The following is a 57,671-nucleotide window of genomic DNA, read 5'->3' on the forward strand; positions in this document are numbered from 1 at the left end:
TGGATTCATCTTTAAAGCAACTCTACCACTAAGGAGAATAAAGGTGCTATATGAAACTGCAGATAACAACCCGAATAAAACACCCATCCAACTCATCGAACCAATTCCACCGGTTAAAACATTAGTAGCAAAAAGTGTCCCAATTACAAGAGGAACTAATGAGAGTAACTTACTTTTTTCAGGAAGTCTACGATTGAATACTGATTCTAATAACACACCGATCCAGGTAAACTGGAACATCAAGACAATAGCTAATGATGCAGTGATATATTGTAAAGCCAAGTAGTAAAACATACCCGTTAAGCCTGTAGTAGACCCTAATACAATCAGTGATAATACATTCTTCTTTGTAGGTTTTATATACTGCGATGTTTTTAACTTTGATGACTTAGTTTTATTAAATATGACAACAGACCATAGGAATATTGCACCTACAAACATTTGTATGCCGACTACATCATTTACAATAAAACCATCTCCATAAGCCAGTTTTACAAAGGTAGACAAGACGCCATAACTGACAGAACCTATAATGATATAAAGCATGCCCTTCAAAAAAACACCCCACTTATCTAAATAAAAAGAAGTAAAGAGGATAAACCTCTTTACTTGCGAATATTTCATATTTTCCGGACTAGCTAAGCTAGATATTTCTCCGGTAATATTACATTTCTTCTAAAATGCCCTTAACCAAATTAACAAATTTCGATCTAACCATGCTTGCCACTTCGATTACTTCCTCATGGTTTAATGGTTGATCTAGAATTCCACATGCCATGTTTGTTAGGCAAGAAATCCCTAATACCTTCATACTTCCGTGAACAGCAACGATTGCTTCAGGTACTGTTGACATTCCTACAGAATCTGCACCAAGTGTACGGATCATGCGGATTTCAGCAGGTGTTTCGTATGATGGACCACTCCACCAAGCATATACACCTTGTTGTAATTTAATCTCTTGTTTTGCGGCAACATTTAGAGCAAGGCTGCGTAATTCTTTATTATATACTTCAGAAACATCAGGGAAACGAGTTCCTAATTCTGGGTTATTTGGACCAATTAAAGGATTTGTTCCTACTAAGTTAATATGATCAGTAATCAGCATTAAATCGCCTGGGTTAAAGCTTGTATTAACAGCACCACATGCATTTGTTACGATTAACTTTTCTACACCAAGTGCTTTCATTACTCGAACAGGGAAAGTTACTTCATCTAAAGTAAAACCTTCATAATAATGGAAGCGACCTTTCATTGCTACTACAGGTTGTCCTTTTAATTCACCGATTACTAATTCATTTGCATGTCCTACTGCTTCGGATTTTGCAAAATGAGGAATTTCACTGTAAGGGATTACAACAGAGTTTTCGATTTCATCTGCAAGAGTACCTAAACCAGAACCTAAAATTAGTCCAACTGTTGGACGGTAGCTTGTTTTATTTAATATAAAATCTCTTGTTTCTAAAATATGTTCAGTTTTATGCATTTATTTTTTCCTCCTAAATGAGCAATAAGTTCGTAATAAGAAATCTAGTAAAATAATCATGCGTTCAACTTAAGTCTAATGGAAAATTACCTACTTGTAAATAGACTTAAAATCATTTCGGTAAAAAGTTCAAGTGGTTTTATGAAAAAGACTGTAAAATTAGCGTATAAAAAGCTATACTTAATTCATAAAATATAAAAAGGTTAGGAAATACGTTGAAATTAGATTTGAATATTGGAGGAACTAATGATCAGGCAATTTATAAGCTATCAGTCGCCTAAAATAAAAAGTTTAAAGCTTTTATATAGCTTAATACGGAAATTAGGACCAATAAAAGTAAGTTCACTAACTGAAACTACAGGGTATAAGCACACTACTTGTGTTCGGTTATTAGACGAATTAGTACAAGAGGGACTTATTTACGATACCGGTTTAGGGGTTTCAAGTGGAGGGAGAAGACCAGCCATGTATGAGATTAATCCAACTGCCTACTACCTAGTTGGTGTCGAAATTACGAATTTATTTACGACGGTATTACTGCTTGACTTAAACTTAACAATTATAAAATCAAAAAAATTAAAAATGAGCAGTGAAAGTACTGGAGAATATACACTAAATTTTGTGACGAAAAGTGTAGCTGAACTATTAGAGCACAATAGTATTGATAGGGAAAAGTTACTAGGAATTGGCGTTGGAGTCTTGGACCCAATCGAACAAGAAAATGTAATTAATACAGAGTCATTTTTAGCTGATGGATGGGAAAACTTAAATATTGTTAATTATTTAGAAGAAGCTAATAATTGCCCGGTACTATTAAATAATGGTACTAACTTAGCTGCTTTAGCAGAGTACCGACTAAACTATCGTAAAGAAAATGAGAATATCGTATTTGTCTCGAGTGATATGGGAATACGATGTGGAATCATTCAGCAAGGCAAATTAATAAATAATAAGAATGAAATGGATGACGCTTTTGGTCATATGATCATCGATATTCATGGAAAACGCTGTTCATGTGGCTCATATGGTTGTCTCCAAGCGTACAGTAGTTTGCCAGCAATTCGGGAAGAGGTTATTAAACGGATGAAGCGAGGAGAGGCTACTTCTTTAAAGGAATCAATAAAGGATGTAGAAAAAATAAGCTATCATCAAATTCTTGAAGCACTAGAAAGCGAGGATCCTCTTTGTTTAGAAGTAATCAAAGAGGCTGCTAATTATTTTGGGATTGGACTAACCAATCTAATTTATCTATTGCGTCCCGACGTTGTCATATGTGGAGGCACATTAGTACCAAAACCATTATTCTTTGAATTAGCTTCCGATGTAGCACAAAAAAGAATGGAAAAATACCCTAATAGTCCTGTTAACATTATTAAATCAACAACGCCTTATAATATTGTTGCTCAAGGTGCAGGTTGTATCGTATTTGATTACTTTACCGAGGAAATGATGTAATAGTAGAAAAAACCGTTAATACTCTATTGAGAACAAATAGAGGTTAACGGTTCTTTTTAATGTATGAATGCTAATTTTTCTTAGTTTCAAATAAATGAAACTTAACTCCATATGGATCAGAAATCATAACGCTTTTATCGTGATAAACTTTTGTTATATGACAACCAGCATCTATTAATTTGCCAATTATATTATCGAAATGATCTACCGCAAACTCAAAATAAACATTTTTATCCGGATTATTTGCAATAAAAAAATAAGTGCCATTTAATGAGAATTTAGTTTCATTCTCGTATTTCTTTTCAAGCTTCATACCGATTGTGTTTTCATAAAATTTAATTGCATTTTCATAATGATCTACTTCAAAAGCAATATAGTTAGTAAGCTGATAGGGTGTTTGGTCATTAAGTTTTTTTGCCGGTTGAAAATTCCCCGATCCGGTAGGTAGCAAATCCAGTAGATGCCATACGGAACAATAATCGTCTCCAGGACCAAAGCGGGCTTTTGCAACTTGATAAATCGAACCGTCTAAGTCTTTCCGAAATGTTGTAACACCTGGTTGACTATGACCATCTACCTCGAAGCCCATATCTATTTTAAAAGTAGTATCCTTCGTCGAAACAATCGGAAAAACCCAACCTCGTTCTGCTGCAAGATCCTCTTGAACACCCGGTGCATCTGGTGTCGAAAGGACAAAAGCAGCTTTATTACGAATATGGTGATAAACTCCGTTAAACTCGTCGGCCCACATTGTGCAATAAGAACAACCTCTACCCATGTTATGGATCACGATTAGTTCATCTTTTTCCTCAAAAAGTTTTTGTAAACTTGTTGGCTCTCCATTTGAAGTAACGAACGGATAATTTTCAACCTTCTGCTCCGGTATGGCTTTTCGTAAAGCGGTTAGCTGTCTCTTTTTTTCTAAAATCTCATTTTCTAGCAAATCGATTTCAACTTGCAAATCTTGAATTTTCACTTTGTGCACCTCCAAAAGATATATATATATAGTTCAATAATAAGCAGCGATATCCTCTCGGTTAAGCAACTACTTACTAACAAAATATAAAAAAAGGACTTTCCGTAAAGTTAGAGTAGTAGACACAGAATAGTTGAAGAAGGATTGGTTATTAAATGAAAACTAGCCGCTGGGAAATGTTGTAATTAGTCGGTTTTTTTATTAGGTAGATGACAAGATTACTGAACAAGAATTAAAAAGAGGTGCCCCGTTATACTACTGGGGCACCTTTATTGGTTTGAAAACAATGGGGAAATTTTATACTTTCCGTCTATTATTGTAACTTTCCAGTACTTCTTAAATCCTCAAATAAACTATAGTCAGCTAAAACTTGATTGTAGTAGTTTTCACTTAATTGGAGGACGGTTGTTTTAAATTGTGGCCAAGCATTAATTGCATCTATTACTCCTTGCTCAAAATTATAGTTTACATATGTTGTGTTATAGTCTTTATCAGCTCTTGCATGAGCGTATGCTAAAGCTTTTGCAGAGTACTTTAAAAAGTCTTGGACATCTGATTTACTTTTAAAGTCAGCTGCATCAAATGTTTCATCCCAAGGTGAAATTCGTTGAACTCGATAAGACTTATTATTAAAACTCATTTCTCCTAAATGATTATCCACTTTAATTCCATCTGCTAATTCTCCTGTTTTTGATCGGTTAGCATGAGTTGGGAACCATGAATTGTACTGAGTTTGCGACAAGCTGCCTTCTAAAAACATAGATGGGTTCCGTTGCTCTTTTACTTCCAAGATCACATCATCACTTTGTGAGGTCGTATCACCTTCAATTAATACATAAAACTTGTCTACGCCTAAGCTTCCAAGTCCTGAGTGTAAACGTCGAGCTATATCTTTGATCGTAAAGTATGTACTTGGCTTTGAAGAAACAAAACTAGAAATACTAGCTTTATAATTTGTCCAATTGTTAACAATGTTTGATCGTTCCGTAGATGTTACAGTCTTTAAATTACTATTTGAAAAATTAAATAGTCTCGTTCCAGATGTGGTTGTTGTCCATTTATTTAATAGCTTAGCTACACTATCAGAGCTTTTTATATCTCGCATTTCATCTTGGACGAATCCACCTGTTAATGTTCCTTCATCCAGTTGCGTTGTAGTTTCACCGCTATTTCCATTTACTGCTGTTAAGGTATCTTGATATGTAGTTAAAAAGCTTGTTACTAAATCACGTCTATCTTGCATTGATAAAGATACATTTGGGGCTTCATTTGCCATAAGGAAAACGCTAGTAGAAAAGCGAATTAGATCCCAATAAAATGGTGCAACATACGATTCATCTGAATCATTTAAATCAAAAACGACCTCGCCCTTACTATTATCAAAATAACCAATATTTTGTGTATGTGCATCTCCTTGAATCCACGTTTTAATATTTGCAGTCGTTTTCCAAGTGCTAGGAATAGGAATGACACCAGTTCCTAGGTCTGCATAGAAAAGTGGGTTAGTCGCACGGTAAAAAGCAAAGGGAGACTCCTCCATGCTAGTATATTTTTCTTGTCGAACAGTTGAATCGGTAATAAATGAATTTGCATTTGCTAGTTGTGTTTGGATGTATGATTCTCTCGATGATGATTGATCTGCAGCATAAGAAGTTGAAACAGGTAGGATTGATAAACAAGCAGTTAATGTCAAAATAGTTCGCTTCATAATATTCCTCCAAATTAAAATGGCTTACTTTTTTGATTTTAGATTGTGATTATATTGTCAGTGATAATACCGTGTAAATTTTTAGTTAATTTAATTGAGCAGATTAAAGCCTATCGTTACATGCACTATTAAGCAGGTAAGTACTAGGATTTCCGCGGAAATTAAGAGGGGTGAGAACGGTTCCAAAAAAACGCTTGCAATCCTGTACGTACAAGAATATACTAATCTTGTACGTACAGGATGAAGTTGAATTAATTAAAATACATAATAGATTGGTAGAGGAGGGTTATCATGAGCCGATTTAGTTATGAAGCAAAGCAACTACTGCAACATATTGGTGGTAAAGAAAATATAGCGACAGTAACACACTGCGCGACACGCATGCGCTTTGTATTAAAGGATGTTAAAAAAGCTGATGAAAAAAAGATTCAAGAGATCAAAATTGTGAAAGGTACTTTTACTCAGGCTGGACAATTTCAAGTCATCATCGGAAATGAGGTATCTACATTTTATAATGAGTTCGTCAAACTAGCTGGAGTGGACGAAACGTCAAAAGATGCAGCTAAAATAGCTGCAAGGCAAAATATGACATGGCTTCAAAGACTGCTTGCTCACTTAGCAGAAATTTTTTCTCCATTAATTCCGGCGATTGTTGTAGGTGGTCTTATTTTAGGTTTCCGTAACATTATAGGGGATATTAAATTATTGGATGATGGTACGAAAACACTTGTCCAAACCTCTCAATTTTGGGCGGGAACACATTCGTTTTTATGGTTAATTGGTGAGGCGATTTTTAATTTCTTACCAGTTGGTATTACGTGGTCTATTACGAAGAAGATGGGGACAACCCAAATTCTAGGGATTGTTTTAGGGATTACACTTGTTTCGCCTCAGCTGCTTAATGCATACTCAGTAGCTAGCGGAGCAGTGCCTCCAGTTTGGGATTTCGGTTTTGCTAAAATTGATATGATCGGTTATCAAGCGCAAGTAATTCCAGCTATTTTAGCAGGTTTCACTTTATCTATTTTAGAAATAAATATTCGAAAAATCGTTCCAAGTGCAATTTCAATGATTGTTGTGCCGTTCTTTGCGCTAGTTCCAACGGTGTTAATCGCACATGTAGTGCTAGGTCCAATTGGTTGGAAAATTGGCTCAGTTATCTCACATTTAGTTTACTCAGGATTAACATCTTCATTTGGATGGCTGTTTGCATTAGTATTTGGATTCTTCTATGCCCCATTAGTTATAACTGGATTGCATCATATGACGAACGCGATTGATCTTCAATTAATGAGTCAACTCCACGGTACAAATCTGTGGCCAATGATTGCGTTATCGAATATAGCTCAAGGCTCAGCGGTTTTAGCTATTATTTACTTAAATAGAAAGAATGAAGAAGAAAAGCAAATTTCAATTCCAGCTGCTATCTCTTGTTTCTTAGGCGTAACGGAACCGGCAATGTTTGGGATTAATCTAAAGTATGCTTATCCTTTCTTGGCTGCTATGATTGGGTCCGGGATTGCCGCTATTGTTTCGGTTGGTTCCGGCGTAATGGCAAACTCGATCGGGGTAGGAGGTCTTCCTGCAATCTTATCTATTCAGCCAAAGTACTTCGGAATGTTTTCAATTGCTATGCTAGTTGCAATCATTATTCCGTTCATTTTAACGATTATTTTTAACAAGAAAAAACTGCTAGTGAAAAACTCATAGTTATTTAAGAGGAAGGAAATTTCATTTTTCCTTCCTTCATTTTTTAAATCAAGGAGATTATCAAAATGAAGGATTTTAAGAATAGCGTCGTATACCAAATTTATCCCAAGTCTTTTTATGACTCGAATGGTGATGGCATTGGAGACTTAAAAGGAGTTACCAAAAAGCTTGATTATCTAAATGAATTAGGTGTTGACTACATTTGGCTAACCCCGTTTTATGTATCTCCTCAAAACGATAATGGTTATGATGTAGCAGATTATCGAAATATAGATCCTACATATGGAACGATGGAAGATTTTGAAGAATTAGTAAGTGCTGCAAAAAGTCATGATATTGAAATCATGTTAGATATGGTTTTTAATCATACATCATCAGAGCATGAATGGTTTAGGAAAGCACTTAGTGGAGATGAAACATACAAAAATTATTATCTATTTAAGGAAGATAAGAATGGAAAGGAACCGACAAATTGGATTTCAAAATTTGGTGGTTCAACTTGGGAAAAGGTAGAGAACTCTAATGAATACTATCTTCATTTGTTCGATAAGTCGCAACCGGATTTGAACTGGGAGAATGCTGAAGTACAAAATGAACTATTCGATATCGTAAATTTCTGGGTTGATAAAGGCGTGAAAGGATTTCGTTTAGATGTTATTAATCTTATTTCTAAGCCGGACGTTTATATTGATGATGAGACGGGCGATGGTAGAAAGTTCTATACAGATGGACCTAGAATCCACGAATACTTAAAAAAACTCAATATGGAGACGTTTGGTAAGCGAGAGGATATTATTACTGTTGGTGAAATGTCTTCAACTTCAATTGATCATTGTATTCAGTACTCGAATCCATCCGAGAAAGAGTTATCAATGGTGTTTAGTTTCCATCATTTAAAGATTGACTATAAGGATGGACAAAAATGGTCTTTAATGGATTTTGATTTTATAGCACTTAAATCAATTTTGGATCAATGGCAAAAAGGGATGCAATCAGGAAATGGCTGGAATGCATTATTTTGGTGTAATCATGACCAACCTCGTATTGTTTCTCGAATTGGAAATGACGGGAAGTATCATAAGGAATCAGCGAAAATGCTAGCTACTTCTATGCATTTATTAAGAGGGACTCCATATATTTACCAGGGTGAAGAAATAGGAATGCCTAACCCTAGTTTCGATCAGATTGATGACTATCGTGATGTTGAAAGCTTGAACTATTATAAAATATTAAAAGAATCTGGTGTACCTGAAAACGAAATACTAGCTATTTTAAAAAGTAAATCAAGAGACAATTCTCGTACTCCAATGCAATGGAATAACTCAGAGCATGCCGGTTTCACAATGGGAACACCTTGGATTTCGACAGGGACGAGTTACGGACAAATAAATGTAGAAAAAGCTCTCAGAGACGAAGAATCGGTATTTCATCACTATAAAAAACTAATCAGTTTAAGAAAAGAACTCGAAATTATTTCGTCTGGAACTTATGATGCAATACTAATTGATCATGAACAAATCTTTGCATACACTCGTAAACTTAATAATCAAATGCTATTAGTAGTAAATAATTTTTATGGCGAGGATACGGTGTTTAAGTTGCCTGAAAATCTGGATATTAAGGGATATGACAGAAGAATATTAATTTCCAATTATAGTGACTCCAGTCAAAACATTGAAGAATTTACTTTGCGACCTTATGAGTCTGTTTGTTATCATCTTGAGAAAAATGTTGGAATATAATAAAATTTTTCTAGGTGATGAAAATGAACGCAAAGTATATTTCGATCTACCATAAGTTAGTTGAGCAGATCGAAAAAGGTGTTTTTTCTGTTGGGAGTAAAATACCTTCAGAAAAGTCTTTAATGGAGCAATTCGACGTTTCTAGAGATACAATTAGAAAATCATTACAAATGCTCGAGCAAAATGGATATATAAATAAAGTCAAAGGTAAAGGTTCGTTTATTTTAGACACTACAAAACTAAATTTTCCGGTATCCGGTTTAATTAGCTTTAAAGAGTTGTCAAATCAAATTGGCAGAGAAGCAGAAACAATTGTCGAAATCCTCGAAAAGAAAAAACCTAGTAAATTTATAAGAGAACAACTAGAAATCGATGAAAAAACAGCGATTTGGAAAGTAGTTAGAGCTAGAAAAATCGATGGAAAGAAAATTATTTTAGACAAAGAATATTATAATAGTAAATATGTCGAAAAACTTTCAAAGTCAATCTGCGAAGGATCAATTTTTGATTATATAGAAAACACATTACAGCTAAATATTGGTTTTGCAAAAAAAGAAATTGTGGTACAGGCTTGTACTGAAGACGATCAAAAATATTTAGACTTAGATGGCTACGACATGGTGGCAGTAGTAAATACTTTTGTATATTTAGACGATGGTTCACTATTACAATACGGTCAATCTAGACATCGACCTGATAAATTCAAATTTGTCGATTTTGCAAGAAGAATTCAGCAAGTTAATGAATGATTATAAGACCTTATTCAATTGAATAAGGTTTTTTGTATTACACACTAACAAAGTATTTATTCTCAAATATGAAGATGATTCCAATTTTAAGTACATGTGTGTCTTCCACAATCGGCGATTTAGGTTATAAATTGCTATTAGTTTAAGTGTATACTATGCTTAATCAAGCTAATATAGGAAAAAACAGAAGACTCATTATTAAAATAAGATGGCGAGTGAAAAGCCTAAAAGAAAAGGATTAATTTTACTCAAAACCGGCAATTTTTTCGGTCAGGTCACACTATAATAATTCTTTATGGAAATAATGAGTAAAAAACAAAATGAATGGATGGACTTATGGATAGAGAAATGATTATAAAAATTAAACAAAAATTTGTAAAAGACTATAAAGCTGGGTATCCATTAATTTCAAAAGAATCGATAGTGAATAATAAAGACTTAATAAATGAAGGAACACTTATTAAACTAGTGGATGAACGGAATGGCTTTATTGGAAAGGGCTATTACGGAAAGCAAAATAAGGGGATCGGTTGGGTTCTTAGCCTGAACGAACATGAAAAGATCAGTCCGAAGTTCTTTGAAGATAAAATTAAACAAGCAATTAATGGACGCCAACAATATTATAACAGCTCTGATACTACAGCCTTTAGGGTATTTAACGGAGAAGGTGATGGAATTGGTGGCTTCACAATTGATTTTTTTGACGGATATTATTTAATTAGTTGGTATAGCGAAGGAATCTTTCAGTTCAAAGATTGGGTTATACAAGCAATACAAAATACTGTCGAATTTAAAGGCATCTATCAGAAAAAGCGTTTCGACACAAAAGGTCAGTACATTGAAGAAGATGACTTTGTGATGGGTGAAAGAGGTCAATTTCCTATTTTAGTAAAGGAAAATGGAGTTAATTTTGCAATTTATTTAAATGACGGAGCGATGGTAGGTGTATTTTTAGATCAACGAGAAGTTAGAAAACTAATTCGCGATAAATATGCTTACGAGAAAACAGTTTTAAATACTTTTTCTTATACAGGCGCATTCTCTGTCTTTGCAGCAGCTGGCGGGGCAAGTAAAACAACTAGCGTTGACTTAGCAAATCGAAGCTTAGAAAAAACAAAAGAACAATTTCAAATTAATAAAATTGATCCTGCTACCCAAAGCATAATCGTTGAGGATGTTTTTCATTACTTTAAATACGCAGTTAAAAAGAATCTTTTATTCGACATGGTTATACTAGACCCACCAAGCTTTGCAAGATCTAAAAAACACACATTTAGTGCCGAAAAAGACTATAAGAATCTGTTGAAAGAAGCAATTGCAATTACCGAAATGGACGGCGTAATTGTTGCATCGACAAATTGTAGCACTTTTGGAATGAAAAAATTTAAAGGATTTATTGACACAGCGTTTAAAGAAATGGACGGACAATATAAATTAATGGAAGAATTCAGTCTTCCAGCTGATTTCCAAATAAATAAGCAGTTTAAAGAAGGTAACTATTTAAAGGTTGTATTTATTCGTAAAATTAAGTGATCGAAAAGAGGATGTCCCAATTTAAGGGGCATCCTCATTTATATATATAGGAAATATTTAAAAGAAGAGTAGGTGAAAAAATGGTCGAAGTGCAAATAAGAGTGTTGAAGGTGCTAATAAAACTGTGAGATATGCAAATAAGAAGCCGGAAACTGCAAATAAAGTATGAAGTGCAAATAAAAATAGAGAAACTGCAAATAAAATTAGTGAAAGTGCAAATAAGATTACCAAAACTGCAACTAATATTGGTGAAACTGCAATTAAATTTGCTAGAATATCATATTTGATAAGATAATACCTATACCGGTTGGGGTATCATAGCTCCACAATTAGTCAAAAGTAGATGAACAGTTAGGCAATAACAATAAAATTACGCTAATTCTTTCTAAATCGACTAAAAAAGTAAAGAATACCACTAAAAATCTACAAATAATGATCATTAAACTAACTCTAATAGAAAACCACACTTAGATACCCCCATAAATAAACAATCAAAAGGGACCGCCCATGTTCAGCAACGCTGACACTTAGGACGGCCCCTCAAATTGCCTGGAAAATACGTGCAATCAGTCTAAAAATTAATTGTTTGCCTTTTGCTCATATAATTTGATCACTTCGATCATTACATTTGTTGCTTTAACCATATTGTCGATTGAGATGTATTCAAACTTACCGTGGTAGTTTTCTCCACCTGTGAAAATATTCGGAGTAGGTAAGCCCATATATGAAAGCTGTGATCCATCTGTACCACCGCGAATAGGTTCTACGATTGGTTTGATTTCTAGGTTCGTCATCGCCTCATATGCGATATCAACTACCTCTTTAACAGGTAAGATTTTCTCTCCCATGTTATAATACTGGTCTTTTAATTCTAAAGTAATACTATTTTCACCATGCGTTTCCTTTAATTGACTTACAATATTCGTTAATGTCTCTTTTCGGTTAGCAAATTTTTCTTTGTCATGGTCTCTTATAATGTAATGCATTTTTGTTAATTCTACATCACCTTCAATTGATACTAGATGATAAAATCCTTCGTATCCTTCAGTTGATTCTGGCGCTTCTTCAACAGGTAATAAATTATTTATTTCCATGGCAATTTTCATAGAATTGATCATTTTATTTTTAGCAGTACCTGGGTGTACATTTTTACCTTTAACTGTAATCATTGCACCCGCTGCATTAAAGCTCTCATATTGAAGTTCGCCAAGTGGACCACCGTCCATAGTATAAGCGTATTTAGCATCAAACGCTTTTACATCAAATTTATGTGGGCCTCTGCCAATCTCTTCATCTGGCGTAAAAGCTACTCTAATCTTACCGTGCTTGATTTCTGGGTTTTGAACTAAGTATTCCATTGCAGTCATAATTTCAGCAATACCAGCCTTATTATCTGCACCTAGTAACGTCGTTCCATCAGTTGTCATTAATGTATGACCGATATATTTACTTAACTCTGGTGAATGACTTGGAGATAATACAACATTTAAACTTTCATTTAAAACAATATCTTTTCCGTCATAATTTTCAACTAGCTGAGGATTTACATTTTTTCCTGTAAAATCTGTCGCTGTGTCTAAATGTGCTAAAAATCCAATTGTAGGAATTTCTTTGTCGGAATTTGCCGGAAGTGTAGCCATTACATATCCGTTGTCATCCATCGTTACGTCAACTAATCCAACTTTGTTTAATTCTTCAACTAGCATACGACCTAATGTAAGTTGACCCGGTGTAGAAGGGCATGTTTCACTACTAGCGTTCGATTGTGTATCAATTTTTGCATAACTAGTTAAGCGGTTAATTAACTCATTTTTCATGTGAAAAACTCCTTTTTACATTTCATAATTTGTAGATAATGCGCTTTCATTTGTAAATTCTAGTGAAAAGAGGCCACAATTATATTTTAGTTCGTTTATTATTTGAATGTAAAATATTACGCAGTTCTCTTCCTATTTAAAATGCTTTTAGCAATTAAAAACTGTGCAGCGTAATAGGTAATCATAATTAACTCATGGCCATACTTAACGCTTTCTACAAATAAGTCCCACGATAAAATAGAATCGGAAATGATGAATAATAAGCTTCCAAAAATAGCCCATTTATTACCAGTCATTATGGCTGTAAATACCATTATTGAAATTGCTACTGAATAGGCAATAACAGGAATAACTAACGTATCTTGTCCGCTGTCATTTAATGAATTTACTAAATTTGAACATAGAATAAACGCATAAATTGCAATCGGAATGATTGATAGCATACGGTAAATTGAAAATTTCCATCCTGAAATAAAGCCAGCTGCATAAAACAAATGTCCAATTAGGAAAGCACTTAAGCCAATAACAAACCATATTAGCGTTCCATCACCAATCATACAAAAAATAAGCCCTAAAAGTATGAGGGTACGATATTTAGTCGATTGATGAGGGTTTTGTGATAAAGCATAGAAAATAATTAATACCATTGGAATTAATTTAAATAAGATTTTTATGCTTACAGGCTCTGAAGGAATAAAAAAGATATAAAGAATACCGAATAGCAAAGTCAGTATAGGAAAATACTTCTTCAAAATAAAATTACCCCTTTCTAACTATTTCCTTTTTACTAAATATTATCAGTGAAAAATGAAAAGAATGCTATTAGAATATGAAAGGTTAATCTATTAAACTATAAAAAAAAGCAAACCAGAATTGGTTTGCTTTTAGAAGATGGCCATACCATATGAGTGAGCTATTTGCCCATTTGAACTCGAGGTATTTGCAATAATAACAGTAGTTCCAACGCTTAGTTGATCGAATAACCATTCAACTTCACTATTGTGCATTCGGATACAACCGTGACTAACTGATTTTCCAATTGAACTCTCGTTAGCATTTCCGTGAATCCCGTAAGAGTTCCCAGGGGAGCTTCCCATACTTAATCCCATCCATCTTTTACCTAGCGGATTATTTGGAGCTCCTCCAGGGATATTTTCCTTATACCAAGGTCTATTTTTAATTTTATTTAAGATTTTAAACTTTCCAGTAGGTGTAGGGGAGGATGCTTTTCCCGTTGCTACACTAAATGTTTTTACTAGTTTTCCTTTATTGTAATAAGATAGTTTATTTGTCTTTGTATTAACAATAACTAGTTGCCCACTTGAAAGTGGTTTAGAGCTTTTAGCTTCGGTATACGAAGTTCTACTTTGGTTTCCAGCTGCATCGACAGCTTGTACTTTAATAGGAGTAAAGGCTTTTAATTTACTAACTTTAAATGTATAACTACCGGACTTAGATGCGTTTGTTTTAGCTACGTATTTATTATTTAAATACAATTTAACGGAAGCAATTGCTTCTGTTTTTCCACTGATTACAGTAGCGTTTTCTTTTACCGTTTGAATGGTAGGAGCAGAAGGTGCAGTCCGATCTAACACGCGAATTGAAACAGGTTTACTTTGATTTTTACTCTTATCAATCGCAACCACTTGAAGGACCGAATTCGCTTTTTGCTTAGCCATTTTTATATTGAACTTTCCTGCAGTATTAACTTTACCTTTTACTAGTACTTTCTTATTCAAATAAATGATGATATCAGCATTCGGCTCTGACTTGCCTGATATATATTGAGAATGATCTGAGATTGAAGGGATTGATGTGACTGAAGGTGCGATTACGTCGGCAACGGTTGATGTAGCAGCTTTACTTTTCAATCCAATTGAAACACCAACTACATTTATTTTAGTAAATTCTTTTAGAGGTTTTGTTTTGAGTTGATAGTTTCCGTTTGTGTCAGTTTGAACAGTACTTACTTGTTTATTATTGACATAAATTTGGACGCTACTTTTACTTAAAAACGTTCCTGAAATAGCAGTAGATTTATTTGTAATTGAGTTAATTTTTGGGGTTGGTAAATCTTTAATTAAAAATTTAACCTTCTGGTCAGATACAGACAATGTTTGACCATCTAGCGTAAGTGAACTTAATGAGTAAGTTCCTTTAGTAAATGAGCTAGTAATACCTATTTTTCCAGAATAATAAAGATCTGATGAAGATAGGTTTTTTAGTAATACTTCTGTCAAGTTAGAGCCATTTTTAAAAGTCAAAGCGACATTGTCGAAATGTTTTTTAGTCGTTAATCCAATTTCAATTGATTGTCCAAAAGTGGCTTCAGTAGTATTTAAATTTAGATTATCTATATAATTCGATAACTCATCATCACTAAAACCTTGAGAAAAAGAAGTCGCGTTAGCAGTGGGTAAAAAGAATAAAGATACCCCTAAAATAACAGATATTATTTTATTAATCATTGTATCTCTCCTTATATATGGAATTAATTAGTTAAATTTGCCATATAAGGGATGGAATCCTTTGTTTTTTTAGTAAAATAAAACGTCATTTTTCTGCAAAAAAGCAAACTAAGTCGAATGATCAATTATTGTGATTCCATGTGAAAGTTATGAGCGTAATTGCCATGAAGACTATTGGAGAGGCTAAAAAGAGAGAAAATCCAAATGCACTTAATCCCATCCCATTCCAACCACCAATTACAATGCCAAGAAAGATTATAACCACACCAATAATTGAAATTACCAATGGAACAATAAATCGAAAGTGTAGCCTTTTTCTAAATAGAAAAGTAGAAACAAAAATAAGAATACAACTTAAAATAAGTGTAAGCAGTAAATAGGAAGTCATATTAATACATGTTCTTTTCTCATTAAATAAATAGAATTTTTTGTAAAACTTTTCATTATTTTGTCTTGTTATATATGCTAGAAGCATGTAGTTTCGTTTCCAAATGTGGACAATTTTCGAAAGATAATATGATGATGAATAGAGTCATTAAATCAAAGTTAGTTAGATTTTGTTTAAATAATTAGAAGTGTTAAAGTTAGATATAAGGAAATTGTAAAAATATTAAGGAGTATGATATGAGTAAAATTGTAGTATTAGCAGAAAAACCTTCAGTTGCTAGAGATATAGCGAAAGTGCTGGGGTGCAATCAAAAAGGTAACGGATTTTTAGAAGGAAAAAAATATATTGTAACCTGGGCATTAGGGCATCTTGTAACTTTAGCTGATCCAGAAGGTTATGATAATAAGTATAAATCATGGAATTTAGAAGATTTGCCGATGATTCCAGATAAATTAAAGCTAGTTGTTATTAAAAAGACTGGCAAGCAATTCCAAGCTGTTAAAACACAGTTATTAAGAAAAGATGTTTCGGAAATTATTATTGCAACGGATGCAGGTAGAGAAGGTGAGCTTGTTGCTAGATGGATCCTTCAAATGGCGAAGGTGAACAAACCTATTAAAAGGCTGTGGATTTCCTCTGCAACAGATAAGGCTGTAAAAAAAGGCTTTGAAAACTTGCGTAGTGGTAAGGAATATGAAAATTTATATCTTTCTGCTGTGGCTAGAGCCGAGGCAGACTGGATTGTGGGAATAAATGCAACAAGAGCACTAACTTGTAGGCATAATGCGCAACTTTCGTGTGGTAGGGTTCAAACTCCTACATTGTCGATGATTTTAGAGCGTGAAAAAGAAATAAGAGAGTTTAAACAACAAACTTATTATGGGCTTCAAGTAGTAGCAAATAATGTAGTTTTCACGTGGCAGGATCGTAAATCGAATCTTTCAAGAATTAATACATCTGAAGAATTACAAAAAATTGTTGGAGCTATAAAAGGAAAGCAATTGAAGATTAGAGAAGTTTCAACAGCTGAAAAGAAATCATTTGCGCCGCAGCTTTATGATTTAACAGAGCTTCAAAGAGAGGCTAATAAAAGATTCAATTTTTCTCCTAAAGAAACTTTATCGATTATGCAAAAGCTTTATGAGCAGCATAAAATTGTTACGTATCCACGAACTGACTCAAGATACTTATCATCGGACTTAGTTGATACATTAAAGGAACGCTTATTAGCATGTAACATAAAGCCTTATGGCAAAATCATTATGAAGCTAACAAATCAACCGATTAAAGCTAATAAATCATTTGTTGATGATAATAAGGTAACTGATCACCATGCGATTATACCGACAGAGCAGGCACCGATCATTAGTGAACTTTCTTCAAAAGAAATTAAAATATATGAACTAATCGTTAGAAGATTTTTAGCAGTGCTACTACCTCCTTATGTATATGAACAAGAAAAAGTTGTCGCAGAAGTTGATAATGAGGTATTTGTTGCTAAAGGAAAAAGGGTTATCTCTTTAGGGTGGAAAGAAGTCTTTAAGGACGAAGAAGAAAATGATAATACGGAAGACCAAAGGCTGCCGATCATTAATGAAAAGGAAAATTTCCAGATTACAAAAGTAACTGAGACAAAAGGATTTACGAAGCCACCGGCGTATTTTAATGAAGCCACGCTTTTAAGTGCGATGGAAAACCCAGTACAGTTTATGTCTGGAAATAGTAATGATTTGAAGAAAACGATTGGCGAGACGGGCGGTTTAGGAACTGTTGCGACAAGAGCAGATATCATTGAAAAACTTTTCAGTAGCTTTTTAATTGAAAAAAAGGGAAAAGATATTTTCATAACAAATAAAGGGAAACAATTATTAAACCTTGTGCCGGAAGCTTTGAAATCACCTGCATTAACGGCTAATTGGGAGCAAAAACTTCAAGCTATTTCTAAAGGGAATTTAGCTAAGTCTACATTTATGAATGAAATGATTAAATTTTCTTCAGATGCTGTTCGAGAAATAAAACAAACTGAACAAAAATTTAAGCATGATAATATGACGAGTACTAAATGTCCTGAATGTGGAAAACTGATGCTTGAGGTAAATGGTAAACGAGGAAAAATGTTAGTTTGTCAGGACAGAGAATGTGGTCATCGTAAAACAATCTCACAGTCTACAAACGCTAGATGCCCTAAATGCTTCAAGCGCTTAGAACTTAGAGGTGAGGGAGAAGGTCAAATTTTTGCATGTTCATGTGGGCATAGAGAAAAGCTTACTAATTTTAAAGAGAGACGCTCAAAAGAAAAAAATAGTAAAGTTTCTAAACGTGACGTTCAAAAATATTTAAACAAACAAAACAAGCAAGAAGATGAGCCATTTAATAATCCATTTGCAGAAGCATTAGCAAAGCTTAAAAAACAGTAATAATATGTAAGGCCGGCCAGCCATTGGAGATTACTCAATGGCTGGTTTTTTTCGTTCGATCGCATATTCGTTTACAATTTCGCTATAATGATCCTCAAAATAATTTTCTAGCTCCTTTTTTATCTTTTTGGAAAGAACTGGACTTTTACCTGATGTTGAGACTGAAACGACGAGGTCACCTCTACGCACCACGGCAGGAGTATGAAAATCACTATTACTTTGATCACTAACATCATTAAACCATTGGAAGTCTGTCATACAATCTTTAATAAATTTATTTGTATTTTTATCATTTGTCGCTGCAATAACAATATGAGCGTCCTTTATGTCATCTTTTTCAAAATACTTATTCATTAGCTTAATAGTAGGTAAATTTCTTAATTCCTCGCATATTTGAGGACTAATAATGGTAATAGTTGCGCCACTTTTCAAAAATGCTTTTGCCTTTCGAAAAGCAATTTGCCCTCCACCGATGATCGTTACCCTTTTATTTTCTAAAGTGAATAATAGTGGAACCATTTCTGTCATATAATCGCTCCTAAATAGTAATTGTACATTGTCATTTTATCAAATATTGTTATTTTGTAGAAACTAGCTGGAAAGTGAGAAAATGAAGGAATTTCATGTCTTTTATTGAAGACAAAATACAATTTGATTAATATTTCAATAAAAGTTCACTTTTTATTAGGCAAAAAAGTGTTTTTTCTGTTAGGATAATTAGTATTATTTTCTATGAAAAGATAATGATAAGATTGGAATCTATTTTAAAGAAAAGGTGAGTTTTATGTTTAACAAACTAAAGAAAATGTTCGGTTTAGAGGAAGAACAGCAAGACGGTACTACTCAAGCATCTGCTCCTGCAGCTAAACAAGTTGCAATTAAGGCACCATTAACTGGAGAAGTACACCCACTATCAGATGTACCAGATCCGGTATTTGCTGAAAAAATGATGGGTGATGGGTTCGCTATTACACCTTCAGAAGGTGTTGTTGTTGCTCCTTTTGACGGAGAAATTGTACAAGTATTCCATACAAAACATGCGATTGGAATTCGTTCAAAAGATGGCGTAGAGATTTTAATTCATGTTGGATTAGAGACAGTTAAACTTAACGGTGAAGGCTTCGACGCACATGTAACTGAAGGACAAAATGTTAATGCAGGAGATCACCTATTAACATTCAACATAGATTACATAAAAGAAAATGCAAAGAGTACAATTACTCCAGTGATCTTTACAAATGGAGATGTACTAGAAAATATTAATATTACAGCTACTGGCTCAGTCCAAAAAGGTACTGATGCAGCTGTTGTTACTTTAAAATAAAAAAAATAGCCCTCGGGCTATTTTTTTTATGCTGTTCTTACTTTTAAATTTTGCTTACGCTTTACATTTAAACCAATAAAGAACGGCTTTATCGTAGGCTGAGATTCAATAATAAATTTCTTAGTCAACATAGGAACGGCTAAGCCAATGACTGTGTACAATAACGGACCATAATCGAAAAACTGCGAAATAACAGCATTCGCAAAAATATGGATATACATAATTGTTAGTGATTCTTTACCAAAGATTGTGCATGGTTGTACGAATTGTAGCTTCGCGAGCTTTTGGCATAAAAATAACACTGCAATGGTCATCGTAATTGGAATTAATGCATCTAAAAATAAATGATCATATCTTAAATATTTAAGACTTAAATGATAATCTAATTTATTCATTTTATATAATGTCATATAAAAAATACTTAACGAGATACATGAAATACCAATAAAGTTAGAAATAGATGCAATAAATTTTTTTGCAAAGAAACCTAGTCCTAAAAAGAATATCGCTAGTAAAGCGACATCCATATTCCATGGAATCGAAATTTGATTAAAGGTGTTTTTACCGATATGTGGAATTAATTTAATTGTTTCAAAATGCGCAATTAAATAGCAAGCGATCACAATGGAAAGGCGAACAATATTCTTTTTAAAATATAAACAGATTACTGCAAAAAGTATTTGTGTAATAAATAAACATGTTACATACCAGAATACGCCATGCACTCCTGTAATAAATCTACCACCGATTATTAATGAAATTACTTCATTTAATAAGTTTGAAGTACTAATCGTACCTCTAAGTACCTCTGTTGTAATGTCATATAAACTAAATAGTACTAAATACGTACAATAAGGTACTAGCAATCTACATGTTAGTTTTTTAATAAAAAATTTCAGTTCACTGACAGAATTAACTGGTTTAAATAAATAGCCACTAATAATAAAAAATAGGGGCATATGGAACCAGTAAATAAAAGTAATAGAATTCGGACCTTCTGTAGAATGACCATAAACAACCAAAAAGATACCGATCATTTTGGCAACATCCAACCATTTTTCTCGTTCTATTCTCATTTTTATCACCTTGTTTTTATGGCCGTGTAAAAGATACCAACAAAAAAAACATAGCCATTTTATTTGTTTTATGTCCAACATATTGTAAACGATGAGTATTACAGAGTGACAACATGGACGTTACAATAAAGTTATAAAATGTAAATGATTATTACATAAATGGTACTAATTGTTTTAGAAGTCTTGTATAGTATGGAATAAGAACAGATGGAAAAAAATGTAATTTTTTCATTAAAAATTATTAATGTTTATCTTTTTCGACAAATAAATTAATTTTTGCATTATATACTTAGCAAGCTGATTAAAAAAAGAGAGAGTATTCCTTTTAAATAGTTAATTAGACGAGGTGAAGATAAAACAATGAGTTCAATTATTGAAGTTGAAAACCTTAAAAAGCGTTATGGAAATTTCTATGCAGTAGATGGAATTAGTTTTGAAGTTGAAAAAGGTGAAGTTTTTGGATTGCTTGGCCCAAATGGAGCTGGCAAATCTACAACAATGGAAATGCTTGTGGGCTTAAGAAAGCCAGATGAAGGAGTTGCTACGATTGCAGGGCATAAGATTGGGAAGGACTCAAATAAAATAAAACAAGAGATTGGTATACAGCTTCAGTCGACATCTTTATTCGATTTGTTAAAAGTAAAAGAAATCATTGAGATGTACGCTAGCTTCTATCCAAGTCATATCCCAATTCAACCATTGATTGATGAAATGCTATTAACCGAAAAGCAAAATAGTCTAGTAAAGGGACTATCTGGAGGACAAAAGCAGAGATTAGCGATCGCGTTAGCGTTGATTCATGACCCTCAAATTATATTCTTAGATGAGCCAACTACGGGACTTGACCCTCAAGCTCGCAGAACATTATGGGACATCATTTTAAAGCTAAAAGAACGCGGTAAAACAGTTGTATTATCAACTCACTACATGGATGAGGCTCATGTATTAGCTGATCGAATCGGCATTATGGATAAAGGAAAATTAATTGCTCTTGATACACCAAACAATTTAGTTAGTTCAATCTCCGCTGAAAGTGCGATTGAATTTAAAACTAAATCGCCAGAGCAAGAAGATAAGTTTACACATTTAGATAGTGTAATGAATGTTGTCATAAATCATGATTTCGTTACATTGTATACGCGTAATCTTCAAGCTACTTTAATGGCTTTATTAGAGCAAACAAAACAAGAAGATATGACGATTTCTGATTTATCAACAAGAACCGCTACTCTTGAGGATGTATTCCTACACATGACTGGAAGGGGGTTACGTGAAGAATGAAGGCTTATTATCAATTGACTTTAGCACAACTTCGAATTTATGTGCGTAATCGTCAAGCCCTAGTTTGGACACTACTGTTTCCATTTTTCTTTATGATTATTTTCGGACTAATATTTAACGATGGGAATACAACTAGCTATTCGGTAAATTTAATTGACTATGACAAATCTCAAGCAAGTAAACAGATTACTTCAGTTTTGGATAGCCAGAAATCGCTAAAAATTCATAAAAAAACGAATGAATTAAAATCAAAAAAATTATTATCTGATGGAAAAACTGATTTTGTCATCGTCATTAACAAAGGCTTTCAAGATCAGGTGAAATCTAAACAACAAACTGCACCTGCTCAATTAAAAGTACTTTATAACGAAAGTAATTCGGCCCAGCTCCAAGGGGGAATTGCTACAATTACAGCAAATGTGGATGCCGCAAGTAAACAAATGGCAGGATACACGCCAAAAATTGTTACAAACTTTAAAGGTGTAGCCGGGATTACACTTTCCTACTTAGATTTTCTAGTACCTGGAATTATTGCAATGCAAATCATGAATAACAATATGAATGGTGTCGCAGGCCAAATTGCATCGTGGAGAGAGCGAGGCGTTTTAAGAAGGATGCAAGGCACTACATTAAGGGCCTCTACATTTATTGCAGCACAAATAACAGCTAGACTAATATTAAATAGCTTACAAGCAATTTTAACGCTTTTAATTGGCTATTTTGGATTCGATGTCAGTATTCGAGGGTCATTTTTATTAGTTGTATTGTTTGTAATATTAGGCACATTAACGTTTATGAGTATTGGTTTTATTATTGCAAGTCTAGCAAAAAGTCCAGAGAGTGCTGGACCAATTGCAGGTTTCTTATCGTTCCCGCTTATGTTTTTAGGTGGAGTATTTTTCCCAATCAATAATATGCCCGAATATTTACAGCCAATTATAAAAACAATTCCGATTACGCATTTATCAACAGCGATGCGAGATATTATGAATGTCGGAGCAACCTTTGGAGATCTACTCCCTGACTTCGGTTGGTTGTGCGTCTGGATGGTTGTGAGCTTCTTAATCGCTGCTCGTACGTTTAGATGGGAGTAAACTTAAAATAAGGATTTATTAGAAGACTTTCGCTAATTTAAAGCGAAGGTCTTTTTTTATTAAGCTATTTTTGATTTCTCCTATCCTTGCTTTCTAGAATAGTTATGAATTTTTTATTGCATACTATATGAAATTAATTTCTTTTCTAAATCAAGGCATGAAGAAAAGAAGAACAATAAGGAAAGAATGTGGAGATTGCTTCAGTCTCTTTTCCTAGCCAAACTCCTTCATTCTAAGTACTTTCAACTTTATTTAAGATTAGGTGAGTTATAGATGAATTCAATTTTTGAGATTTATTTTCGCGATGTGAAACGAATTGTAACTAATTGGGCAGCTTTAATGATTATCGCTGGCTTAATTATCATGCCTTCAATGTATGCATGGTTTAATATTAAGTCTTCGTGGAATCCGTATGGAAACACGAAGGGCTTAAAGATTGCAGTCGTAAATGAGGACAGAGGTGCAACTGTTTTAAATAATAGGATAAATATCGGAAATGAAGTAATCAATTCATTAAAAGAAAGTCCTACACTAGGCTGGCGATTTACAAGTAGGGATAAGGCAAATGAAGGGGTCAAGCAAGGGAAATATTATGCTAGCATTATGATTCCGAAAGATTTTTCCGAGAAAATTAGTACGGTATTAACAGACAATCCAAAAAAACCTGAACTCGTTTATCAAGTAAATGAAAAGCTTAATATTATTGCTCCGAAATATACGGAAAAAGGTGCAACAGGTATTGCGAGCGAGATTACAAAGAAATTTGAAAAGACCGTCAGCAAAGAAGTACTACAGGAATTTAATAAAATAGGAATTGATTTGCAAACGAACTTACCTGAAATAAAACAATTTGAGCGAATGATTTTTAAGCTAGAAAAAGACTTGCCTGAAATAAAATCTGAAGTAAATAAAGCATTAAATGATTACAGTAAAGTACAAGGAGTCATTCAAACAGCTAATAAAGATATTGAACTGATCAATCAGATCGTTTCAAATGGTGAGAAGCTTACGGGTAGTTTAAATGGATTTTTTAATCAAGTTAATCAATCGATACATAATGCAATTCCATTTATTAAACAGACCCTTAATCTACTCCAAAGCCAATCAGCCGTCATTCAAAGCACTATATCACAAATGCAGAATCAAGGTATTAATCCTGATGAGTCAACTAGGCTATCAGATGAAATGGGACAAATTTTACCAAATTCAAGAAATATCATTCCCTCTTTAATTCAAGTGCTTCAATCGTTTAATAGTCTAAATACTACAGTAAATTTCAATAAAGATATTAACGCACTAAAACAATTAGATGCAGACCTAGCGACAATTCAAAGTGAAAATGATCAAATAAAAAGGGAAATTCAAAACGGTGGCAATGTGCCTACGGATTTGCTTCAGAAAATGAACGATCGAGCAACTAATATAAATAACACGTTAGCGAGTTTAAATTCAAATTTTGACCAAGATTTTGTGCCAAAGCTAAATGAGGCATCGAGATTAGTGAATGAATCCATTAAAAATAGCCAGACGATATTGACTGATGCTAAAAATAATATACCGATCATTAAAGGGGTACTTGCTGGTACATCCCATTTATTAGAGACAAAAAAGGGTGATATACAACAATTAATTAATGAATTCCCGGTCATTGAAACAAAAATTAAAAAATTAGCTAATGAGATTAGAAAAGCCGAAGAAAAAGGTAGTATCGAGGATTTAATAAATTTTCTTCGGACAGATATCGAAAAAGTAAGTGACTTTTATTCAAGTCCAATTGAAATAAAGAAAGAGCGGATTTTCCCAATACCGAATTATGGGACAGGAATGACACCCTTTTATACGACTTTGTCATTATGGGTAGGCGCATTATTAATGGTTTCTTTATTAACCACAGAAGTTCATGAAGAGAAATCTTATAAAAGTAGGGAAATTTACTTTGGGAGATTATTAACTTTCATTTCGATTGGTATATTTCAAACACTAGTCGTAACTACTGGCAATTTCCTAATTTTAGGAACATATGCAGCAAGTAAAGGTTATTTTATTTTCTTCGGACTATTGATTAGCATCGTATTTACATTGATTGTTTATACGCTTGTTTCGGTCTTTGGCAATGTCGGGAAAGGCATCGGTATAATCTTCCTAGTTCTTCAAATATCTGGTGCTGGGGGAGTCTACCCAATTCAAGTAACTCCGCCATTTTTCCAAACAATCAACCCATTTCTACCGTTTACTTATGCACTAAGTTTGTTAAGAGAGGCTACCGGTGGAATCATTTGGAATACCGTTCAAAGGGATCTTCTGACACTAGCCCTATTTGTCATTATTGCAATTATAATAGGTGTAGTTTTTAAAGCGCCAATTAATAAAAGAGCTAGTAAAATAGTGGATCTTTCTAAAAAAAGTAAACTCATTCATTAGTTGCCAAAAAATACAAATTCAAATTAAAATGATTGAACTGTTTCACCAAGTGCTATAACATAGATAAAAGTTATCATTTCATAGCTTTTAGGAGAAGTAGGTGTTTAGTTTGAAAATTTCAGTTGTAGTTTATTGTTATAACAGTGGAGAAAATTTAGAAAGATTTCACGTTAACTTATCAAATACATTAAAATTACTTAAAGACGATTATGAAATTATATATATAAACGATGGAAGTGAAGATGATACATTATTAGCACTTCAAGTTGTTGCAAACCATAGCAATCATTTGAAATATATCTCGTTTACTCGTCACTTTGGAAGAGAAGGTGCACTGTGCGCTGGTCTTGAACACTCAAAAGGTGAGGTAGTCGTGTTAATGGATGGAAGCTTTATACATCCACCAAACGTTATTCTTGAGATGATGGATGAATACAAAAAGGGTAATAACCATGTACTTGCCTCAAAAAAATTAGAGAATTCAGTTCTAAAAAAAGCGAAAAAAGGCATTGTTGAGAAATTCATTAGAAAATTTGTTGATCCTGACATTTTGCAAAATGAATCTGACTTTCGTTTGTTAAGCAGAAAGGTAGTTAATGCAATTTTAAGTATGCCTGAATCAAATCGTTATTCAAAAGGTATGTTTAATTGGATTGGATTTAAAATAAAAGAAATCGAATATGAAATCACGTCAAGAATAATTAATAAAGAGTCAGAAGTAAAGAAGCTTGATTCTATGAAAAGGTCGATTGAGTATATTCTTTGTTTTAATACGAGGCCATTGAGATTGTTAACTAAAATTGGTTTACTATTAATTGGCATTAGTCTTTTAATCTTTATTATGATGAGTTTTAAAGTACTTTTGGTAGGGATCAGAATACCTGGCTTATATACAATTTCCAATTTCATTATGTTATTTGGAGGAGTCCAACTATTAATGATTGGTGTATTAGGTGAATATTTAGGAAAGACATATTATGAAGCAAAGAGAAGACCTCAGTACATTGTAGAAGCTTCAAGCTACGATAAAGAGTAAATTTTTTATATGGTAAATTTGGAAATTCGACAAGAATATTGTCGAATTTCTTTTTTCGTTACATAATAATGAAGGATAGAATTAAATATTATAGTGAAAACTTGGAGATTATTATGGGGAATGTTTTGAAGATTATTCCAGGGTTAGTTATTTGTCTTATTATCGCGCTTGTTAGTCAATCACTTTCTTATATATTGCCAATAGGAGCGGCTACATTTTCAATTCTAATAGGGCTTTTAATCGGTAATACTGTTCACTTAAAGTCTTATTTTGAAGGCGGTAGAAAGTTTGCAGAAAGTAAATTATTGGAGATTTCAATTTTTTTATTAGGAGCAACTATAAGTGTTCAAATGATAAGCTTACTGGGTTTAAAAGGCATTATTTTAATCGTAACTCAAATGTGTTTTGTGATCATTTTTACGATTTGGGTCGGCGAAAAATTAGGTTTTGGATTGAACTTTAGTTATTTAATGGCAAGTGGAAATGCAGTATGTGGCTCATCAGCAATTGGTGCCACAGCTCCTGCTATTCACGCTACTCAAGAAGAAAAAGGCTTGGCAGTGACACTTGTAAATATGATGGGAACAGTCTTAATGTTTATCCTGCCTGTTATCGCTTCTGTTTTATATCACTCGCAAACATTACCGACTTCTGCGTTAATCGGGAGCACCTTACAATCAGTTGGTCAAGTTGTTGCCAGCGGTAGTTTGGTGAACGATGAGGTAAAAAATTATGCGACTTTATTTAAATTAATTCGAGTAGTTTTTCTTGTTTTTGTAGTGTTCAGTTTATCGAATATAAAGAGAAGAAATTTACCTACTGAGGACTCAGTTGAAAAAGTAAGAATCCAATTTCCTTGGTATGTAATTGGTTTTGTGATTATGTGTGTTTTATATAGTTTAGGAGTGCTACCAAGTTGGGCTGCAACTATTTCTAATAATACAAGTCACTTGCTTGAAATTACTGCACTGGCTGCTATAGGATTGAACGTAAATCTAAAACGAATTATTAAACAAGGGAAATTACTATCGCTATACGCACTGAGTATTGTAGGCTTTCAAATACTATTAGCAATTTTATTAATTCAACTATTCTATTGAGTTGGGGACAACGACAATAAACAACAAATAAAGACTATTTCTCGGGAAATTTCGTCAGGAAAGGTGGTATTTCATTGCTTCAACTATCGTCACAGTGGAGAGAAAAATTAAAATCAGAATTTGACAAACCATATTTTAAAGATTTAATGCGTTTTCTAGAAGAAGAATATAAAAATCAAACCATTTATCCTGAGAAAGATCATTTATTTCAAGCGTTAAATGAATGTTCATATGAAGATTGTAAAGTGGTCATCTTAGGACAAGATCCGTACCATCAACCAGGTCAAGCGCATGGATTAAGCTTTTCTGTATTACCAGGAGTAAAAATACCACCTTCTTTAAGAAATATCTATAAAGAACTAAACAGTGATTTAGGCATAGAGATCCCAACAAGCGGCTATTTAAATAATTGGGCAAATCAAGGCATCTTGTTATTGAATACGGTTCTAACAGTTCGCGAAGGAGAGCCCAACTCGCACAAAAATAAAGGGTGGGAAGTATTTACAAATACAATCTTATCTGAATTAAATAAACACGAACGTCCGATTATTTTCGTTTTATGGGGAAAACACGCCCAAGCAAAAGAAGAATTAATTACAAGTAGCCATCATGTAATATTAAAAGCCCACCATCCGAGCCCATTATCTGCTAGTAGAGGATTCTTTGGAAGTAAACCATTTTCACAAATTAATCAAAAATTAGAAGAGTTTCAAATGGAAGCAATTGATTGGGCAGTAAGGTAGTTATATCAATATCAAAAAAGAAGCTGTCTTATGAGGCAGCTTCTTTTGATTCCGTAGGGAAAACGCGAACACCTTGTGTATTTTGTTGATAAAGCTGTGAACTTTATTGATAAAGTAGTTGTTTTTGTTGATAAAATAGAAAGTTTTATTGATAAAACCGGAATATTTGTTGATAAGACGCTTGTATCTGTTAAAGAGGGGGATGTTCACTCTAATAATCAAGTGGGTTTTTCATGAGTATACCGAAATATCAACGAGATTTGATCATATATCAACGGAATTAAACACTATATCAACGAGATCTAGCCATATATCAACGAGGTTCACAACTTTATCAATATTGTTCACCTAGTGTTCGCCTAAACAACATGAAAAACACACAAAATTTCAATACATAAAAAAAGATAACCCATCATTCTTGCGGGTTATCATACGTTTACTATGATCACATCATTATTGATTATTCAGTATAAACTTCTCAACAACTTGTGCCACACCATCTTCATTATTAGTGGCAGTTACATAGTCTGCTTGTTGCTTAATTTCTTCTGGAGCATTCCCCATTGCTACACCTAGTCCTGCGAATTTAATCATCGGAAGGTCATTATATCCGTCACCTACAGCGATGACTTCATCTTGGCGAATTCCTAGAATTTGAATTAAATGATTAAGGCTTTTTCCTTTATCTACTTCAATATTCGTTAGTTCTAAGAAGAATGGTTTCGAGCGCATGACGCTAATTTTACCTTCGAGCTCTTTTTGGAGAATTTTTTCAACTTGAGCTAGTTTTTCTGGATCTTCTAACATTAATAATTTTACTACGTCATTTTGTACATGACCGGTGAAACTACTTACTTCTTTTATAGGCATACCTGTAAGCTCGCCTTCAATATCAGTGTATTGATTGCCTTGTTCAGTAATAATATCATTTTCAATATATGTATGAACGAACACATTATGTTTTTTACTAATTTCGTAAAGTTCATGGGCTTGGTCTTTTGTTAATGCGCATTCATAAACATTATTTTTAGTTCGATAGTCAGTAATAATTCCACCATTAAATGATAGAACATAACTACCATAATCATGAAGTAATAGTTCTTCTGCCAGCTTATGCATTGCAAAGGTTGGTCTACCAGATGCTAATACTACTTTAACACCTATATCTTGTGCTTTTAGTAAAGCTTCTTTAGTTCGTGGAGAAATCACATGATGATCTGTCAAAAGTGTGTCATCGATGTCTAATACAATCATTTTATAGTCCAAAAAAATTACCTCCTAAAATTAACCTTTTTAGTATACCACCGTTCGACTAAAATAGTGCTTAATTTGGTTGTTATTCGCTTTCATAAAAAAGCCATAGTATAATAAAGTTTATTGGATTGTGTTAAAAAAGTTTGGTGGTGATTTATCTGAATATCAGTGTAGAAAAAGTAATCCAGCAAATTGAAAATGAGTTACAAAAGGCGAAAGTAAATACACAAAAGCCAGGTCAATTTCGAGAAAGAATAGCGAGTATTCGTTCTTTATGCGAGCTACTTCTTGAAGATGAGAGTAGTGTAGAGGTTATCAAAAGTGTAATAACTAGTAATTTTATTCAATCAATACCAAGTCAGCCTATTATGTCTCAGCCGTCTGTTATGCCTAAAATAGATGATTCGGAACAAGGCGGATCATTATTAGATTTTTAAGATATAGGGGGAGAAGAAGTGAAGTTATTTTTCTTGTTTGGTAGTATTTTTGCATTTTTATCTATCGCATTAGGTGCATTTGGAGCACATGGACTTGAGGGGAAAATTTCAGCGAAATCACTAGAAGTTTGGCATAAAGCTGTTCAATATCAAATGTTCCAAACAGGTGGATTATTTATTATCGCATTTTTAATTGATAAATATGGATCATCAACTCAATTAATGTGGGCTGGATGGTTATCGGTAATAGGAATAATCTTATTCTCAGGAAGCTTGTACATATTAAGTGTATCTGGCATTAAAATACTAGGTGCAATCACTCCATTAGGAGGATTAGCATTTTTGGTTGCTTGGATCTTAGTAGGTATTTCAGTTATGAAATAAAAAAAGTGTTCAATAGTAGTGCGATTTTGCACTGTATTGAACACTTTTTTTCTAAAGTTGATAAGGGAGAGCTATTTCTTCGTCAAATGTGACGTAGTCTAAGTAAATTGTCAGTAATACGAAAGTTTTTGTTGAATTTACATCTCTGAGTACAATATGATCACGTCCTGCCCCCATAATATACCCGACGAATACTTGTTGTTGGTGTCCAGTGAATGTCATATAAACCGTAGCAACTTTCCCACGATTAGCTCTAAGAATATTTTCGACATATGATTGTTCAAAGAGACCAGGTGTAGCTGACACTTGACCCTGCTGAGTGATCATGCCACCTGATGGAGCTGCAAACCCTTGCCCTTGCCCTTGCCCAGTTTGTTGCCCTTGTCCCTGGGTAGGTTGGGCCGCACGATAAATATTTTGATAATATTCGAAAGGATTACTCAAAGAAAAAACCTCCCTTAGTTAAATCGTTTTAAACACTGTAAACTTTAGGACAATCTTGAGAAGTTGGTTGGTAAAAGCAATGTGACTTATATCTTCCTGCTAGTTTTTGGTTAAACCAAGTTCCTGGGCATGAGCCTGCTGGGCGGAAGAACCATAGGCCATAAGTTGCAGGCCAAAAACGTTGTCCTGCTATTACTTTTCTAGAAAGTTCAATATCTTGATCGCGTGCACGTTGATAAAAGTATGATTTTTGCACGGCTTCAAAACCACCAGGATTCTGATAAACCATATCTGTTAGACTCCGAATATCTCTAAAATCTAAGCAGTCACATAATACCCTGTTAACACAGACATTTCCAACCATTAACATACCTTCTTTACCTTCGCCTTCAGCTTCAGCACGCATTAATCTTGCAAGCAATGAAACTTCAGCTTCGGTATAACGAATTACAGCCATAAAAAAGCCTCCTCATCCGAGTTAAATACTCTGCACGAATCCCAAAAGGTGATCGGAAAGCGAGGACTAATTAGTTCGTTCACTACTGTAACTATATTAAAATTGAAAGAAACATATGACACCTTTTCCAAAAGGGAAATAAAAAAACTTCTCAAAAAGAGAAGTCTTTTAATTTATATACTATGACTGATCGTATATAGAGGATACCCTAAGTATTCAATTATACGTAAAGATATTTTGAGAATGCGTCTTCTTTTAAGATCGTTCCAACAAAGAATGAACCAAATACACCATAACGTGCACTTACTTCATCAAAGCGCATTTCATAAATTAATTTTTTGAACTGAAGTACATCTTCAGCAAATAGTGTAACGCCCCACTCGTAATCATCAAAACCAACTGAACCAGTAATGATTTGTTTAACTTTTCCAGCGTAACCACGTCCAATTTTTCCGTGGCTGTACATCATTTCTTTACGAGCTCCTGAAGGAAGCATGTACCAGTTATCTTCACCTTCACGCTTTTTATCCATTGGATAGAAGCATACGTATTGAGATTTTGGTAATGCAGGGTAAAGTCTAGAACGAACATGAGGATTTTGATATGGATCGCCATCTTCTTCGCTTAAGTAATTACTTAATTCAACTACAGAAACGTATGAATAAGTAGGAATCATAAATTGAGACAGTGTAGTTTTGTTTATTTCTGTTTCAATATGTAGTAATTCATCCATAGTAGGTCGTAAAACCATAAACATCATATCTGCCTTTTGACCTAAAATATTGTAAATAGCATGGCTACCTTCACCAGCATCGGCAACTTGATTCCATTTTGAGAATACTTGTTGGAATTCTGTGATAGCTAATTGACGCTCATCACTGCTTAATTGTTTAAAAGCATGCCAATCCATACTTCTAAAGTCATGTAAACAATACCAACCATCTAAAGTTTTTGCAGCTTCACTCATTTTAAATCCCCCAAACGTTATCGTATTGATTTTCATTTATATAGCATACTACAATTAAAAGTATTTTGTAAAAACATACAAAATTATACAGTAACCTAATTTATTTAGAAAATTAGGAATTAATTTACTTTAAATGATAGCGCTTTATTAAATATATTATATTTTTCATTACTCTAAAAAGGTTTTATTCTAATTATAGACAAATAAAATAATTTTAAATATGTTGGAGGCTATTATGAGTAATCTATTTGAAAGTATTAAGCAAAAAGTATCAGGTAAAGGTATTTCAATCGTTTTACCAGAAGGTTTAGATGAGAGAATCTTAACAGCAGCTGATAGACTAGCAAAAGAAGAAGTATTAAAACCGATATTAATAGGTAATGTAGAAAGCGTTAAAGAAAAAGCAAGTAGTTTAGGTTTAGAGCTTCAAGGAGTAGAAATTTTAGACCCATCAACTTATGAAAAAATGGAAGAACTAGTTGCTTCTTTTGTTGAGCGTCGTAAAGGAAAAGCAACAGAAGAACAAGCACGTAAAGCATTATTAGATCCAAACTATTTTGGAACAATGCTAGTTTATGCAAATATAGCGAATGGACTAGTTAGTGGTGCAACACATTCAACTGCGGACACAGTACGTCCGGCACTTCAAATTATTAAAACTAAACCAGGCGTTACAAAAACATCAGGTGTATTTATCATGGTTCGTGAAGATGAAAAATACGTATTTGCAGACTGTGCGATTAACATTGCACCAAATAGCCAAGACTTAGCTGAAATTGCTATTGAAAGTGCAAAAACAGCAAAATTATTTGATATTGAACCAAAAATTGCAATGTTAAGCTTTTCAACAAAAGGATCAGCAAAATCACCTGAAACTGAAAAAGTTGCTGAAGCGGTTAAAATTGCAAAAGAACTTGCGCCAGAATTAACTTTAGATGGCGAGTTCCAGTTTGATGCTGCGTTTGTACCATCTGTAGCAAAAAGTAAAGCACCAGATTCAGTTATTAAAGGTGATGCTAATACATTCGTATTCCCAAGCTTAGAAGCAGGAAACATTGGTTATAAAATTGCTCAACGTTTAGGTAATTTCGAAGCAATCGGACCAATCTTACAAGGATTAAATATGCCTGTTAATGACCTATCTCGTGGTTGTAACAGTGAAGATGTTTATAAATTATCAATCATTACAGCTGCTCAGTCACTGTAAGGGTAGACCGAATTTTTCTTCTTTGATATATAGAAAGAGTGATCGAGAGTCTTTGGACTTTTGAGCACTCTTTTTTAGTTTGATGGCATGGAGATATAAACCAAATTTGAAAATACAAAAAACCACAAGAAAAAGTAATCTTGTGGTTCTTCTACATCCTTATCCTTCTCTTAACATTCTTGCATCGAACTTATTTCCGAGTTACGGTCAATCATTCGTTGCAAATGGTAATTATATAAATCTATTTCATCACCAAATAAAGAGCTAGGAGTTAGTTTAGGGGTCAATTTAATTAGAGATTGTAACAGTCTCTTCATTGTATCTGTAACGGTAATTTCAGCTAATAATAGCTCGCTAAGTGATGCCATTGTATTTGGCATAATGGTAGGGTAGTTAAATGATGTTTCTTGGTTATTGATCGCTATCTCATAAAAGTCTTTGACAATGGAAGCACGTTTCGAACCACTCTCGTTAATACATAAATATATTTGGACGGCAACGCCTTTACGTATACGGCGTTGAGAAATCCCTGCGAATTTCTTTCCATCGATGCTTAAATCAAAATCTCCAGGACAATAGGATCCAACGATTTCTTTTGCGACTATTTTATCAGTTAAGTCTTTAAACATATCTTGAATTAATGCATACATCATTTCATAACCATCATTAATTTGAAGCTTATGTTCAGCCTCCGGAAAAATTAGTGAAATATTTAAAACACCTTCGTCTAATACAACTGCAAGCCCACCTGAATTTCGTACAATTGCTTTATAACCTTGGCTATTAAGATAATTAACACCATTCACTAAATTCGGTAATCTAGTATCTTGTATACCTAGAACAATAGTATTGTGGTGCACCCATGTTCTGATTGTTGGAGGAGACTCCAGTCTTCCGATTTTTGTACATAATGTGTCATCTAATGCAAAAGATTGTTTTGCTTCAAAGGAAGGTCCTAAAGTTGAGCCGTCTATAAAGCGTATTTCATCATTTTGTAATCGATTTAAATATTGATTCATTAAATAAAGCCCCTTGCGTTTATGCGTTTATTTCCTTATTTTAGCACGATTTTTAACTAAGTAAAAAAACTTCATATTCTAAATATTAACTATTGATTGACAATACATTAAATCCTAATTATAGTAAATTAAGTAATGAAAATGATAATCGTTATCAATTAATTCGGAGTTGTATAATCGTAAAAAGGAGAAACAAATGAAAAAATTATTATTACCGTTTATTTTAGTTTTTGTTTTAATCATAAGTGCATGTAGCAATAATTCTTCAGATCAGAAGGCTAGTACGACAAGTAAAAACGATCACGCAAAAACATTTACATACCAATCTGAAACAGGACCAGTTCAAGTACCTACACATCCAAAACGCGTGATTCTACTATCAGGTTTTACTGGTAATGTTATTTCCCTAGGAGTTAATGTCGTTGGGGTAGATGTTTGGTCAAAGAATAATCCAACTTTTAAGAAAGAATTAAAAGACGTAGCGGAAGTATCTGATGATAATCTAGAAAAAATTATTGAATTAAAGCCAGACTTAATTATTGGATTATCAAATATTAAAAATATTGATAAATTGAAAGAGATTGCTCCAACAGTGACTTACACATGGGGTAAATTAGACTATTTATCACAGCATGTAGAAATTGGTAAGCTTTTAAACAAAGAGAAAGAAGCAAAAACATGGGTTGATGACTTCAAGCAACGCGCTGAAAAAACTGGAGATGAAATTCGCGCTAAAATTGGTCAAGATGCTACAGTATCGGTATTCGAATCATATGATAAGCAGCTTTACGTATTCGGCAATAACTGGGCTCGTGGAACTGAAATACTTTATCAAGCTATGAAATTAAAAATGCCTGAAAAAGTAAAAGAAGTAGCATTAAAGGACGGATATTACACACTCTCTACAGAGGTGCTACCGCAATATGCAGGGGATTATATCATTATAAGTCAGTATGCAAATGCAGATATTTCCTTCAAAAAGACAGATACATATAAATCGATTCCTGCGGTAAAAAATAATCACGTATATGAAATGACTGGGAACGGCGCATCATTTAGTGACCCTGTAACGCTGGACAAACAGCTAGCATTCTTTAAAAAGTCATTTTTAGGAAATTAATAGATTATAGGGACTACCCGTAAATACATTTTATAACTAAAAATAGAGAAACGAGTTCTAATTTAAGAACTCGTTTCTTTATTCTTCTACAGATTATGTTATTCTGCAATTTTTTCTAAATTTCCGTTCTTATCCATTCTAAAGGATGTTGCTGCTGGTTTCTCTTCCTCTTCAAACAATACTAATTTTCTAGCGCGATTCATTATTTTCATCATTGTTTCATAGTCTTCTTGAACAGTAGTAGCGTCTTTTTCAAGCTTTTCTACTTGTCTCTGTAACTGTGAATTTCGTTCCTGTAATTGCATAAGCTCTCTTTTTAACTGATCATTCTCACGGACTAAGCGATCACTACCAATTTGATTACTAGAAAGGCCTTGTAAAAATTGAATCACGTCAAACATTGTAATTGAACTTTTTCTTGTATTACTTGGTGAAAGTGGTGAAGCCTGTGCTTGGTATTGACTTTGTACTAAAGGAATATTTGAAAAAATTTCAGTTTTTGGTTCTTCATCATGTAATACCTCATCGTCTGCGTCTGTTTCAAATTGATCATTAGTTTCCACAAAAGATTCAAATTCTTGACCAAGTTCAACACCATATTCTAAATCTTGCTCATCATTTAAATAACGATCAAAATTACTAGATACATCTGTTTGTATATAACTAGATTCAGAAGGTGTATATAATAATTTTTTCTTAGCATCCTCGCCTTTAGCGTGTCGAAGCTTTTCTTTACGGAATTTTTTTGCCAATTGAAGTGCTTTTTCATAATTATAACGAACTACAGCATTCCAACGAAAACCGCATGCGGCAGAAGTACGTTCTAATACATCACCAACTTCTTCAAAGGCATTCAACTGGGTGCTTCCTTCGCGCACGTGGCGTAAAACAGTTTCCGCTAAAAGTAAATCATTCTCTTCAGTCCAGGCATCTTGTCTTAATTTCATCATAGAAATTTCCCCTCAACTTTCTTTTATTCAATTATTAATTCACTTAATTTCTAGCTGATTAATAGAAGTTTGGACAAAAAAATAGAAAACTATACAAAAAATAGTAGAATACTATTTGAGTGTGATTTATTAGGAAAACTTGCATGTCTTTTTGGGAACGAGTAAAATTACTGCTAAGTATGTTCAATAAAGAACAGAAAGGATTGTTTAAAAAAAATGTCAAACGAATTTAGAATATGTGATGATTGCCAGGCGACGAATATTAAGACTTTAGTCCCTCGCTTAAAACGAATAGATGAAGACGCAGAGGTTAAAATCGGATGCCAATCTTATTGTGGACCAGGACGAAAAAAATCGTTTTGCTTTGTCAATAACCGTCCATTATCTGCTCCAAACGAAGATGATCTACTTGTTAAGATAAAGTCAAAACTAGGTAAGAATTAAACGTTCCTTCATCTTTAGGAGCGTTTTTTTGATATAATAGTAAAGAAATACGAAAGGCGTTTGCTCAGCCCCGAAAAGCATAAGACGAATTCCAAAGCAGGTTGATTTTTACCTGAATTGGAATTCGGCTTATGACCTCAAGGGGCTAACGCCTGTAGCTAGACAATACGAAATGTGGAGAAAGCTTTCGCAACGATTAGAACAATAAAAAGTGTCGCTTACTATAGATCATAGAAATAAAAGAGACATGTTCAGATAACAAGTAATTTAGCATATAAAGAAATAGTGTACATATTGAAAGGGGGCCAACATATGACATATCGTTTCCAAAAGCTATATGAGGAAAAAGTATTTAAAGATCCAGTACATCGTTATATACACGTAAGAGATCAAGTTATCTGGGATTTAATTGGAACTAAGGAATTTCAGAGACTAAGAAGAATTAAGCAGCTCGGTACTACATATCTTACGTTTCATGGAGCTGAGCATAGTCGATTTACTCATTCGCTTGGCGTTTATGAAATTATAAGGCGAATGGTAGATGATGTATTTTCAGGCCGTCCTGAATGGAATGAGGATGATCGTTTATTAGCTCTTTGTGCTGGGTTGTTGCATGATGTTGGTCACGGGCCTTTTTCACATACGTTTGAGAAGATATTTAATTTAGACCATGAAGAGTTAACTAGAGAAATTATAGAGGGTACAACGGAAATTAATAAAATTTTAAAAAAGGTTGGAGATGACTTTCCTAAGCAGGTTTCGGAAATCATTGAGAAAACTTCGAAAAATAAGCTCGTTACAAGTATGATTTCAAGTCAGATTGACGCTGATCGTATGGACTATCTTCTTAGAGATGCATATTACACTGGAGTGAGCTATGGTAATTTCGATATGGAACGTATATTGAGAATTATGCGTCCTCGTCCTGATGGCGTCGTTATTAAACAATCAGGTATGCATGCCGTTGAGCATTATTTAATTAGTCGATACCAAATGTATTGGCAGGTTTATTTTCATCCAGTGTCTAGAAGTGCTGAAGCAGTTTTACTAAAAATATTACAAAGAGCTAAATATTTACATGAGTCAGGTTATCATTTTAATTATGTACCAGTTCATTTCGATCATCTTTTTGAAGGGAAGATTGATTTAGACGAATATATTAAATTAGACGAATCTGTACTTCTGTATTATTTTCAAGTGTGGCAAGAAGAGTCCGACGAAATCTTGAGCGATCTATGTCAACGTTTCTTGAATCGGAATTTATTTAAATATGTCGATTTTGACACACAAACTCATACTGAAAAATTTGCTGAACTAAAGAAGCTATTTTTAGAAATAGATATTGATTCAGAATACTATTTAGTCATTGATACGATCTCAGATGAGGCTTATGATTATTTTAGATATGGTGAAGAAGACGGTAAGAAGCCAATATTATTGTTGCAAACGAACGGTGATTTAAAAGAAATCTCCCGTAAATCAGAGCTAGTCGATGGAATAACAGGGAAAGAATTATTCGATTCTAAGTTATTTTTCCCTTATGATTTAATCTATACAAACCCTGATGAGAAGAAAAAGAAAGTAATTGAAATGATTGAAGAAATAGCAGGAGCTAAAAGAAGATAAGCTTATTCGATTGAAGATACTCAAATTGCTTGGTAGTGTGAGAAACAATAATAAAAACAGTAAACGGATTTTAGTTCCGTTTACTGTTAATGTATGTAAGAATTTCTATTCGTCACTAAGGCGTTTGCCTGCAACTGCATAATGATTTTTTGTCATCTCTTCGATGAAAACAACAATCTTCTCAGTTGGTGCGCCTGTTGTTTCACTCACAGCAGCAGTAACTTTTTCTACTAAAGCTTTCTTTTGTTCTTCAGAGCGACCTTCTAGCATTTTTACTGTAACGTATGGCATAATATGACCTCCTTAGTTTTGTCATTTTTATTATAACTCAGGAAGTCAGAATAATAACGGTTAAATCATTAACATTGAAGAAATCACCATCAATAATTTAAACTTTTATTAAAGAGTTCAATAATTAGCAGTCACAAAAACAATTATTTCTTGAGAGGAGTCAAGAATGGGATCATTTTTTCAATATCCATTAAAAGATATACCATTAATATTACTAGTTGTCGCAATTTCACTATCAGTTCACGAATTTGCACACGCATATGTAGCTTATAAATTTGGGGATGACACGGCAAAAAAACAAGGCAGGCTAACTCTTTCTCCATTTAAACATTTAGATATTTTCGGAACGATTGCCATCATTATATTAGGCTTTGGTTGGGCAAGACCAGTTCCAGTGAATCGCCATAACTTTAAAAATCCAAGAATAGCAGGGATTCTAACAACTGCAGCAGGTCCAATAAGTAACTTTATATTGGCAACACTTGGATTAATCGTTTATGCATTACTATTAAAGTATGGATTTTTTCATTCTTTCCCAGAGGCTTTAACGATTACTTTAAATTCGTTCTTTAGTATTTTCATACAAATGAATATTGTGCTATTTGTATTCAACTTAATTCCTCTTCCACCATTAGATGGATATCGGATCATAGAAGATTTAGCACCTAATGATATTCGCGCAAAAATGTCACAATATGAGCAGTATGGAGCATTTGTGTTCTTAGTTTTAGTATTAACTCCTTTAGATAACTATACAATACAACCAATTTTCGAGTTTGCTATACCTTCAGTTTTCCACTGGATTAATTCAATTGTTACAACATTAATTATGTAATTTACTATTAGGAGGCTAACGATGTCTGAACAACCAAAAAAGAAATCACTAGGATTCAATATATTAAAAAATGATTCAACGAGCGGGCATGGCGGTTTTGGTGTTGGGGCGATTAGTTTAGAAAATATCTCTCCTGTCTTTATTGATATACAAGAGAATGATGTTTTTGTAGATATCGGTGCAATGCACGCAAGAAGTTCAGTTGAAAAAGGGATTAAATTCTTAACAAAAGAGGAAGAGGTTCCTAATGGAAAACCATATTGGTTAGTATGGGTAGCAACTGAAAGAACTGAAAGCGGACCTTATTATGCAGGAGTAACTGGTTGCTATATGACAGTTGACCGCGAAGCTAGAAGGGGATATAAACTTCTTCCTGATCATGTAAATAAAATGGATAAAGCGATGAAACGAAAATTAATGGTTGATCATATGGATGAAAAGTCTCGTACATTATTAGCTGATTTTCTTAAAGCACACAATGAAGAGATGTGGAATAATTCATCGGAACAATTAAAAACAGAACTTTTAGGTTAATAAACTTTTAGCATATTTAGAGAGTGTAAATTAGTAGCAGAGAAAAACTTGATGTGGCTTCCAATATTAGGAATTAAGTTACGTTTTTACACTAGCTAAAAAAGCGATCCAATCGGTAAGTTTTCTTTCGAAAATTATAAAAAAAAAATGAAGAAAACGTCGAATAATCTTTTTACATTTATCACCAAATAAAGTAAACTAATATTAGCTTGGACAAAGCTAGGACTAGGACAAACAAAAGACCTTACCAATTTGGTGAGGTCTTTTGTTTTTAAGGTAAGTACTGGCTATACCAAGGTGTGTTATCCTGTTTTTCTTTTTTATGTTTCTTTGTCTTTTTTTTATTAATACAAGGTTTTGTAGGTTGTGTTCCTTTACGAAAATATAGGGAAACCTTTTCGCCACAGCCTTCCTTATACAAAAGGCCAGTCTTCTCATCTATAGCAACTTTTACGATGTCTTTAGGTATTTTTGAATCTACTTTCTTATCGGATAGATTTGTAACAACCGATGCCCAAACCTTCTTTGCTAATGTACTTTCCTCTGCAGATAAATTTTTTGAATGATCATATCCTACCCATACTCCTACAACAATATTGGAATGGAATCCTACCATCCAACTATCTGTTTTTGTAGTTCCAGTTTTCCCATAATAATCCTTTGAAAGTTCAGGAATAATGCTTGTTCCCGTTACTGGTAAGTAGCTTGAGAAATTTGTATTGAACATTCCATTCATTAATTGTTTAAGAATAACCGTTTGATCTTTTTCTAATCTTTGTTTATGGTCAACTTTTCTTTTATAGATTGATTTTCCTGATTGAGTTTTAATCTCACTTACAAAGTGTGGAGTTACATCTTTACCGTTATTGGCGATTAATGCATACGCTCTTGTCATATCAAGTAAGGAAGCATCCTGCGTACCGAGTGCCATTGAAGGAAGCTTATTTTTAGGTGCGGTTAAATAGAATAGTTTCTGTGCTTTAATAAATTCATCTGCACCAATAGCCTGTTGAGTTTTCACTGCGAATATATTGTCTGAAACAGCAATAGCTTTAGCTAAAGAAATTTGATCATGTGCATAAAGATGGCCACTATTTTTGGGACTATATGTATCGCCGTCCTCAAAATGAAATGTTGTCGGCTTACTTTGGAGCATTGTGGATGGTGTATATCCATTTTCAAGTGCACTATAATACAAAATTGGCTTTATTGTACTACCTACTTGCCTTTTTGATGCAACTGCGCGATTAAATAAAAATTGTCCTTTCTCACGTCCTCCAGTCATGCCTAAAACATTACCAGTTTGACTATCCAATACGATTACACTAGCTTGCAGATTAGGAAAAGGCTTAATATATTGATCAAATGCTTGGTCAATTTGATTTTGAATAGTTGGATTAAAGGTTGTATAAATTTTACTGCCATTATTATTGACGGATTGACCAATAGACTCTGTAATTTCTTTTTGAACACTTTGTTGAAAATAGGATGTAAAGGAAGAATTTGAAGTATGAATAATTGGCTTTAACTTAATAGACTCATTCATTGCATTTTTAACGGTATTTGAGTTAATTAATTTATTCTTTTCAAGTGCCGATAAAATACGTTGCTGTCTCTTTTTTACAGACGAAAAATGAATATAAGGGTCATAGATTGACGGATTAGCCGGAATGCTTAATAAAAAGGTTGATTCTCCAATGGTCAGTTGTTTCGTTTCCTTTCCTAAAAAGGTGTTCGCTGCAGTTTCGAGGCCATAAATGCCATGTCCAAAATAAATGGTGTTTAAATAAGCTTCTAAGATCTTGCTTTTTTTATAGGAAGACTCTAATTTCATCGTTAAATAAGCTTCTTTTATTTTACGACTAAGCGTTTTTTCTTGTGAAAGATATAAATTTTTAGCAAGTTGTTGAGTGATTGTGCTAGCCCCTTGAGCGTATTGACCTTTTGTTAAATTAACTAAAATAGCAGAACCTAATCTTTTTAAATCGAAACCATGGTGATGAAAAAAATTCCGGTCCTCAGAAACTAAAACACTATTGATTGCAATCGGAGGTACATCTGCAATTTTTAACGTTTTTCGATTTTGAAGTAGCTGAGTTTTACTAATTATTTTATTATCGTGATCGTAATAGCTTGAATTCGATGCAATAAATAATGAAGGTTTTGTGGAAGTAATAGCCATAAAATAGACACATGATAAAAATAGGGAACCTAAAATTGAAATAACAGTAAGTAAAATGCCAATCTTTTGAAGGGTGCGCCAATGAAAAGAGTAGTTGATATGATACAAAAAGTATCCTCCTCTCAATATAATTCTGTATTTTAATACTAGTATGGTAGATTAAGAGAATTTTTATACAAATTAATGTAGTAAAAAATATCAAATAATTTAGCTTTAAAAATCTTGCATTTCAGTGAAATTACTCTATACTTTTCTTTTGTACGGCAAAAAATTGTTGTAACAACACAAATCCGATAGGAATTAGGAAGAGTGGGGATAATACGAAACATAATCAACTAAGTTAATGCTACATTGTTATGTTTCAAACTAAATCTTGATAAAGAAGGGTAGATGCAACAAATGGAATTATGGTTTACTGAAAAACAAACAAAAAACTTTGGAATTACTGCTAAAATTAATAAAACTTTACATACAGAGCAAACTGAGTTTCAAAAGCTTGACATGGTAGAGACAGAAGAGTTCGGTAACATGCTTATTTTAGATGGAATGGTTATGACAACTCAAAAAGATGAGTTCGTATATCATGAGATGGTTGCTCATGTACCTTTATTCACACACCCAAATCCTGAAAACGTATTAGTAGTAGGTGGCGGTGATGGCGGTGTTATTCGTGAAGTATTAAAACACCCAAGTGTGAAGAAAGCAACTCTTGTTGAAATCGATGGAAAAGTAATTGAGTACTCTAAAATATACTTACCTGAAATTGCAGGGAAATTAGAAGATCCACGTGTAGAAGTAAAAGTAGATGATGGATTTTTGCATATTGCAAATAGTGAAAATGTATATGATGTAATTATGGTAGATTCAACTGAGCCAGTTGGTCCTGCAGTGAACTTATTTACAAAAGGCTTCTACGCTGGTATTTCTAAAGCGTTAAAAGAAGACGGTATTTTTGTAGCTCAAACGGACAACCCTTGGTTTACACCAGAGTTAATTACACAGGTTCAACGTGATGTAAGAGAAATCTTCCCAATCACTCGTTTATACATTGCAAATATTCCAACATATCCAAGTGGTATGTGGACATTTACAATTGGTTCGAAAAAACACGATCCACTTGAAGTAGAAGAGAATCGTTTCTTTGATATTGAGACAAAATATTATACAAAAGAGCTACACAAAGCAGCGTTCGTATTACCAAAATTTGTAGCTGATCTTACTAAATAAGGGGGGCTTAATTATGCGTTTTGATGAAGCATATTCTGGAAATGTATTTATTAAGAGTCATCCAAGCTTTGAAGAAAGTAAAGCAGTTATTTATGGTATGCCTATGGATTGGACTGTAAGCTTCCGTCCAGGTTCTCGTTTCGGTCCAACACGTATTCGTGAGGTTTCAATTGGGTTAGAGGAATATAGTCCATATCAAGATAAAGAACTAGAAGAAGTTAAATATTTTGACGCTGGGGATATCCCATTACCATTTGGTAACGCTCAAAGAAGCCTTGATATGATTGAAGACTATATTGATGGCCTGTTAGCGGAAGGGAAATTCCCTCTAGGTATGGGTGGAGAGCATCTTGTATCTTGGCCTGTAATGAAAGCTATGTATAAGAAATACCCAGACTTAGCAATTATTCATTTTGATGCACATACTGATTTACGTGATTCATATGAAGGTGAGCCATTATCTCACTCAACACCAATTAAAAAAGTTTGTGATTTAATTGGACCAAAAAATGTTTATTCATTCGGAATTCGTTCTGGTATGAAGGAAGAATTTGAATGGGCAAAAGAAGTTGGAATGAATTTATTTAAATTCGAAGTACTTGAGCCGTTAAAGAAAGTACTTCCAACACTTGCTGGTCGTCCAGTATATGTAACAATCGACATCGATGTACTAGACCCTGCGCATGCTCCAGGAACAGGTACTCTTGAAGCCGGTGGTATTACTTCAAAAGAAATGATTGATAGTATCTTAGCAATTGCTAACAGCGATATTAACGTTGTTGGGGCAGACTTAGTAGAAGTAGCTCCAGTGTATGATCATGCTGAGCAAACTCAAGTTGCAGCAAGTAAGTTTATTCGTGAAATCCTATTAGGTTGGGTAAAATAATACGAATTGTGAAAGGCGATTTTTCGTTCATTAGAGCGAGAAATCGTCTTTTTTTTATATAGAATTTTGAACTTGAATAAAAAAATTTACTAAATATATGAAAATGTTATTGATAATGATAATCATTACCCTTATAATTGAGAACGATTATTATTATCGTGATTTGGGGAGAAGATGAAAATGAAAAAAGGGGTAAGGAAGTTTATTTTGACACTACATCTTGTGTGCAGTTTAGTTTTTGGACTATTTATTATTGCTGTATGTGCAACGGGTAGTGTTTTAGTGTTTGGGGATCAAATTGAACATGTGTTAAATCCGCAGTATTTTAAGCCTGCAAGTAGTGAAAGAAATGTTGGAATTAACGAAGCAGAAAAGATTTTTCTTGATAATTACAAAGGATTTGAAATCTCTAGGATGGATGTTCCTTCAAAGTTATCAAATGTATACCATGCAAATATGTCAAAAGGACATAATGAAATTGATGCTTATGTAGATCCTAGCAATGGTAAGCTATTAGGTAATTTTGATAGAGAGGCATCATTCGTATCTTTTGTTAAAGATTTACATACACATTTATTGTTAGATGATATTGGCGAAACAATTATAGGGATCGTTGCAATTGCATTTATTTTAATTCTTATTACAGGTATCTATTTATGGTATCCAGGTATTAAACGAATGTTTAAAAGCCTAAAAATAAAATGGAATAAAAGCCAAATGGCACGAAATTTATCATTACATAATTTCATTGGGGTAATTACTTTACCATTTTTACTCGTTGTAGCAATTACAGGAATGCTATATCCATTCCAAGAAAAGATTGAAGAGTCTTTGAAATTAAAGTTTACATCGAATTATCCTGAGGAGCTTAAATCAGTTGATAATGGCAAAAATAAAATTGGATTGGATGCTATAACTGCTGAAATTAAAAAGTTACATCCTGAAGGTGAGTTATACAAATTAAGACTTCCATCTGATAAAGAGGGTGTTATAGAAGCCCAATTAAGCGATGGCACTTACGATCCTGAGGGTAAAGGGAATACAAGTGAATTCTACGATCAATTTTCTGGCAAGCATTTAGGATCTTTTTCCAAAAATAACGAAACTGCCTATGATAAATTTTTCGTTTGGAGACAAAGTTTACATAGAGGTACTTATGGTGGGGTTTTCGTAAAAACAATTTATGCCTTAGTTGGTATTGCTCCACTTGGACTAGGAATAACTGGTATTACAATGTGGGCATTAAAACGTAGAAACAAAGCTAAAAAAATGAAGAAGTTACAGAAAGCAGCATAAAGTATACGAAATTTAATATAGAAGAAAGTGGAACCCGAAAGGTAAATGCTCTAAAAGAGAATTTATCTTTCGGGTTTTTTTGTATAGGAAAAATAGTCAGTGATAAAAAGAAATTCTATAGTTTTTAATAGTAAAACAATGATTTTGAAGAAAGATAAAAATAGAAAAAAGTACAAAGTTAACGTTGACGTTAACGATACATTAGGAGTAAGATATATTAGTGATGTAAATAACGAATTCAATTAAATATTTTTCGAAGGGAGGAAATGATTTGCTTTATAAAATAGATGAAGTAGCAAAAGAGTGCAATTTAACGAAGCGTTCGATTCGATATTACGAGGAAATTGGATTAATCCCTCCACCTGAAAGAAGCGAAGGCGGATTTCGACTTTATTCAGATGAGCATATTGAACGACTAAAGAAAATAATGAATGTTCGAGATGTTCTTGGTTTTTCTTTGCAAGAGGTACAGGAATATATGGCAATTAATGAGGCCTTTGAAGAATTTCGACTGCAATATAGAGAAAACAAGGAAAAGATGAATGAAGATGAAAGAAAGCAAAAGCTTTTAGGGGCAGAGGAAATACTTGCTCAACAATTAAATATGATTGATGAAAAGCTTAAAAAAATGAACGACATAAGAAGTGAAATGAATGAGATGTATCAGAGAGTACGAAGTGCATTAGAATAATAAATAATTATGGGAGAAGGATGGAATATGTCAAATTTGGCAAATAGTAAAAGTCAAAAGACAAATTTAAATCAAAAGTCTAGTCTATTAAATCAACCAAAGGCTATTTGGGCAGTTGGGTTTGCATGTATTATTGCATTTATGGGAATTGGATTAGTTGACCCGATTTTACCAGCAATCGCAGAAAAGATGCATGCTTCAAAAAGTGATGTAACTCTTCTTTTCACAAGTTACAACTTAGTCATGGCAATTGCTATGTTAATTACAGGTTTTATATCTTCACGTATCGGAATAAAATGGACATTACTTTTAGGTATATTAATTATTGCAGTGTTCGCTGGACTTGGAGGAAATTCAAGTGGTATATGGCAATTAGTTTGGTTGCGTGGAGGCTGGGGATTAGGTAACGCTCTATTCGTAGCAACTGCTTTATCAGCCATTGTTTCATTATCTAGGTCAGGTGTTGCACAATCGATTATTTTATATGAAACTGCAATTGGTCTTGGTATTTCGGTTGGGCCACTTTTAGGTGGAGAATTAGGTTCAATCTCTTGGAGAGGCCCATTTTTTGGTGTTGCTTGTTTAATGGTCATTGCATTTTTATCTTTATCAGTTATGATGCCAAAAACACCAATTACACAAAATACAAAAAGAGCGTCATTCTTGGATCCATTCCGCGCTCTTAAACATAGATCTTTATTAACATTAGGGATTACAGCATTTTTATATAACTTTGGATTCTTTACTTTACTGGCCTTTTCACCATTCTATATGGGATTAAAAGAACATGGTTTAGGATTCGTATTTTTAGGTTGGGGACTTCTATTAGCAATTACATCAGTTTTTATGGCGCCAAAGCTACAAAAAAAATTCGGTACGCTTAAATCGATGTATGCAATGTTAACTCTATTTGCGATTACGCTTATTATTATGGGTGTTGGAACAGATACAAATAGCGTTATTATCGTCTGTGTAATTATAGCTGGTGCATTTTTAGGTAATAACAATACATTAATTACAACAGCAGTAATGCAAGCAGCACCAGTTGAGCGCTCAACAGCATCTGCGGCATATAGCTTTTTACGTTTTTTAGGTGGAGCAATAGCACCATACTTAGCAGGTAAGCTTGCTGAATGGTATAATCCACATGTACCTTTCTATGTAGGTGGATGTTTTGTATTAGTATCAGTACTATTCTTATTTATTAATAAAAAACACTTACTTCATATTGATAAAGCAGAATCTGCACATTAATTAGAAGTTATCTCAAGAATTAGTGAAAGCCCGCTGGAAATAAAAATTCCTAGCGGGTTTTTTTGTGTTTTTACAAATAAAAAAACAGCCCTTTACGAGCTGCTTATCATGGTCCGAAATGACCAAAAAGCATCATATAAACGATGAAGCCGATGAGTGCAAGTAATCCAATTAGTGCTGCTGTAAAACTACCGAACATGATCGCTTTTCGTTTGATCCAAAACCACAAGACGATTCCCACAACGAACGGCACTAAAAAGGCGTACAAATAAATGAGAAAAATGCTCGATAACGCAATGATTCCAATGCCTAGTCCGATGAAAAATAATTTGCTAGATGATTGTTGTGCGATTGTTTTCATAAAATCTCCTTCTATTCACCATATGTTCTTTATTGTCTCACAAACCGTTTTCAATTGAAAACAAATATTCTCACAATTTCATGAGAGGGATGTGTTATAAAAAAATCCCTTTTTTGTGTACAAAGGCACGGCGGTATGAAGGAATATCGCTGCTTTACGAGGACGATGCCATGACCAATAAAACGCTGTGTTATGCACAAAACCAGGTCGCCGTAATCAGAAAATGCTGTGTTATGCACAGAACCACGTCATCATAATCAAAAAACGTTGTGTTACGAACAAAACCAAGTCGCCATAATCAGAAAACGCTGTGATATGCACAGAACCACGTCATCATAATCAGAAAACGCTGTGTTACGCACAAAACCAGGTCGCCATAATCAGAAAGCGCTGTGTTATGCACAGAACCACGTCGTCAAAATCAAAAAACGCGGTGTTATGCACAAAACTACGTGCTTTATGAACAGAGTTCACAGCTTTATGCACAAAGTACAAAAAGTGTTCGTGCTTATCAATCATCCACAACGCTAAAGAAGCCTCTTAAACGGTTTTATCAACAAAAATCGGTATTTTATCAACAAAACTAAGTATTATATCAACAAAACTAACTACTTTATCAATAAAGTTCACAGCTTTATCAACAAAATACACAAAGTGTTCGTGCTTTCGAAAGAGCCGCCCCTATTCTTTGTTCGTTTTAATGAATATTTTTCACAATTTTTTTCTTACCTATTTTATTTTTTTTATTAGATTATGCTAAAATGGGAAAAGATGATTTTGGATGTGATTCGTTACGTTCATCGGGAGAAAAGGACGTGTAAAAGTGAAAGAGCAACAGGGCATACCTGTCTCAATTGATTTTGAGACTATGATTAAAGATTCACACGGGCGTGATAAAATCAGTTTTCAAGCAAATGGCCTATACTATAAAAAAGAAGATATTTCATACTTATTATTTGAAGAAAAACATGAAGATCGAAAAGTAAAGGCAACAATGAAAATTAGTAAAGGGGAAGTTACGATCATCCGTAATGGTGGAGTTATGATGCGTCACCAGTATCGAGTGAATGAAACGACTGAAGGTACTTTCTCAAATGAATTAGGAGTATTTCAAACGAAAGCATATACAAAAAAACTACAATTTCTAGTATCAGAGGGACCTTTAAAGGGTGTACTTCAATTAGGGTACAAGTTATTCGTTGGTGATGAAAATGCTGGTTCGTATAACATTACAGTATCAATTAAGGAGGCAACGATATGAATACATTAGAACAAGTAAAGAGTCGTTTAAAAGATGAAATAGAAGCTGCAGTATTAAAAGCAGGTTTAGCAACGGAGGAACAATTACCACAAGTCGTGTTAGAAACTCCAAAAGATAAGACACATGGTGATTTTTCAACAAATATGGCAATGCAATTAGCACGTGTTGCTAAAAAAGCTCCGAGAATGATTGCAGAAGAACTAATTAACTCGTTTGATCAAAGCAAAGCTAGCATTCAAAAAGTTGAGATTGCTGGACCTGGTTTCATCAATTTCTATATGGATAATAGCTATCTTACAGATTTAATTCCTTCAATTATTAAATCAGGAAAAGAATATGGCCAAACTAACTTTGGTAACGGCGAAAAGATTTTAGTTGAGTTTGTTTCAGCGAATCCTACAGGTGATTTACACTTAGGTCACGCACGTGGAGCTGCGTTTGGAGATTCATTATGTAATGTTTTAAACAAAGCTGGTTATGCAGTAACACGCGAATACTATATCAATGATGCAGGTAATCAAATTAACAATTTAGCATTATCGGTAGAGGCTCGTTATATGCAAGCTCTTGGTATGGAAAAAGAAATGCCTGCAGATGGCTATCATGGTGCGGACATTATTGAGATTGGTAAAACTTTAGCTGGAGAATTCGGTGACCGTTTTATGAATGAACCAGAAGAAGCTCGTTACAAATTCTTCCGTGAGTACGGTTTAAAATTAGAAATGGAAAAACTACAAAGAGATCTTCGTAATTTTAGAGTAGACTTTGATGTATGGTATTCAGAAACTTCATTATATGAAAACGGTAAAGTGTTAGAGGCACTTGCTGATTTAAATGAACGTGGTGAGACATATGAAGAAGAAGGAGCAACTTGGTTCCGTTCTACAACATATGGAGATGACAAAAACCGTGTACTAATTAAGAGTGACGGCTCTTATACTTACTTAACTCCAGATATCGCTTATCACAGAGACAAGCTAAGTCGCGGAGCAGATAAATTAATTGATATTCTTGGAGCTGATCATCATGGTTATATTCCACGAATGAAAGCAGCAATTCAAGCTTTAGGATACAATGCAGATACTCTTGAAGTAGAGATTATCCAAATGGTTCAGTTATATCAAGACGGTGAAAAAGTTAAAATGAGTAAACGTACGGGTAAAGCTGTAACGTTACGTGATTTAATGGAAGAAGTAGGAATTGATGCAACTCGTTACTTCTTTGCAATGCGTGGATGTGATTCACATTTAGACTTTGATATGGATCTTGCTGTTTCTAAATCAAATGAAAACCCAGTGTATTACTCTCAATATGCACATGCTCGTGTATGCAGTATTCTTCGTCAAGGAGCAGAAATGGGTATTGTTTATAGCGGAGAAGCTGATTACAGCCTTGTTTCATCTGAAAAAGAATATGAGTTATTAAAGAAATTAGGGAAATTCCCAGCTGCCGTTTCATTAGCTGCATCAAAACGTACACCACATCATATTACAAACTATGTGTTTGATTTAGCTGGTACTTTCCACAGTTTCTATAATGCTGAAAAAGTATTAGATGCGGAAAATGTTGAAAAATCAAAAGCTAGACTAGCTTTAATGAAAGCTGCTCAAGTTACATTACAAAATGCATTAGCTTTAGTTGGTGTTTCTGCACCTGAAAAAATGTAATTAGTAAAATGTTAAAAGTACCATGCCTGATTTTCAAGGTATGGTACTTTTTTTGTTCGAACTTTATTTTCAAGGAGTATTAATTTGTAATATTTTTGGGTATTATTTTATACAAATTTGTCGGTGGAACGGGAAAAACAACAAGTTTCACCATTTTTTTATTAATTTTTTAAATTTTTATTTAAACGACCCCCTAAAAAATGATCTTCTCTACGAATAGTTATAGTGAGACTACATAAAGAAACTTTTTTAAAGGGGAAAAAATACATGAAAAAACTTTTAGTACATACAACTGCCACAGCATTACTATTATCTCAATTAGGATTTTCAAGTTCAGTATTTGCTGCTGAAAATGAGTCAGCTTCAAAAACTGATGTAAACCACAAAGAAGAAGCACCTGCATTAGTGAAAGGCGATTTCTTCTATTTTGTAAAAACAACTGTAGAAAAGATTCAACTGTTATTAACAACAGACAAAGTAAAAGAAGCAGAACTTTTAGCGGAATTTGCGCAAGAGCGTATTCATGAAGCAAGAGAATTAATTAAAGAAGGTAAAGAAGATCTAGCAAAAGAAACAATTAAAGAAGCTTTAGGTCAGATGGAAAATGCTCAAGGACAGCTTGAAGGTAAGCTTCCAACTATTACTGAGCCAACGACTACAGAAAAAACAACAACAGAAGATAATGCTACGACGAAACCAGCTGAAGATTCAACTGAAGTAGATAAAGAAGATACAGAAAAACAAGAAACAGATAAAGAAGATACAGAAAAACATGAAAAACAAAAATTAACAAAAGAGCAAAAAGAAATTGCAAAAATTCAGCACCACTTAAATAATAATTTACTTGTTTTAGCAGACGTTTTAGATAAAGTGAAAAATCCTAAAGCAAAAGCTGCAATCGCAAAAAATATTGAAAAGAGCTTTAACAAAATTTCTGAAAGACTAGAGAAAGTTTTAAAGCATGAAGAAAAGAATTCAACTGCACTAAAACCAGTTATTACAATTCAATACCCAGATGGATCTACTGAAAAATCAGATACACCAGAAGTTATTACAACTATAACTAAAATTGAAGATGTAAATGATACAGATGTAAAAAACGTTAACGAAGATGTAAAAGATACAGTCGTAAAAAATGTTAATGAAGATGATCAAGGTGAAGATGATGACAAAGATGATGCTGCTGAGGTTTCTACAAGGCCTGTAAAAGTAGAGCATAAGGAAGAGCACCATCAACATAAAGCAAAGAAAGTAAAAGTAGTTAAAGTTAAAAAAGCAAAAGTTGAAAAAGAAGAAAAAGCTGAACGACATGAAGTGAAAAAGCATGAAGCAAAAAAGCATGAAGTGAAAAAACACGAAGTTACAAATCATAGAAACCGTGGTGAACATGAAAACCGTGGAAACCATAAGGGAAATGAAAAGCAAGAGTGGAAAAAAAATGAAAATTCTAATGACCAAGGTGAAAACCATGGAAATGGACATGACGAAGATTAATAAGTAATTATTACCATTCGCCTTTCAAGAAAATCGCATGAAACATTTCATAAGATGCGATATGCTTAAGTTTAATTGGTAATTAAAATGGTGCCTCTTACATTCATTTGATTATATAATGATGGAGGCGCCTTCTTTAGTCACCAATCAATCCTCTTTTGAAAGGAGATGGGGTCTTGTTACTTACAATTTTTCAGACACTGTATAAAAGGAAAGAAAAAATTGAAGATATTGTATTAACAATACAACAATCTTCATCAAAGGAATTTGATGATTTTATCATTCAATACTCCCCTTTTATAAGCAAAACTGTTTCTACTATTTGTGGCAGATATATTACAAATCAAGAAGATGAATATAGTATTGGGCTAAGTGCATTTCATGAAGCTATTAAACTATATTCATATAAAAAAGGGGCTTCATTTTTAACTTTCGCCAAATTGATCATAAAACGTGAGTTGATTGATTATTTTCGTAAGGAATCTAAATATCAATTATTGACTTTAGAACAAAATGGGTCGGAGGATATACATAAACAGTACGATGACCATGTTTATAGCTCGTATATTAAAAACTTTGATGAGATCAATCGTAAAGAGGAAATTATTCATTTCAGTGAGATGCTTAAACAATTTGGCATTACTTTAGAAACTTTAGTAGAGGTATCCCCTAAACATGAAGATACAAGGGAACATATTTTTTCAGTTGTAGACATTATTGTTTGTGATGAAGAAATGTTAGCCTTTCTATATAAAAAGAAAAAGTTACCGATGAACAAACTAGAAACTAAAGTTAATATAAGTCGAAAAACGTTAGACAAACATAGGAAATATATAATTGCCATGTGTATTATAAGCGTCAATGACTATATTTATTTACAAAACTACTTAAAAAGGGGGAACTGAAGATGAACAATGGTATTGTATTGAAAGTAAATCATTCTTCCGTAGTTGTATTAACAGCTAACGGTGAGTATTTAAAATGTAAAAAGTTATTGTCATCCTATTCAATTGGTGAAGAAATTCAGTTCCCCAGCAGCGCAATTATTTCAAATAATAAAATAAAAATAAATATCCCGAAATTGATTCCTGTCGTAATTGCCAGTGCATTAATTCTAATGTCATTTGTATTCGTAAATTGGAACAACAAAAAGGCATTGGCAGCAGGAAGGGTCACAATTGATTCAGGGGCAAAGGTGTCATTAATTTTAGATAAACAGTTAAATGTTATTGGATTAAAAGGTCACAATGAACAAGGTAAAAAAGTGATTGATAAAATAGATAACTGGAAACAGGAGCCTTTACAGTCAGTTATGGATGATTTAGTTGGTGAAATGGAGAAGTCTAAAGTTATTCAACCGGATGATCAAATCAAATTAACGGGTGAGATGAAAAAGGAATTTAAAAATAAACAAAGTGAACTAAATAATGAATTGAAGGATATTCAAGAAACCAATAACCATATTAAAATTCCAAATTCTAAGGATTTAGATCAACTTAAAATTCAACCTAAGATTAAAACTCAACCTCAAACTCAAACTCAAAATAAGCAAGTAAGTAGTTTTAATTCTCATTCAGCTAAAGTGTCAAGAGGCGAAAAGAATGGCAAAGATAAACCTAATGTTAAGTCGCCTAAAGTAGAGAATAACAGAGCGAATAATCATCGTTATTCAAAAGAAGAGAAGAATAATAGACACCAAGAAGCGCATTGGGGAAATAAGCAAAGTCAGTGGAAAAATCGACATCAAGAAGAGCATCGAGATTCATCGAAACAAAATCAACAAGGGCAAGACAATAACAATGAAAATCACCAAGATAAAAAAAAAAATCAGAATAATTACGAACGCGAAGTAAAAAGAAGCAATAATTACAAAAGTAGAAAAGAACAAAGTGAACGATGCCATAGTTGCAATGATCGTGATGAAGGTAATGGAAACAAAAACAACGAGCACGAACACGATAACAGGCACAATAGTAGCTGGCATAATGATAATAATGATGAAAAAGGCTCAGATTGATGATCTGAGCTTTTTTTACATTCTATGAGCACAAAGGCCACGAAAGAAATCACGTGTTATGCATGGCTACTCAAATGCTCGTGAATAACCTTCCAGTCACCAACTGCATCCTTTATAAACACATTTGTAGCCCTACCATGACCTTTTACGAATTTCCCATTCATGTAGCCTTCATAATGATATTGATAAGTACAGGAAGCGGAATTCTCATCAGTAGTTAGCCAGTTTATATTTGTAGCTCTATAGACTTCATCTTGAATCAGATTCCAAGCATTTTCAAAGTACTGTTGGATATCAAGTGAATTTGTACATGATTTATTAGAAAACCAATAAGTAGCGTCCTTATGTATGTATTTTTTTACTTGGTCAAAATCATGCGTATTTGTTGCTATTATGTATTGTTGTAAAGCATTCTGATAGTTCATTTGCTAGCCACCTTTATATTAGAGTCGCAGTTAGACTTTAGATGAATATCTATAAACCATCATATCACTAATGAGTTCACAACAGATAAAAAGCTCTTAAATTGTAAAACCACAAGGGAGTAAAGGTTCCCTTGTGGTTTCTATTTCACTTCAATCATTCCGCCGCTTATTCGTTTATAGCCCCTTAATTTCGATAGGTCTTCCATCAATTGTAATAATGCTATGTCCTTTTTTTTCGACTCAATCATTATATCGATATCACTTCCAATTGATCGAGCAATGTAAAAAAAGGGTTTAATAAAATCAAGATCAATTAAGTCTGAGTGAGACCTAAACTCTTTTTCAGATTTTGGAGAGGAAATATGTATTTTAGGTTTCAAATGAGTGTGATCCCAAGTCGAGTAAATGGAAGGTAATAATTCCTCTAATGGTTCATCACATAAATTGGCCATATGATGATGATAATCGAACACGAGCGGTATACCTTCTTTTTTGCATACCATTAATGTCTCCGAGGTATTGTACGTTTTATCATCGTTTTCTAGTGTCATTTGTTTTTTTATATGAGAAGGGAGTTTTTTTATATTCTCATAAAAGCGATTAATAGCAAGCTCCTTATTACCGTAAGCCCCTCCAATATGGATGTTGATCACACTTTGGTTTGAAACGCCCATTGCTTCAAGTACTTTAAAGTGATATTCCATATCAATTACAGCATTATCAGTAATATGTGGCTTCTCACTTGTAAAAAGCGTGAATTGATTAGGATGGAAACTAACTCTTAATTCATGCTTTTTAATAAAATCGCCTATTTCTTTGAATTGCTTGTGAAAAATATTAATATAATCAAATTCTACATCTGGGTGAGTCGCCAAAGGAACCATTGAAGAGGACATTCTGTATAAGGGAATTTGTTGTCCTACATTATAATGAAGTGCCCTATACGTATTCTCCAAATTTTGTGTTGTAACAGAAATTAGCTTCTCTAAACGTTCATCTTGATCGAGCGCTTTATAACGTGTTAAAGTTAGTGTTTTTGCAGGTGAACAATTATATAAAGATAATGCATGTGATACGTATCCAAATCGAATAATCATTTTGTGCTCACCTCTATTACTGTTTTTGGCACTTTAAAAACATTACATTAATGGAGAAAGAAGCTTGGATAAAAGCTTACGACATTTCCATGAGAGAGTTGTCTTTTTATAATGTTGAATAGGGTAGGGTTTTGAACACTCTAAGTCTTTCATAAATATTTTTTTGATTTCCAATATGAAGGATTCATTTGCAAAGATACAGCTCCACTCATCATTTATACAAAGGCTTCTACGATCAAAGTTAACGGACCCTACATCACAGCAGCAATCATCGATTAATAGTACTTTGGCATGAAAGAATCCTTTCTGATAATGGAAAACTTCGCCGCCACCTTCAAGGATTAAAAGGAGGTGAGGGAAACTAGCTTCTTTAACTAGCCTGTGGTCTTCTTTTTCAGGAACCATGACACAGATGCGGACACCTCTTTTTTGTGCGGCTAGTAAAGCATCCATGAGCTTTTTAGTTGGTATAAAATATGGAGTACCAATAAAGATATGTTTTTCTGCTTTATCAATTAATTCTTTATAAAGATTCTCAATACGAATAAAGTCAGATGAATAGAAGTGATGTTCGATTTTTCCCTTCACTAGGTCTTTTTCATCAATTAAAGTGAAGGATTCTCCACCGCTTCTAACCCAGTCTATTAAAAATTGAACATGTAAATCTTTTACACCTTCACCTGTCATACGAATATGATAGTCTCTCCAATAACCTAGGTCCTCGTCAAAGCCAATATATTCTTTACCAATATTGAACCCACCAAAATAACCAGTTTTTTGATCAATCACTGTAATTTTACGATGGTTACGGTGCTGAAACCGATAGAGAGTATACGGAAATCCAGTACGTCGATTAAATAATACTTTTACACCATTTTTTTTTAGTTTTTCGATTCTTTTCCGTTTAAGTCCAAAACTACCGATCCAATCGACAAGTAAACGTACTTGTAGTCCTTCGTGCGCCTTTTTTTCTAGTAGCGACAAAAATTTTTCGGAAGTATCATCATTACGAACGATATAAAAAAGCATGGAAATACTAGAACTTGCCTCATTTATGTCTTTAAGAAGATTTTCGTATAGGACATTACCATCTGTTATTAACATTGTTTCACTATATCTATTTTTAAATGGGCAAACCTTATCATATTTATGAAAAGCTCTGTAACCAAAATAGAGATCTAAGCTAGCAAGGAGTATTAGAATGAGTAGAGCAAATAAGCAAATACAAAGAATCATATAACTAACTCCTTTACCTTTTACGTGTTGATAGTATGACCATTTAAACTGAAGAATATGAAAAAGGGCTAATTTAATATGAAAAAG

General features: G+C 33.5%; 53 protein-coding genes (1 of these 53 cut by a window edge). 31 read left to right on the forward strand and 22 right to left on the reverse strand.

Translation table 11 applies throughout. The features are described from left to right. Together CN601_RS16190 and CN601_RS16195 are read right to left on the reverse strand one after the other, a co-directional pair. Positions 1–546: the 5' portion of an EamA family transporter gene (locus tag CN601_RS16190; protein ID WP_257131727.1), read on the reverse strand. It extends 357 nt beyond the left edge of the window; the window shows 546 of its 903 coding nt (coding positions 1–546); it begins with the start codon at positions 544–546; the stop codon falls past the left edge of the window. A 118-nt stretch (positions 547–664) separates the two neighbouring features. Continuing rightward, positions 665–1,483 carry a purine-nucleoside phosphorylase gene (locus CN601_RS16195; protein ID WP_098119013.1) on the reverse strand — a complete coding sequence of 273 codons (819 nt, stop codon included), beginning with the start codon at positions 1,481–1,483 and terminating at the stop codon, positions 665–667. 246 nt (positions 1,484–1,729) lie between these two features. On the opposite strand from CN601_RS16195, the gene CN601_RS16200 reads away from it, so the two are divergent. Further along, on the forward strand, positions 1,730–2,938 hold the full coding sequence (locus CN601_RS16200) for an ROK family protein (protein ID WP_098171644.1): 1,209 nt from the start codon (positions 1,730–1,732) through the stop codon (positions 2,936–2,938). 70 nt (positions 2,939–3,008) lie between these two features. On the opposite strand, the gene CN601_RS16205 is transcribed toward CN601_RS16200, so the two are convergent. Both CN601_RS16205 and CN601_RS16210 read right to left on the reverse strand, forming a co-directional pair. Further along, the gene (locus CN601_RS16205) at positions 3,009–3,914 is read right to left on the reverse strand and encodes a DUF899 family protein (RefSeq protein ID WP_098171645.1); all 906 of its coding nucleotides are present in this window, start codon (positions 3,912–3,914) and stop codon (positions 3,009–3,011) included. Between the two features lie 313 nt (positions 3,915–4,227). After that, the gene (locus CN601_RS16210) at positions 4,228–5,622 is read right to left on the reverse strand and encodes a DUF2252 family protein (RefSeq protein WP_098171646.1); all 1,395 of its coding nucleotides are present in this window, start codon (positions 5,620–5,622) and stop codon (positions 4,228–4,230) included. 291 nt (positions 5,623–5,913) lie between these two features. On the opposite strand from CN601_RS16210, the gene treP reads away from it, so the two are divergent. From treP to CN601_RS16230, 4 genes are all read left to right on the forward strand, one after another. After that, positions 5,914–7,332, forward strand: coding sequence for a PTS system trehalose-specific EIIBC component (gene treP / locus CN601_RS16215; RefSeq protein WP_098171647.1), 1,419 nt, complete (start codon positions 5,914–5,916; stop codon positions 7,330–7,332). 65 nt (positions 7,333–7,397) lie between these two features. After that, positions 7,398–9,074, forward strand: coding sequence for an alpha,alpha-phosphotrehalase (gene treC, locus CN601_RS16220; protein ID WP_098171648.1), 1,677 nt, complete (start codon positions 7,398–7,400; stop codon positions 9,072–9,074). A 17-nt stretch (positions 9,075–9,091) separates the two neighbouring features. Next, the gene (treR, locus tag CN601_RS16225; RefSeq protein WP_218923246.1) at positions 9,092–9,823 is read left to right on the forward strand and encodes a trehalose operon repressor; all 732 of its coding nucleotides are present in this window, start codon (positions 9,092–9,094) and stop codon (positions 9,821–9,823) included. A 336-nt stretch (positions 9,824–10,159) separates the two neighbouring features. Next, positions 10,160–11,356, forward strand: a complete 1,197-nt coding sequence (locus tag CN601_RS16230) for a class I SAM-dependent rRNA methyltransferase (protein WP_098171650.1) — start codon at positions 10,160–10,162, stop codon at positions 11,354–11,356. A 578-nt stretch (positions 11,357–11,934) separates the two neighbouring features. On the opposite strand, the gene pepT is transcribed toward CN601_RS16230, so the two are convergent. From pepT to CN601_RS28020, 4 genes are all read right to left on the reverse strand, one after another. Further along, positions 11,935–13,173, reverse strand: a complete 1,239-nt coding sequence (gene pepT / locus CN601_RS16235) for a peptidase T (RefSeq protein ID WP_098171651.1) — start codon at positions 13,171–13,173, stop codon at positions 11,935–11,937. A gap of 116 nt (positions 13,174–13,289) precedes the next feature. After that, the gene (locus tag CN601_RS16240) at positions 13,290–13,925 is read right to left on the reverse strand and encodes a lysoplasmalogenase (RefSeq protein ID WP_098171652.1); all 636 of its coding nucleotides are present in this window, start codon (positions 13,923–13,925) and stop codon (positions 13,290–13,292) included. A gap of 132 nt (positions 13,926–14,057) precedes the next feature. Beyond that, positions 14,058–15,641, reverse strand: coding sequence for an Ig-like domain-containing protein (locus tag CN601_RS27565; protein WP_306659829.1), 1,584 nt, complete (start codon positions 15,639–15,641; stop codon positions 14,058–14,060). A 121-nt stretch (positions 15,642–15,762) separates the two neighbouring features. Next, a complete protein-coding gene (locus CN601_RS28020; RefSeq protein ID WP_098171653.1) occupies positions 15,763–16,116 on the reverse strand; it encodes a YesK family protein in 354 nt (117 codons plus the stop codon). Between the two features lie 149 nt (positions 16,117–16,265). Between CN601_RS28020 and CN601_RS16255 the strand changes: the two genes are divergently transcribed. After that, the gene (locus CN601_RS16255; protein ID WP_098119002.1) at positions 16,266–18,446 is read left to right on the forward strand and encodes a DNA topoisomerase III; all 2,181 of its coding nucleotides are present in this window, start codon (positions 16,266–16,268) and stop codon (positions 18,444–18,446) included. 30 nt (positions 18,447–18,476) lie between these two features. Here the strand turns inward: CN601_RS16255 and CN601_RS16260 are convergent, their stop codons facing one another. Then, the gene (locus tag CN601_RS16260) at positions 18,477–18,974 is read right to left on the reverse strand and encodes a precorrin-2 dehydrogenase/sirohydrochlorin ferrochelatase family protein (protein ID WP_098119001.1); all 498 of its coding nucleotides are present in this window, start codon (positions 18,972–18,974) and stop codon (positions 18,477–18,479) included. A 256-nt stretch (positions 18,975–19,230) separates the two neighbouring features. On the opposite strand from CN601_RS16260, the gene CN601_RS16265 reads away from it, so the two are divergent. Then, positions 19,231–19,770 carry a PTS sugar transporter subunit IIA gene (locus CN601_RS16265; protein WP_373604985.1) on the forward strand — a complete coding sequence of 180 codons (540 nt, stop codon included), beginning with the start codon at positions 19,231–19,233 and terminating at the stop codon, positions 19,768–19,770. Positions 19,771–19,796: 26 nt separating this feature from the next. Here CN601_RS16265 and CN601_RS16270 read toward each other — a convergent pair whose 3' ends face one another. Beyond that, positions 19,797–20,846 carry an acyltransferase family protein gene (locus CN601_RS16270; RefSeq protein ID WP_179865578.1) on the reverse strand — a complete coding sequence of 350 codons (1,050 nt, stop codon included), beginning with the start codon at positions 20,844–20,846 and terminating at the stop codon, positions 19,797–19,799. 360 nt (positions 20,847–21,206) lie between these two features. Here CN601_RS16270 and CN601_RS16275 point away from each other — a divergent pair, with 360 nt between their 5' ends. The 6 genes from CN601_RS16275 to CN601_RS16300 all read left to right on the forward strand — a co-directional run bounded on the left by CN601_RS16275 (position 21,207) and on the right by CN601_RS16300 (position 28,521). Further along, complete coding sequence (locus CN601_RS16275; RefSeq protein WP_098171655.1) at positions 21,207–22,127, forward strand: ABC transporter ATP-binding protein; 921 nt, start codon at positions 21,207–21,209, stop codon at positions 22,125–22,127. Continuing rightward, entirely contained in the window at positions 22,124–23,221 is a 1,098-nt protein-coding gene (locus tag CN601_RS16280; protein ID WP_098171656.1) for an ABC transporter permease, read from the forward strand. The genes CN601_RS16275 and CN601_RS16280 overlap by 4 nt, the downstream gene beginning before the upstream one ends. Positions 23,222–23,494: 273 nt before the next feature. After that, positions 23,495–25,642, forward strand: a complete 2,148-nt coding sequence (locus CN601_RS16285) for a YhgE/Pip domain-containing protein (RefSeq protein WP_098171657.1) — start codon at positions 23,495–23,497, stop codon at positions 25,640–25,642. Positions 25,643–25,742: 100 nt separating this feature from the next. After that, complete coding sequence (locus tag CN601_RS16290) at positions 25,743–26,678, forward strand: glycosyltransferase family 2 protein (protein WP_098171658.1); 936 nt, start codon at positions 25,743–25,745, stop codon at positions 26,676–26,678. 113 nt (positions 26,679–26,791) lie between these two features. Next, positions 26,792–27,778, forward strand: a complete 987-nt coding sequence (locus tag CN601_RS16295; RefSeq protein ID WP_098171659.1) for a YeiH family protein — start codon at positions 26,792–26,794, stop codon at positions 27,776–27,778. A gap of 74 nt (positions 27,779–27,852) precedes the next feature. Then, complete coding sequence (locus CN601_RS16300; RefSeq protein ID WP_098171660.1) at positions 27,853–28,521, forward strand: uracil-DNA glycosylase; 669 nt, start codon at positions 27,853–27,855, stop codon at positions 28,519–28,521. Between the two features lie 453 nt (positions 28,522–28,974). On the opposite strand, the gene CN601_RS16305 is transcribed toward CN601_RS16300, so the two are convergent. Beyond that, entirely contained in the window at positions 28,975–29,787 is an 813-nt protein-coding gene (locus CN601_RS16305; RefSeq protein WP_098118993.1) for a Cof-type HAD-IIB family hydrolase, read from the reverse strand. A gap of 137 nt (positions 29,788–29,924) precedes the next feature. On the opposite strand from CN601_RS16305, the gene CN601_RS16310 reads away from it, so the two are divergent. After that, positions 29,925–30,212, forward strand: a complete 288-nt coding sequence (locus CN601_RS16310; RefSeq protein WP_098118992.1) for a YwdI family protein — start codon at positions 29,925–29,927, stop codon at positions 30,210–30,212. A gap of 18 nt (positions 30,213–30,230) precedes the next feature. After that, positions 30,231–30,596: a DUF423 domain-containing protein gene (locus CN601_RS16315; RefSeq protein WP_098118991.1), complete on the forward strand. Its 366-nt coding sequence runs from the start codon at positions 30,231–30,233 to the stop codon at positions 30,594–30,596. 51 nt (positions 30,597–30,647) lie between these two features. On the opposite strand, the gene gerQ is transcribed toward CN601_RS16315, so the two are convergent. The 3 genes from gerQ to hemQ all read right to left on the reverse strand — a co-directional run bounded on the left by gerQ (position 30,648) and on the right by hemQ (position 32,464). Next, a complete protein-coding gene (gene gerQ / locus CN601_RS16320; RefSeq protein ID WP_257131725.1) occupies positions 30,648–31,040 on the reverse strand; it encodes a spore coat protein GerQ in 393 nt (130 codons plus the stop codon). 28 nt (positions 31,041–31,068) lie between these two features. After that, positions 31,069–31,497: a cell wall hydrolase gene (locus CN601_RS16325; RefSeq protein ID WP_098118990.1), complete on the reverse strand. Its 429-nt coding sequence runs from the start codon at positions 31,495–31,497 to the stop codon at positions 31,069–31,071. A gap of 220 nt (positions 31,498–31,717) precedes the next feature. Next, the gene (gene hemQ, locus CN601_RS16330; RefSeq protein ID WP_098118989.1) at positions 31,718–32,464 is read right to left on the reverse strand and encodes a hydrogen peroxide-dependent heme synthase; all 747 of its coding nucleotides are present in this window, start codon (positions 32,462–32,464) and stop codon (positions 31,718–31,720) included. A 235-nt stretch (positions 32,465–32,699) separates the two neighbouring features. On the opposite strand from hemQ, the gene pta reads away from it, so the two are divergent. Further along, positions 32,700–33,671: a phosphate acetyltransferase gene (gene pta, locus CN601_RS16335; RefSeq protein WP_098118988.1), complete on the forward strand. Its 972-nt coding sequence runs from the start codon at positions 32,700–32,702 to the stop codon at positions 33,669–33,671. Between the two features lie 170 nt (positions 33,672–33,841). Here pta and lipL read toward each other — a convergent pair whose 3' ends face one another. After that, positions 33,842–34,690, reverse strand: a complete 849-nt coding sequence (lipL, locus tag CN601_RS16340) for an octanoyl-[GcvH]:protein N-octanoyltransferase (RefSeq protein ID WP_098171662.1) — start codon at positions 34,688–34,690, stop codon at positions 33,842–33,844. Between the two features lie 196 nt (positions 34,691–34,886). Here lipL and CN601_RS16345 point away from each other — a divergent pair, with 196 nt between their 5' ends. Further along, positions 34,887–35,810 carry an iron-hydroxamate ABC transporter substrate-binding protein gene (locus tag CN601_RS16345; RefSeq protein ID WP_098171663.1) on the forward strand — a complete coding sequence of 308 codons (924 nt, stop codon included), beginning with the start codon at positions 34,887–34,889 and terminating at the stop codon, positions 35,808–35,810. Positions 35,811–35,908: 98 nt separating this feature from the next. Here the strand turns inward: CN601_RS16345 and CN601_RS16350 are convergent, their stop codons facing one another. Continuing rightward, entirely contained in the window at positions 35,909–36,757 is an 849-nt protein-coding gene (locus CN601_RS16350) for an RsfA family transcriptional regulator (RefSeq protein ID WP_098171681.1), read from the reverse strand. Between the two features lie 219 nt (positions 36,758–36,976). On the opposite strand from CN601_RS16350, the gene CN601_RS16355 reads away from it, so the two are divergent. Next, complete coding sequence (locus CN601_RS16355) at positions 36,977–37,204, forward strand: YuzB family protein (protein ID WP_098118985.1); 228 nt, start codon at positions 36,977–36,979, stop codon at positions 37,202–37,204. A 312-nt stretch (positions 37,205–37,516) separates the two neighbouring features. After that, positions 37,517–38,830: an HD domain-containing protein gene (locus CN601_RS16360; RefSeq protein ID WP_098171664.1), complete on the forward strand. Its 1,314-nt coding sequence runs from the start codon at positions 37,517–37,519 to the stop codon at positions 38,828–38,830. 105 nt (positions 38,831–38,935) lie between these two features. Here CN601_RS16360 and CN601_RS16365 read toward each other — a convergent pair whose 3' ends face one another. Beyond that, the gene (locus CN601_RS16365) at positions 38,936–39,121 is read right to left on the reverse strand and encodes a 2-hydroxymuconate tautomerase (RefSeq protein WP_098118983.1); all 186 of its coding nucleotides are present in this window, start codon (positions 39,119–39,121) and stop codon (positions 38,936–38,938) included. Between the two features lie 166 nt (positions 39,122–39,287). Here CN601_RS16365 and CN601_RS16370 point away from each other — a divergent pair, with 166 nt between their 5' ends. After that, the gene (locus tag CN601_RS16370) at positions 39,288–39,956 is read left to right on the forward strand and encodes a site-2 protease family protein (RefSeq protein ID WP_098118982.1); all 669 of its coding nucleotides are present in this window, start codon (positions 39,288–39,290) and stop codon (positions 39,954–39,956) included. Between the two features lie 21 nt (positions 39,957–39,977). Continuing rightward, positions 39,978–40,490, forward strand: coding sequence for a YwhD family protein (locus CN601_RS16375; protein WP_098171665.1), 513 nt, complete (start codon positions 39,978–39,980; stop codon positions 40,488–40,490). A gap of 271 nt (positions 40,491–40,761) precedes the next feature. Here the strand turns inward: CN601_RS16375 and CN601_RS16380 are convergent, their stop codons facing one another. Then, positions 40,762–42,780, reverse strand: a complete 2,019-nt coding sequence (locus CN601_RS16380) for a transglycosylase domain-containing protein (protein ID WP_098171666.1) — start codon at positions 42,778–42,780, stop codon at positions 40,762–40,764. 291 nt (positions 42,781–43,071) lie between these two features. On the opposite strand from CN601_RS16380, the gene speE reads away from it, so the two are divergent. From speE to CN601_RS16405, 5 genes are all read left to right on the forward strand, one after another. Further along, positions 43,072–43,899 carry a spermidine synthase gene (gene speE, locus CN601_RS16385; RefSeq protein WP_098119116.1) on the forward strand — a complete coding sequence of 276 codons (828 nt, stop codon included), beginning with the start codon at positions 43,072–43,074 and terminating at the stop codon, positions 43,897–43,899. A 13-nt stretch (positions 43,900–43,912) separates the two neighbouring features. Then, positions 43,913–44,785, forward strand: coding sequence for an agmatinase (gene speB / locus CN601_RS16390; RefSeq protein ID WP_098118979.1), 873 nt, complete (start codon positions 43,913–43,915; stop codon positions 44,783–44,785). A gap of 180 nt (positions 44,786–44,965) precedes the next feature. Further along, positions 44,966–46,081, forward strand: a complete 1,116-nt coding sequence (locus CN601_RS16395) for a PepSY-associated TM helix domain-containing protein (protein ID WP_179865579.1) — start codon at positions 44,966–44,968, stop codon at positions 46,079–46,081. A 271-nt stretch (positions 46,082–46,352) separates the two neighbouring features. Beyond that, positions 46,353–46,772, forward strand: a complete 420-nt coding sequence (locus tag CN601_RS16400) for a MerR family transcriptional regulator (RefSeq protein WP_098171667.1) — start codon at positions 46,353–46,355, stop codon at positions 46,770–46,772. Between the two features lie 27 nt (positions 46,773–46,799). Beyond that, on the forward strand, positions 46,800–48,026 hold the full coding sequence (locus CN601_RS16405) for an MFS transporter (protein WP_098171668.1): 1,227 nt from the start codon (positions 46,800–46,802) through the stop codon (positions 48,024–48,026). Positions 48,027–48,132: 106 nt separating this feature from the next. On the opposite strand, the gene CN601_RS16410 is transcribed toward CN601_RS16405, so the two are convergent. Then, positions 48,133–48,387 carry a hypothetical protein gene (locus CN601_RS16410; RefSeq protein WP_098118975.1) on the reverse strand — a complete coding sequence of 85 codons (255 nt, stop codon included), beginning with the start codon at positions 48,385–48,387 and terminating at the stop codon, positions 48,133–48,135. A gap of 823 nt (positions 48,388–49,210) precedes the next feature. Here CN601_RS16410 and CN601_RS16415 point away from each other — a divergent pair. From CN601_RS16415 to CN601_RS16435, 5 genes are all read left to right on the forward strand, one after another. Beyond that, a complete protein-coding gene (locus CN601_RS16415; RefSeq protein WP_098118974.1) occupies positions 49,211–49,648 on the forward strand; it encodes a YwiB family protein in 438 nt (145 codons plus the stop codon). Beyond that, positions 49,645–51,315 (forward strand): arginine--tRNA ligase, encoded by a 1,671-nt coding sequence (gene argS / locus CN601_RS16420; RefSeq protein WP_098171669.1) that lies wholly within the window; start codon positions 49,645–49,647, stop codon positions 51,313–51,315. The genes CN601_RS16415 and argS overlap by 4 nt, the downstream gene beginning before the upstream one ends. Positions 51,316–51,582: 267 nt before the next feature. Further along, positions 51,583–52,809 carry a DUF5667 domain-containing protein gene (locus CN601_RS16425; protein WP_098171670.1) on the forward strand — a complete coding sequence of 409 codons (1,227 nt, stop codon included), beginning with the start codon at positions 51,583–51,585 and terminating at the stop codon, positions 52,807–52,809. A 176-nt stretch (positions 52,810–52,985) separates the two neighbouring features. Continuing rightward, positions 52,986–53,714 (forward strand): RNA polymerase sigma-I factor, encoded by a 729-nt coding sequence (gene sigI / locus CN601_RS16430; RefSeq protein WP_257131726.1) that lies wholly within the window; start codon positions 52,986–52,988, stop codon positions 53,712–53,714. Positions 53,715–53,716: 2 nt separating this feature from the next. Then, positions 53,717–54,826, forward strand: coding sequence for an anti-sigma factor domain-containing protein (locus CN601_RS16435; RefSeq protein WP_098171672.1), 1,110 nt, complete (start codon positions 53,717–53,719; stop codon positions 54,824–54,826). A gap of 56 nt (positions 54,827–54,882) precedes the next feature. Here the strand turns inward: CN601_RS16435 and CN601_RS16440 are convergent, their stop codons facing one another. From CN601_RS16440 to cls, 3 genes are all read right to left on the reverse strand, one after another. Then, the gene (locus CN601_RS16440) at positions 54,883–55,251 is read right to left on the reverse strand and encodes a YybH family protein (RefSeq protein WP_098171673.1); all 369 of its coding nucleotides are present in this window, start codon (positions 55,249–55,251) and stop codon (positions 54,883–54,885) included. Between the two features lie 140 nt (positions 55,252–55,391). After that, complete coding sequence (uvsE, locus tag CN601_RS16445; protein ID WP_098171674.1) at positions 55,392–56,348, reverse strand: UV DNA damage repair endonuclease UvsE; 957 nt, start codon at positions 56,346–56,348, stop codon at positions 55,392–55,394. Between the two features lie 42 nt (positions 56,349–56,390). After that, entirely contained in the window at positions 56,391–57,584 is a 1,194-nt protein-coding gene (cls, locus tag CN601_RS16450; RefSeq protein WP_098171675.1) for a cardiolipin synthase, read from the reverse strand. Between the last annotated feature and the right edge of the window lie 87 nt (positions 57,585–57,671).

It is taken from the genome of Bacillus sp. AFS017336 (assembly GCF_002555445.1).
Taxonomy (GTDB): domain Bacteria; phylum Bacillota; class Bacilli; order Bacillales; family Bacillaceae_G; genus Gottfriedia.

Excerpts from the sequence above, each read along its gene's own strand:
- speE (WP_098119116.1), top strand. The coding sequence starts at position 43,072 with ATGGAATTATGGTTTACTGAAAAACAAACAAAAAACTTTGGAATTACT.
- pepT (WP_098171651.1), bottom strand. The coding sequence starts at position 13,173 with ATGAAAAATGAGTTAATTAACCGCTTAACTAGTTATGCAAAAATTGAT.
- CN601_RS16435 (WP_098171672.1), top strand. The coding sequence starts at position 53,717 with ATGAACAATGGTATTGTATTGAAAGTAAATCATTCTTCCGTAGTTGTA.
- CN601_RS16395 (WP_179865579.1), top strand. The coding sequence starts at position 44,966 with ATGAAAAAAGGGGTAAGGAAGTTTATTTTGACACTACATCTTGTGTGC.
- CN601_RS16365 (WP_098118983.1), bottom strand. The coding sequence starts at position 39,121 with ATGCCATACGTTACAGTAAAAATGCTAGAAGGTCGCTCTGAAGAACAA.
- CN601_RS16255 (WP_098119002.1), top strand. The coding sequence starts at position 16,266 with ATGAGTAAAATTGTAGTATTAGCAGAAAAACCTTCAGTTGCTAGAGAT.
- CN601_RS16355 (WP_098118985.1), top strand. The coding sequence starts at position 36,977 with ATGTCAAACGAATTTAGAATATGTGATGATTGCCAGGCGACGAATATT.
- CN601_RS16285 (WP_098171657.1), top strand. The coding sequence starts at position 23,495 with ATGAATTCAATTTTTGAGATTTATTTTCGCGATGTGAAACGAATTGTA.
- CN601_RS16405 (WP_098171668.1), top strand. The coding sequence starts at position 46,800 with ATGTCAAATTTGGCAAATAGTAAAAGTCAAAAGACAAATTTAAATCAA.
- CN601_RS16195 (WP_098119013.1), bottom strand. The coding sequence starts at position 1,483 with ATGCATAAAACTGAACATATTTTAGAAACAAGAGATTTTATATTAAAT.
- treR (WP_218923246.1), top strand. The coding sequence starts at position 9,092 with ATGAAAATGAACGCAAAGTATATTTCGATCTACCATAAGTTAGTTGAG.
- CN601_RS27565 (WP_306659829.1), bottom strand. The coding sequence starts at position 15,641 with ATGATTAATAAAATAATATCTGTTATTTTAGGGGTATCTTTATTCTTT.
- CN601_RS16260 (WP_098119001.1), bottom strand. The coding sequence starts at position 18,974 with ATGACAGAAATGGTTCCACTATTATTCACTTTAGAAAATAAAAGGGTA.
- treC (WP_098171648.1), top strand. The coding sequence starts at position 7,398 with ATGAAGGATTTTAAGAATAGCGTCGTATACCAAATTTATCCCAAGTCT.
- CN601_RS16270 (WP_179865578.1), bottom strand. The coding sequence starts at position 20,846 with ATGAGAATAGAACGAGAAAAATGGTTGGATGTTGCCAAAATGATCGGT.
- CN601_RS16275 (WP_098171655.1), top strand. The coding sequence starts at position 21,207 with ATGAGTTCAATTATTGAAGTTGAAAACCTTAAAAAGCGTTATGGAAAT.
- lipL (WP_098171662.1), bottom strand. The coding sequence starts at position 34,690 with ATGAATCAATATTTAAATCGATTACAAAATGATGAAATACGCTTTATA.
- CN601_RS16230 (WP_098171650.1), top strand. The coding sequence starts at position 10,160 with ATGGATAGAGAAATGATTATAAAAATTAAACAAAAATTTGTAAAAGAC.
- CN601_RS16440 (WP_098171673.1), bottom strand. The coding sequence starts at position 55,251 with ATGAACTATCAGAATGCTTTACAACAATACATAATAGCAACAAATACG.
- CN601_RS16350 (WP_098171681.1), bottom strand. The coding sequence starts at position 36,757 with ATGAAATTAAGACAAGATGCCTGGACTGAAGAGAATGATTTACTTTTA.
- CN601_RS28020 (WP_098171653.1), bottom strand. The coding sequence starts at position 16,116 with ATGCTTCTAGCATATATAACAAGACAAAATAATGAAAAGTTTTACAAA.
- CN601_RS16370 (WP_098118982.1), top strand. The coding sequence starts at position 39,288 with ATGGGATCATTTTTTCAATATCCATTAAAAGATATACCATTAATATTA.
- cls (WP_098171675.1), bottom strand. The coding sequence starts at position 57,584 with ATGATTCTTTGTATTTGCTTATTTGCTCTACTCATTCTAATACTCCTT.
- CN601_RS16425 (WP_098171670.1), top strand. The coding sequence starts at position 51,583 with ATGAAAAAACTTTTAGTACATACAACTGCCACAGCATTACTATTATCT.
- CN601_RS16325 (WP_098118990.1), bottom strand. The coding sequence starts at position 31,497 with ATGGCTGTAATTCGTTATACCGAAGCTGAAGTTTCATTGCTTGCAAGA.
- CN601_RS16360 (WP_098171664.1), top strand. The coding sequence starts at position 37,517 with ATGACATATCGTTTCCAAAAGCTATATGAGGAAAAAGTATTTAAAGAT.
- treP (WP_098171647.1), top strand. The coding sequence starts at position 5,914 with ATGAGCCGATTTAGTTATGAAGCAAAGCAACTACTGCAACATATTGGT.
- uvsE (WP_098171674.1), bottom strand. The coding sequence starts at position 56,348 with ATGATTATTCGATTTGGATACGTATCACATGCATTATCTTTATATAAT.
- CN601_RS16375 (WP_098171665.1), top strand. The coding sequence starts at position 39,978 with ATGTCTGAACAACCAAAAAAGAAATCACTAGGATTCAATATATTAAAA.
- CN601_RS16280 (WP_098171656.1), top strand. The coding sequence starts at position 22,124 with ATGAAGGCTTATTATCAATTGACTTTAGCACAACTTCGAATTTATGTG.
- pta (WP_098118988.1), top strand. The coding sequence starts at position 32,700 with ATGAGTAATCTATTTGAAAGTATTAAGCAAAAAGTATCAGGTAAAGGT.
- speB (WP_098118979.1), top strand. The coding sequence starts at position 43,913 with ATGCGTTTTGATGAAGCATATTCTGGAAATGTATTTATTAAGAGTCAT.
- CN601_RS16345 (WP_098171663.1), top strand. The coding sequence starts at position 34,887 with ATGAAAAAATTATTATTACCGTTTATTTTAGTTTTTGTTTTAATCATA.
- argS (WP_098171669.1), top strand. The coding sequence starts at position 49,645 with ATGAATACATTAGAACAAGTAAAGAGTCGTTTAAAAGATGAAATAGAA.
- CN601_RS16265 (WP_373604985.1), top strand. The coding sequence starts at position 19,231 with ATGTTTAACAAACTAAAGAAAATGTTCGGTTTAGAGGAAGAACAGCAA.
- CN601_RS16295 (WP_098171659.1), top strand. The coding sequence starts at position 26,792 with ATGGGGAATGTTTTGAAGATTATTCCAGGGTTAGTTATTTGTCTTATT.
- CN601_RS16200 (WP_098171644.1), top strand. The coding sequence starts at position 1,730 with ATGATCAGGCAATTTATAAGCTATCAGTCGCCTAAAATAAAAAGTTTA.
- hemQ (WP_098118989.1), bottom strand. The coding sequence starts at position 32,464 with ATGAGTGAAGCTGCAAAAACTTTAGATGGTTGGTATTGTTTACATGAC.
- CN601_RS16210 (WP_098171646.1), bottom strand. The coding sequence starts at position 5,622 with ATGAAGCGAACTATTTTGACATTAACTGCTTGTTTATCAATCCTACCT.
- CN601_RS16410 (WP_098118975.1), bottom strand. The coding sequence starts at position 48,387 with ATGAAAACAATCGCACAACAATCATCTAGCAAATTATTTTTCATCGGA.